Source organism: Streptomyces sp. NPDC051172, from assembly GCF_040682555.1.
Classification (GTDB): domain Bacteria; phylum Actinomycetota; class Actinomycetes; order Streptomycetales; family Streptomycetaceae; genus Streptomyces.
In genome coordinates this window covers 1-52,223 of record NZ_JBFBBE010000068.1, presented here as the reverse complement: position 1 = coordinate 52,223, position 52,223 = coordinate 1, and the positions used below count along the sequence as shown (strand labels likewise).

The 52,223-nt window shown below is 71.2% G+C and carries 39 protein-coding genes and 8 pseudogenes; 25 read left to right on the top strand and 22 right to left on the bottom strand.

Going from position 1 to position 52,223, the window contains the following annotated elements; all coding sequences use genetic code 11:
- Positions 1-94 precede the first annotated feature (94 nt).
- Both AB0N07_RS32675 and AB0N07_RS32670 read left to right on the top strand, forming a co-directional pair.
- A pseudogene (locus AB0N07_RS32675) lies at positions 95-406 on the top strand (arylcarboxylate reductase); the annotation flags it as partial.
- A gap of 97 nt (positions 407-503) precedes the next feature.
- Positions 504-3,284 carry an AAA family ATPase gene (locus AB0N07_RS32670; RefSeq protein ID WP_365841258.1) on the top strand — a complete coding sequence of 927 codons (2,781 nt, stop codon included), beginning with the start codon at positions 504-506 and terminating at the stop codon, positions 3,282-3,284.
- A gap of 261 nt (positions 3,285-3,545) precedes the next feature.
- On the opposite strand, the gene AB0N07_RS32665 is transcribed toward AB0N07_RS32670, so the two are convergent.
- The 3 genes from AB0N07_RS32665 to AB0N07_RS32655 all read right to left on the bottom strand — a co-directional run bounded on the left by AB0N07_RS32665 (position 3,546) and on the right by AB0N07_RS32655 (position 5,441).
- Entirely contained in the window at positions 3,546-3,845 is a 300-nt protein-coding gene (locus AB0N07_RS32665) for a hypothetical protein (protein WP_365841256.1), read from the bottom strand.
- A 160-nt stretch (positions 3,846-4,005) separates the two neighbouring features.
- Positions 4,006-4,506 carry a cysteine dioxygenase family protein gene (locus tag AB0N07_RS32660; RefSeq protein WP_365841254.1) on the bottom strand — a complete coding sequence of 167 codons (501 nt, stop codon included), beginning with the start codon at positions 4,504-4,506 and terminating at the stop codon, positions 4,006-4,008.
- A 44-nt stretch (positions 4,507-4,550) separates the two neighbouring features.
- A complete protein-coding gene (locus AB0N07_RS32655; RefSeq protein WP_365841252.1) occupies positions 4,551-5,441 on the bottom strand; it encodes an amidohydrolase in 891 nt (296 codons plus the stop codon).
- A gap of 147 nt (positions 5,442-5,588) precedes the next feature.
- On the opposite strand from AB0N07_RS32655, the gene AB0N07_RS32650 reads away from it, so the two are divergent.
- The 3 genes and pseudogenes from AB0N07_RS32650 to AB0N07_RS32640 all read left to right on the top strand — a co-directional run.
- Positions 5,589-6,593 carry a LacI family DNA-binding transcriptional regulator gene (locus tag AB0N07_RS32650; protein ID WP_365841250.1) on the top strand — a complete coding sequence of 335 codons (1,005 nt, stop codon included), beginning with the start codon at positions 5,589-5,591 and terminating at the stop codon, positions 6,591-6,593.
- A gap of 33 nt (positions 6,594-6,626) precedes the next feature.
- Positions 6,627-7,415 (top strand): SGNH/GDSL hydrolase family protein, encoded by a 789-nt coding sequence (locus AB0N07_RS32645; protein WP_365841248.1) that lies wholly within the window; start codon positions 6,627-6,629, stop codon positions 7,413-7,415.
- Positions 7,416-7,588: 173 nt separating this feature from the next.
- A pseudogene (locus AB0N07_RS32640) lies at positions 7,589-7,654 on the top strand (PaaX family transcriptional regulator C-terminal domain-containing protein); the annotation flags it as partial.
- Positions 7,655-7,741: 87 nt separating this feature from the next.
- On the opposite strand, the gene AB0N07_RS32635 reads toward AB0N07_RS32640, so the two are convergent.
- A complete protein-coding gene (locus AB0N07_RS32635; protein ID WP_365841246.1) occupies positions 7,742-9,400 on the bottom strand; it encodes a hypothetical protein in 1,659 nt (552 codons plus the stop codon).
- Between the two features lie 182 nt (positions 9,401-9,582).
- Between AB0N07_RS32635 and AB0N07_RS32630 the strand changes: the two genes are divergently transcribed.
- Positions 9,583-10,797 carry a chitinase gene (locus AB0N07_RS32630; RefSeq protein WP_365841244.1) on the top strand — a complete coding sequence of 405 codons (1,215 nt, stop codon included), beginning with the start codon at positions 9,583-9,585 and terminating at the stop codon, positions 10,795-10,797.
- A gap of 39 nt (positions 10,798-10,836) precedes the next feature.
- On the opposite strand, the gene AB0N07_RS32625 is transcribed toward AB0N07_RS32630, so the two are convergent.
- On the bottom strand, positions 10,837-11,535 hold the full coding sequence (locus AB0N07_RS32625; RefSeq protein ID WP_365841242.1) for an alpha/beta family hydrolase: 699 nt from the start codon (positions 11,533-11,535) through the stop codon (positions 10,837-10,839).
- A gap of 201 nt (positions 11,536-11,736) precedes the next feature.
- On the opposite strand from AB0N07_RS32625, the gene AB0N07_RS32620 reads away from it, so the two are divergent.
- Positions 11,737-12,459, top strand: coding sequence for an FAD binding domain-containing protein (locus AB0N07_RS32620; protein WP_365841240.1), 723 nt, complete (start codon positions 11,737-11,739; stop codon positions 12,457-12,459).
- A 96-nt stretch (positions 12,460-12,555) separates the two neighbouring features.
- Here the strand turns inward: AB0N07_RS32620 and AB0N07_RS32615 are convergent, their stop codons facing one another.
- Entirely contained in the window at positions 12,556-13,296 is a 741-nt protein-coding gene (locus AB0N07_RS32615) for a GntR family transcriptional regulator (RefSeq protein WP_365841238.1), read from the bottom strand.
- A gap of 214 nt (positions 13,297-13,510) precedes the next feature.
- Here AB0N07_RS32615 and AB0N07_RS32610 point away from each other — a divergent pair, with 214 nt between their 5' ends.
- From AB0N07_RS32610 to AB0N07_RS32585, 6 genes are all read left to right on the top strand, one after another.
- Entirely contained in the window at positions 13,511-14,662 is a 1,152-nt protein-coding gene (locus tag AB0N07_RS32610) for an extracellular solute-binding protein (protein WP_365841236.1), read from the top strand.
- Complete coding sequence (locus AB0N07_RS32605; protein ID WP_365841234.1) at positions 14,659-15,561, top strand: ABC transporter permease subunit; 903 nt, start codon at positions 14,659-14,661, stop codon at positions 15,559-15,561. The genes AB0N07_RS32610 and AB0N07_RS32605 overlap by 4 nt, the downstream gene beginning before the upstream one ends.
- On the top strand, positions 15,546-16,364 hold the full coding sequence (locus AB0N07_RS32600; protein ID WP_365841232.1) for an ABC transporter permease subunit: 819 nt from the start codon (positions 15,546-15,548) through the stop codon (positions 16,362-16,364). The genes AB0N07_RS32605 and AB0N07_RS32600 overlap by 16 nt, the downstream gene beginning before the upstream one ends.
- 3 nt (positions 16,365-16,367) lie before the next feature.
- On the top strand, positions 16,368-17,444 hold the full coding sequence (locus AB0N07_RS32595; protein ID WP_365841230.1) for an ABC transporter ATP-binding protein: 1,077 nt from the start codon (positions 16,368-16,370) through the stop codon (positions 17,442-17,444).
- A gap of 59 nt (positions 17,445-17,503) precedes the next feature.
- Positions 17,504-18,970: an HAD-IA family hydrolase gene (locus tag AB0N07_RS32590; RefSeq protein ID WP_365841228.1), complete on the top strand. Its 1,467-nt coding sequence runs from the start codon at positions 17,504-17,506 to the stop codon at positions 18,968-18,970.
- Between the two features lie 124 nt (positions 18,971-19,094).
- Positions 19,095-19,562, top strand: coding sequence for a hypothetical protein (locus tag AB0N07_RS32585; RefSeq protein ID WP_365841226.1), 468 nt, complete (start codon positions 19,095-19,097; stop codon positions 19,560-19,562).
- Positions 19,563-19,564: 2 nt separating this feature from the next.
- Here AB0N07_RS32585 and AB0N07_RS32580 read toward each other — a convergent pair whose 3' ends face one another.
- The 9 genes and pseudogenes from AB0N07_RS32580 to AB0N07_RS32540 all read right to left on the bottom strand — a co-directional run bounded on the left by AB0N07_RS32580 (position 19,565) and on the right by AB0N07_RS32540 (position 28,476).
- Positions 19,565-20,560, bottom strand: a complete 996-nt coding sequence (locus AB0N07_RS32580; protein WP_365841223.1) for an MASE1 domain-containing protein — start codon at positions 20,558-20,560, stop codon at positions 19,565-19,567.
- Positions 20,561-20,610: 50 nt separating this feature from the next.
- Complete coding sequence (locus AB0N07_RS32575; RefSeq protein ID WP_365841221.1) at positions 20,611-21,441, bottom strand: PP2C family protein-serine/threonine phosphatase; 831 nt, start codon at positions 21,439-21,441, stop codon at positions 20,611-20,613.
- Between the two features lie 159 nt (positions 21,442-21,600).
- Positions 21,601-23,241 carry a phosphoglucomutase (alpha-D-glucose-1,6-bisphosphate-dependent) gene (gene pgm, locus AB0N07_RS32570; RefSeq protein ID WP_365841219.1) on the bottom strand — a complete coding sequence of 547 codons (1,641 nt, stop codon included), beginning with the start codon at positions 23,239-23,241 and terminating at the stop codon, positions 21,601-21,603.
- A 140-nt stretch (positions 23,242-23,381) separates the two neighbouring features.
- Positions 23,382-23,615, bottom strand: a pseudogene (locus AB0N07_RS32565) (peptidase S12); the annotation flags it as partial.
- 624 nt (positions 23,616-24,239) lie between these two features.
- Positions 24,240-24,943, bottom strand: a pseudogene (locus AB0N07_RS32560) (serine/threonine-protein kinase); the annotation flags it as partial.
- A gap of 128 nt (positions 24,944-25,071) precedes the next feature.
- Positions 25,072-26,667: a cation acetate symporter gene (locus AB0N07_RS32555; protein ID WP_365841217.1), complete on the bottom strand. Its 1,596-nt coding sequence runs from the start codon at positions 26,665-26,667 to the stop codon at positions 25,072-25,074.
- On the bottom strand, positions 26,661-27,044 hold the full coding sequence (locus AB0N07_RS32550) for a DUF485 domain-containing protein (protein WP_365841215.1): 384 nt from the start codon (positions 27,042-27,044) through the stop codon (positions 26,661-26,663). Before AB0N07_RS32550 ends, AB0N07_RS32555 begins: the two co-directional genes overlap by 7 nt.
- Before the next feature lie 399 nt (positions 27,045-27,443).
- A complete protein-coding gene (locus AB0N07_RS32545) occupies positions 27,444-27,917 on the bottom strand; it encodes a carboxymuconolactone decarboxylase family protein (protein ID WP_365841213.1) in 474 nt (157 codons plus the stop codon).
- A gap of 106 nt (positions 27,918-28,023) precedes the next feature.
- A complete protein-coding gene (locus tag AB0N07_RS32540) occupies positions 28,024-28,476 on the bottom strand; it encodes a flavodoxin family protein (RefSeq protein WP_365841211.1) in 453 nt (150 codons plus the stop codon).
- Positions 28,477-28,602: 126 nt separating this feature from the next.
- On the opposite strand from AB0N07_RS32540, the gene AB0N07_RS32535 reads away from it, so the two are divergent.
- Positions 28,603-28,983 (top strand): antibiotic biosynthesis monooxygenase, encoded by a 381-nt coding sequence (locus tag AB0N07_RS32535; RefSeq protein ID WP_365841209.1) that lies wholly within the window; start codon positions 28,603-28,605, stop codon positions 28,981-28,983.
- A 132-nt stretch (positions 28,984-29,115) separates the two neighbouring features.
- Here AB0N07_RS32535 and AB0N07_RS32530 read toward each other — a convergent pair whose 3' ends face one another.
- Both AB0N07_RS32530 and AB0N07_RS32525 read right to left on the bottom strand, forming a co-directional pair.
- Positions 29,116-29,997, bottom strand: coding sequence for a YegS/Rv2252/BmrU family lipid kinase (locus AB0N07_RS32530; protein ID WP_365841207.1), 882 nt, complete (start codon positions 29,995-29,997; stop codon positions 29,116-29,118).
- 52 nt (positions 29,998-30,049) lie between these two features.
- Positions 30,050-31,648: an FAD-binding oxidoreductase gene (locus tag AB0N07_RS32525; protein ID WP_365841205.1), complete on the bottom strand. Its 1,599-nt coding sequence runs from the start codon at positions 31,646-31,648 to the stop codon at positions 30,050-30,052.
- A 95-nt stretch (positions 31,649-31,743) separates the two neighbouring features.
- Between AB0N07_RS32525 and AB0N07_RS32520 the strand changes: the two genes are divergently transcribed.
- The 4 genes from AB0N07_RS32520 to AB0N07_RS32505 all read left to right on the top strand — a co-directional run bounded on the left by AB0N07_RS32520 (position 31,744) and on the right by AB0N07_RS32505 (position 35,796).
- Entirely contained in the window at positions 31,744-32,343 is a 600-nt protein-coding gene (locus tag AB0N07_RS32520; RefSeq protein ID WP_365841203.1) for a TetR/AcrR family transcriptional regulator, read from the top strand.
- Positions 32,340-33,920, top strand: a complete 1,581-nt coding sequence (locus tag AB0N07_RS32515) for a glycerol-3-phosphate dehydrogenase/oxidase (protein WP_365841201.1) — start codon at positions 32,340-32,342, stop codon at positions 33,918-33,920. The genes AB0N07_RS32520 and AB0N07_RS32515 overlap by 4 nt, the downstream gene beginning before the upstream one ends.
- Positions 33,921-34,021: 101 nt before the next feature.
- Positions 34,022-34,303, top strand: a complete 282-nt coding sequence (locus AB0N07_RS32510; protein WP_365841199.1) for a hypothetical protein — start codon at positions 34,022-34,024, stop codon at positions 34,301-34,303.
- A 227-nt stretch (positions 34,304-34,530) separates the two neighbouring features.
- On the top strand, positions 34,531-35,796 hold the full coding sequence (locus AB0N07_RS32505) for an MFS transporter (RefSeq protein ID WP_365841197.1): 1,266 nt from the start codon (positions 34,531-34,533) through the stop codon (positions 35,794-35,796).
- Positions 35,797-35,905: 109 nt separating this feature from the next.
- On the opposite strand, the gene AB0N07_RS32500 is transcribed toward AB0N07_RS32505, so the two are convergent.
- Entirely contained in the window at positions 35,906-38,011 is a 2,106-nt protein-coding gene (locus AB0N07_RS32500; RefSeq protein WP_365841195.1) for a DUF1996 domain-containing protein, read from the bottom strand.
- A gap of 171 nt (positions 38,012-38,182) precedes the next feature.
- On the opposite strand from AB0N07_RS32500, the pseudogene AB0N07_RS32495 reads away from it, so the two are divergent.
- Positions 38,183-38,649: pseudogene (locus AB0N07_RS32495) on the top strand (class I SAM-dependent methyltransferase).
- Positions 38,650-39,195: 546 nt separating this feature from the next.
- Here AB0N07_RS32495 and AB0N07_RS32490 read toward each other — a convergent pair.
- A complete protein-coding gene (locus AB0N07_RS32490) occupies positions 39,196-39,975 on the bottom strand; it encodes a maleylpyruvate isomerase family mycothiol-dependent enzyme (RefSeq protein ID WP_365841193.1) in 780 nt (259 codons plus the stop codon).
- Between the two features lie 55 nt (positions 39,976-40,030).
- On the opposite strand from AB0N07_RS32490, the pseudogene AB0N07_RS32485 reads away from it, so the two are divergent.
- The 3 genes and pseudogenes from AB0N07_RS32485 to AB0N07_RS32475 form a co-directional block, all read left to right on the top strand.
- Positions 40,031-40,616: pseudogene (locus tag AB0N07_RS32485) on the top strand (chitinase); the annotation flags it as partial.
- An 87-nt stretch (positions 40,617-40,703) separates the two neighbouring features.
- Positions 40,704-41,017: pseudogene (locus tag AB0N07_RS32480) on the top strand (hypothetical protein); the annotation flags it as partial.
- A gap of 156 nt (positions 41,018-41,173) precedes the next feature.
- Positions 41,174-42,904 (top strand): phospholipid carrier-dependent glycosyltransferase, encoded by a 1,731-nt coding sequence (locus AB0N07_RS32475; protein ID WP_365841191.1) that lies wholly within the window; start codon positions 41,174-41,176, stop codon positions 42,902-42,904.
- A 24-nt stretch (positions 42,905-42,928) separates the two neighbouring features.
- On the opposite strand, the gene AB0N07_RS32470 is transcribed toward AB0N07_RS32475, so the two are convergent.
- The 3 genes and pseudogenes from AB0N07_RS32470 to AB0N07_RS32460 form a co-directional block, all read right to left on the bottom strand.
- Positions 42,929-43,561 carry a GNAT family N-acetyltransferase gene (locus AB0N07_RS32470; protein ID WP_365841260.1) on the bottom strand — a complete coding sequence of 211 codons (633 nt, stop codon included), beginning with the start codon at positions 43,559-43,561 and terminating at the stop codon, positions 42,929-42,931.
- 144 nt (positions 43,562-43,705) lie between these two features.
- Positions 43,706-43,822 (bottom strand): annotated as a pseudogene (locus AB0N07_RS32465) (hypothetical protein); the annotation flags it as partial.
- A gap of 308 nt (positions 43,823-44,130) precedes the next feature.
- Positions 44,131-45,543, bottom strand: coding sequence for a cytochrome P450 (locus AB0N07_RS32460; protein ID WP_365841189.1), 1,413 nt, complete (start codon positions 45,541-45,543; stop codon positions 44,131-44,133).
- A gap of 200 nt (positions 45,544-45,743) precedes the next feature.
- Between AB0N07_RS32460 and AB0N07_RS32455 the strand changes: the two genes are divergently transcribed.
- The 3 genes from AB0N07_RS32455 to AB0N07_RS32445 all read left to right on the top strand — a co-directional run bounded on the left by AB0N07_RS32455 (position 45,744) and on the right by AB0N07_RS32445 (position 52,186).
- Positions 45,744-48,278, top strand: coding sequence for a SpoIIE family protein phosphatase (locus tag AB0N07_RS32455; RefSeq protein ID WP_365841187.1), 2,535 nt, complete (start codon positions 45,744-45,746; stop codon positions 48,276-48,278).
- A gap of 104 nt (positions 48,279-48,382) precedes the next feature.
- Positions 48,383-51,187, top strand: a complete 2,805-nt coding sequence (locus AB0N07_RS32450) for a SpoIIE family protein phosphatase (protein ID WP_365841185.1) — start codon at positions 48,383-48,385, stop codon at positions 51,185-51,187.
- A 150-nt stretch (positions 51,188-51,337) separates the two neighbouring features.
- Positions 51,338-52,186: a chitosanase gene (locus AB0N07_RS32445; RefSeq protein ID WP_365841183.1), complete on the top strand. Its 849-nt coding sequence runs from the start codon at positions 51,338-51,340 to the stop codon at positions 52,184-52,186.
- Positions 52,187-52,223 lie beyond the last annotated feature (37 nt).

Sequence of the window (52,223 nt, the reverse complement as noted above, 5' to 3'; positions counted from 1 at the left end):
AGCCCGCCTCCCTGCGCATACCTCATGACTCCGGCATACCGCAACGATCACGAAACGTCAGTTCCTCCCCCGCCACTACGAGTTCAACCTCAGCAGTTACGGCAACACCTTCGGAAACGCGGCGGGGCTACCTGTGGAGCAGAACGCAGAGTTGATGCCGTATGTCCCGAATTTCCCTCAAGTGACGATGTCGGTCGTCAATAAGGGGGACTGGTCCAGTGTCATTGAATATGGAAAGACCGGCCAGGTTCGTTTGACCGTACTCCACGATGACCTGTTCCTGCCGAACATCCTCGAACGCGACCAGGCCCTGCGCTATGATCCAAAAGGAAAGCGGCCGTCCGGCGGAGTAGCCAACGTCACCCCGCTCCAAACGACTTCATCCGCCCCCGAAGGGCTTTATTGACGGCTTATTGAAGCCGCTACAAATGCTACTGGACAGAAACTTACCGGCGAGTTCCAAGGCAAGGTCGGTTGTGTTGCAGCAAGGCGTCAGCTCCCGGTTGGTCGAGCGAGAGGCCGCCCTCTCGGAACTGGACGAGTCGCTCATCGCCTCACGCGGTCGCGCCGGCCGGATCGTGCTCCTGAGCGGCGCGGTGGGCATGGGCAAGTCGGAACTTCTGTATACCTTCGCCGAGAGGGCCTCGGCTTCCTGCCTTTGTCTCGGAGCCGTGGGCCGCGAGCACGAGGGCGACGTCCCCCTGGGCGTGGTCCGCCAACTCGTCCGGGATCTACAGCTCCCCGCGTCCCTGCATTCCCAGATGGCCTTGCTGGAGAGTCTGTTGACGGCGGGACCGACCACGTCCCGCGACGCCGTTCTGCTCCAGGCGCGCGTGGCGCACGGGCTGTGCAGCACCCTGTTACGTCTCGCGGGCACCAACCAGCTGCTGATCGGCGTGGACGACTTCCAGCATGCCGACTCGGCGTCGCTGGCCTGTCTGCTCCATCTGCTCCCACATGTCCGGACCGCGCCCGTGATGCTGGTGATCGTCCAGCCCGAGGGCGGCAGCCGGCACCCTCAACTGGACGAGGAGCTACGTCGCCATCCGCACTGCCGGCGTGTGCGCCTGACCGGGTTGTCCCCCGAGGGCACCGTGGCTCTCACCGAGCAGCGGCTGCGCGCGCAGGAGGCTCGCCGGCTGGGCCCCGTCTACCACTCGCTCAGCGGAGGCAGCCCCCTGCTGCTGCGGGCCCTGCTGGAGGACCGGCACAGCCGCCTGACGCGCCCGGGAGGCGGTCCCGACGGACCGTACGCGGACGAGGAGTTCCGGTACGCCGTCCTCGCCTGTCTGCGCCGCCACGAGGCTCTGGTGTCGGACGTCGCCCGTCTGCTCGCGGCCCTGGAGGACACCGCGACACCGGAGCGCCTCAGCAGTCTGCTCGGGACGAGTACGACGACGATCCAGCGCGCCCTGACTCAGCTGGAGGCTTCCGGGCTCACGCTGGGGACCGGTTTCCGCCACCCCGCGACGCGGGAGGTGATCTTGGAGGACGCGTCCCCCGATGTCATCTCCGCCGCTCACCACCGCGCGGCACAACTGCTGCACCAGGAGGGGGCCCCTTCCCTCCACGTGGCCCGGCATCTCGCCGCCGCGGGAAACGCCCAGGACGGCTGGGCCCGCTCGACGTTACTGGACGCGGCCGAGGCGGCGCGTCTGCGCGAAGACCTGCCGTTCGCCGTCACCTGTCTGGAGCTCGCCCTGCGCAGCACGGGCGACCCCGACGCCCGCGCCGTCACCGCGGCGCACCTGATCCAGCTGGAATGGCGGATCAACCCCGCGGCCGCGGAGCGCCGCCTCGACTCGCTGGTCGAGGCGGCGCTGGGAGGCCGGCTGCCGCAGGTTTCCGCGGTGTTGCTCGTCAAGTCGCTGCTCTGGTTCGGCCGTTGGAGGCAGGCCGTTTCCCTGCTCGACCTGCTCAGCGCATCCGGTGACACGTGCCCGCTTCTCCTGGGGCAGTTGTACGCCTGGCTACGTATACGGCATCCGTCGATACTGCCGCGCCTGTCCGCCGACCCCGGCCCCGAGCCCGCCTCTCCGGTCCAGGGGACGACACCGGACGCAGCCGCCGGCTCCGCCGACGGCCTGCTGTCGCTGACCCTGCAGGGCGGAGGCGGGGAATCCACCGCCCGCGGCGCGGAGCAGATCCTGAGTTCGTGCCGACTGGAGACCACGGGCGACGTCGACACCGTGGAGTCGGCGCTCCTCACTCTGCTCTACACCGGCCGACGGGACCGCGCCGCGGTCTGGTCCACCAGGCTCGCGGCGTCCGTGACCGCCCGCACGGCACCGACGTGGCAGGCCAGGCTCACCGCCATACAGGCGGAGGTCGCACTGCGTCAGGGCGACCTGCAGACGGCACTGCATCACGCGCGGTCCGCCATGAGCCTTGTCCCGCCACGCAGTTGGGGACTCGCCGTGGGCCTGCCGCTGAGCGTCCTCGTCCTGGCCGCGACCGCGACGGGCGTGCACGAGGTCGCCGAGGGGCAGCTCCAGCTACCCGTACCGGAGGAGATATACGGATCCTGGTACGGGATCCACTACCTGTACGCCCGCGGCCACCATCATCTTGCGGAGAAACGGCTGGACGCCGCGCTGGGAGATTTCCTGGTCTGCGGGGAAAAGGCGAGCGCCTGGAACATGGACCTGCCCACGTTCGTGGCGTGGCGTGGCGCCGCCGCGACCGCCCATCTGGGACTGGGGCAACGGGAGGAGGCGCGCAGGCTCCTCGAAGAGGAACTGGCCCGGCCGGGCCCTGCGAAGTCCAGCCCCAGGGGGGTGGCGCTGCGCCTGCTCGCCGACCTCGCCGATCCGCGGCGCAAGGTGGCGATCCTCAACAACGCCGTGACGCTGCAGAGGCTGACCGGAGACCGGCTCGAACTCGCCCGGTCACTCGCGGCCCTCGGCTCTGCCCAGCGGGCCGTCGGCGAGGCCGGTCCCGCCAGGCAGGCGCTGTACCAAGCACTGCGGCTGGCCGAGCAGTGCGGCGCCGTGCCCCTGCACCGCTCCCTTTTGACCAACGACACGGACGCAGCCCCGGTGCCACCTGCCGAGGACGCGGAGGATCCGCTGACCACAGCGGAACGCCGGGTCGCGTCCTTGGCCTGCTGGGGCCACTCCAACCGACAGATCGCCGACCAGCTGTGTGTCACCGTGAGCACGGTCGAGCAACACCTGACCCGCATCTACCGCAAGCTCAACGTGACAGGACGTGCCGAACTGCCCGCCATCTACCAGGACTTCGCCGAGGACGGCGGGGGCACGCCGCCGCCCCGGTCCAGCTGACCAGCCCACGGTCGCGCTCTCGCACAGGAGCCCGGCCGACGGGGTGGCATTCCCGGTTGGGCGGCCTCGTCGGCCGCACCCGGCGGAACTTGAAGATGCCGTGGAAGACCCGGACTCCGACCTTGTCGTGTTCGCCCTGGACATCCGTCCGAGTTCCGCCGCCGTGTGCTTGATCTCGGTCGACAAGGCATCGGCGGGGCGGTCGGGTCTGGCCCTCTTCCCGACCGCCCCGGGGGGTGGTGGCGGCCCTGCCGCCGATGGTCAGACGCAGAGCAGGACGATCAGGCCATTGCACTCGTAGTCGCCGTCGTCGTCACCACCACCATGGCCACGGTGAGCTCTTCCCTCACCGTGGCCTTGTGCCGAGATCCGTTCGGCAGCGGTCGTCTTTGCGGTGAGCTGCGCGGCGGGCGTCGCGGCAGCGGCGGAAGTGGCGGTGGCCGCCCCGGCCGCGCAGGCGATGCCCAGTACGGCACTCACCGCGAATATTCGCGGAAGGCGGAAAGCGATCTTGTTGGCGCGGCCGGGGCGAGTGGGGTTGTTCCCCTGTGCTGTGTTCATGCAGCCACCTTGCACACGCCAGCGGCCGATTTCGCTCCGAGCGCGGCCGATTGGGTGAGCCACGCGCGAGACGGCACTTCGCGGTTCCGGTGGCGCTTGTTTTCACGGTCCTCCGGAAGCCCGAACTCACCGTCCCCAGACCTGACTTGCCCGGTTTTCGTCAGGCGGCCGGAGTGTCCATGGGGCGCAACTCGTCCGCGTACGAGACGGAGATGCGGCGCATCAGGCCGTCCGCGGAGATGTCGTACTGGCCCAGGCGCCACAGCGGCGGAGAGTAGGCGTGGATGGAGACGGCGTCGTCGGTGGCGCCGGTGAGCCGGTGGATGTGCTCGGGGCCGAAGCAGAAGGACGTGCCGGCGTCGACCGTGACGCGCAGATGGCTGCCGCCGATGCGCGGGGTGGACTCCTCGAGTGCGCCCTGTACGACGGTGACGGCGCCGGCGGAGAGATCGTGGTCGTGCCAGCCGGTGTCGTTCTGCCGGGTCCAGCACAGCAGCCAGACGTCGACGTAGGCGTCGCGGTACAGGGAGGCGTAGTGCCGCTCGTGGTCGGAAAAGGCCACGTGTGCGCGCCACAGGTCCGGGCGGGCTGCGAGGTCCGTCACGAGTGCCCGGAGTTCGTGCTTGTCGAGGGTCCGCTCCGGCAGGGACTCGTACGTCATGGGTGGCTCCTTTCGGGGCTGCGTCGGGCTCGGGGCACGGTGGTTCAGGTGCGGCCGTGCAGCAGGCGGGCCGGGTTGACGGTGCGCAGGGCGTGGACGGCGGCGTCCGCGCCGAGGTCGGGGACTACGGGCGGTGCGTAGGGGCGGTCGCTGCCGTTGACGACCACGTCGATGCCGACGGCGCGGACGAGGGCGTCGACGGCCCGGGTGCCGTAGGAGGAGGTCTCGTAGAACACGTCGAAGTCGATCTCGCCGCGTCCGCCGCCGCGCGCGGCGAGCCGTTCGCCGTGCAGGGGCGCGAGGCCCGCGAGGGCGGCGAAGCAGACGCGCAGCGCCGGGTGGCGGGCGCGGCCGAAGGCGCGGAAGGCGAACCAGGAGGCGTGCAGCTGCTGCACGTACGGGACCAGGGCCGGCCACCACGGCGGGGTGCCGTCGGCGGGCGGGGTCGCGCCGGGGTGGACGAAGAGGGGCTTGTCGTGGCGGGTGAGGACGTCGAGGAGGGGTGCGCAGTGCGCCCAGCCTGCCGCGTCGAGGAGGGCGGTGGCAGGGAGTTGGAGGCCGACGCAGCCGCGGCCCAGTTCGCGTTCCACTGCTTCGGGGTCCGGCGCCGTCAGGCAGGGGGAGGCCCAGACGGCGAAAGGGGCCGGGAGGGCGAGAGCGCCGTCGTGGAACGCGGCCAGCAGGGGCACGGCCTCGGCGGGCGGCAGGTACTCGATGCCGAGGGGGCTGGAGAGGGACACCAGGGCCAGGTCGAGTCCGTCGGTGGCGGCGAGGCGGGTGCGGGCCTCGGGGTCGTGGTCGGCCGGGTCGATTGCGTAGGGCGGCTCGCCGGCCAGGTGCAGGGTCGAGGCGTCCAGGTACGGAGGCGTCGTGCGGGAGCGCAGCAGCTCGATGAGGGCGGGAGGCCAGATGTGCTGGTGGACGTCGGTGGGCACGCGGCGGTCCTCGCTGAGGAGAGCGAAGTCAAGCGATTCACTGATGCGGTTGACTTAACCGCTTAACAACGATCCCTGTCAACGATGTCGGGGCCTTGGCGGGGCGATGCGACCACAGGGCGCAGGTACCCCGGTAGGCTTCCAGGCATGGCCAGGCCCAACAAGCGCACCACCCTCCGGGAGGTGGCCGAGGCCACGGGCCTCTCCACCGCAGCCGTCTCCTACGCCCTGCGCGGCAAGCATGTCTCCAAGGAGACCGAGGAACGGGTACGCAGGGCGGCGGCCGAGCTCGGCTACGAGGCCGACCCGATCGCCCGCGCCCTGGCCAGCGGCCGTACCAGCATGGTCGGCGTCCTCGCGGGCGACCTCCAGGACCTGTGGCAGCAGCAGCTGATGGCGGCCATCGGCCGGGAACTCCTGGCCGGCGACCGCTATGCGCTGATCCTGGACGCGGGCGGCGACCCCGACCGCGAGCTGGTCCTCGCCAAGCAGTTGCGCGACCAGCGGGTCGACGCGCTGCTGGTGTCTCCCGTGGATCCCTCGGCGCAGGGCTGGGCCGCGATCGCGGACGCGCTGCCGGTGGTGGCCGTCGGCGACTCACTGAGCCGGGCTCGCACAGCCGGGCAGGTCATCTTCGACAACCGGGCCGGCATCGACGCCGTACTGGAGTATCTGCACGGGCTGGGCCACCGCCGGGTGACCGTCCTGACGCCGACCCGGCCGAGCACACCGGACCGGCCGGCCGATGTGTACGTGGGCGAGGCGGCCGACCGGCTCGGGCTGCGGGCCGAACTGGTGCCCTGTCCGCAGGAGTTGAGCGAGGCGACCGCGGTGGCGCGGCGCGTGCTGCAGGGTGCGCACTCGCCGACGGCGGTGTTCTGCTTCTCGGACTCGCTGGCGTACGGGGTGTATGCGGCCGCGGCGGAGGACTCCCTGGAGGTGGGCCGGGACGTCTCCGTGGTCGGCTTCGACGACCATCCGGTGTCGCGGGTGCTCACGCCGCCGCTGACCACGGTGGACTGGGGGCTGAGCGAGATCGCGGCCCAGGCGGCACGGCTGACGGTTGCGGCGATCGAGGGCAGGCGGGTGCGTAGGAAGCGGGTGCTGTGTGCGCCGCGGATGCGGGAGCGCGGGTCGACGGTGCGGGCCTGAACCCCGGATGAACCGGAGATAGACTCACGCGGCATGACCGTCTCCCACCCGTATCTGCGCTACGTCGCGATCGGCGACAGCCTGACCGAGGGCATCGGCGATCCGGGTCCGGCGGGCGGGCACCGCGGCTGGGCCGACCGGTTCGCCGAGATCCTCGCGCAGGGGCAACCGGGTCTCACGTACGCCAATCTCGCCGTCCGCGGCAAGACCAGCACCCAGATCAGGGCGGATCAGCTCGGTCCGGCGCTCGCGCTGCAGCCGGATCTGGTGACGGTGACGGCGGGCATGAACGATGTCGTACGGCCGCGCTACGACCCGGAGGCGGTCGCCGCGAACATCGAGGAGACGTTCGCCCGGCTGACCGCGTCCGGCGCGCGCGTCGCCACCATGACCTTTCCGGACCTGGGCAAGGTGTCACCGGTCGCGCGCCGGGTCCGGCCTCGCATCCTCGGCCTCAATGCGCGGCTGCGGGTCCTCGCGGCACGGCACGGGGTCGCCGTCCTGGACGTCTTTCCGCATGCGTTCACGGCCGACCCGCGGCTGTGGAGCGACGACCGGTTGCATGCGAGTGCGATCGGGCACGCCCGGATCGCCGCCGGCATGGCCCACACGTTCGGCCTGCCGGGCCACGACGACTGGGCCGACCCGCTGCCTCCGGTCTCCCCGGTCCCGGTGCTGCGTGCCGTGGGGGCCGATGTGCGCTGGGCCGTGGACCATGTCGGGCCCTGGCTGTGGCGGCGGCTGCGCGGCCATGTGCCGGGGGACGGCTTCACGGCGAAGAGACCCGAGCCGACCCCGGTGACGCCGCAGCAAGTCGCCTGACCTGCTTTTGCGCCACCGGGTGTTCGCTGTGCTGCGCCTGAACAGGCTGCGCTGCCAGTCCGGCGGGCTGCCTGTCGACCCCGAGACGGCGGCCCGCAGCTGGGATCTTGTCGCGCTCAACGAGGACCACCGGGAGCTCTTGCGCGCGTACCGAGGAGGCGCTGGTGGAGCGCATGCGGCTGACGTACGGCTACCGCAAGTTCCCCTTCCGCGACCCGGATCTGCCGACCGAGCTCCTCCCGGCGGGCCGGATGGGCCACGAGGCCCACGAAATCCTGGGCCCGTCGGCCGAGTCGTACTACGACGAGGTGGCCGACCGTAGGGCATCAGTCGGAGCGGGTCTCCAGTCGGCAGCAGCAGGAGGCCTCGATCGGTACGTCCGCCGTGGCCGTTGCGATCTTCAGCTGCTGGGCCACGATCTGCGCCTCGCCGTCCTTGCCGAGCCGCACGAGGCACTCGTGGAAGCCGTGCAGCGCCCAGACGTTGGCGGGGTGCTGCTGTGCGCGCGGCAGGGTGTCGTCGAGGCCCAGGTCGGCCCGGTAGACGGCCTCGGCCTCCGCGACCAGGCCCTGCTCCAGGAGCAGTGCCCCGTAGGCGTGCCGGGTGGGCTGCATCCAGCCCCAGGGTTCGTCGTAGGGAAGGCCGTCGTCCAGCTCGATCGACCGGCGCAGGGCCGCGAACGCGGCGTCGTGGTTGCCCTTGCGGTAGTCCAGCTCTCCGTCCAGCATCGCCGCGGCGATGGCGAGGATGTCCGTGCAGGTGTTGTTGAACAGCATGCGGGTCTCGGGGACCCGGGCGACCGCGTCGTGGAAGAGCCGCCGCTCGGCCTCGGCCTCCTCGATCCGGCCCGTGGCGGAGAACGCGACACCGCGCGCGTAGTGCAGCATCGCCGTGCTCACGCAGTACAGGCGCATGTCGGCGGGCATCGGAAGGGCGAGGATGTCGCCCCAGCGACCGAAGCGGATGAGCACGTGCACCCGCATCGCGAGGAAGCTCTCCACCCAGTCCGCCATGGGCGGGCTCTGTACCCGCAGCAGCTCCTCGGGCACGGCCGCCTCGAGCCGGTGCACCGTGTCGATCGCGTCCCGGTAGCGGCCGAGGAACATCGCGCCGTAGATCTTGAAGTGGAGGTTGTGGCACCGGTACAGCGTGTAGAAGTTCATGGCCCCCGCCTGGGCGTGGAACTTCTCGTCGGCTTCGATCGCCGTGGTGTTGTCGGAGACGACCCGGCGGTAGTCGCCGCAGAGCACTTCCAGATGCGACGGCATGTGCTGCAGATGTCCGGCGTCGGGCATCAGACCACGCAGCCGGTCACCGGCCGGCAGGGCGGCCTCGGGGGTCGGGGACATCTCCATGAGGTGGATGTACAGGTGCAGCAGGCCCGGGTGGTGCGCGCCCGCCTCCGTGGCGAGCGCCTGCTCCAGCACCGCCCTGGCCTCGGTGGTGCGCGCGCCCGGGGCCGGTGCGCCGGTGCGGATGTCCCACAGCTGCCAGGGCGTGAGGTTCATCAGTGCGTCGGCGTACAGGGTGGCCACGTCGAGGTCGTCGGGAGCCAGCCGGCGGACGGCCCGCATGCTGTCGGCGTAGGCGGTGTTCCATACGGAACACTCCTCGACGGCCGGTGCCCTCTCCTGCGGACAGCGGGCGCGCAGGGCCTCGACGAGGGCCTGCTCGACGGGGGTGGCGCCGGCGGCCTTGGCGTGTGCGCGCTGTACCGCGGCATGGGTGCGCTGCACCGTCCGGGCCAGGTCCTTTTCGTCGAAGAACTCCCAGGGCTTGTTGTAGTTGGGGCCCAGCGCATAGGCCACGCCCCAGTCGGCCATGGCGCAGTCGGGATCCGCCGCGGCGGCGGCCTCGAAACAGCGCACGGCCTCTTCGTGGTTGAAGGCGAAGGTCCAGTTCAGTCCACGGTCGAACCAGACCTGCGCTTCGGGCGACGAGGTCGTCACGGGCCGGCCGTGGCTGCCGAGGTCGTAGTAGTTCACAGATGACGAATTACCGCACACCGGCCATACCACACAAGACCCCCACCCCCACGCCTGGCAGGTGCAACGCAAAGGAATCGCATGGTCTAGACCAAGAAGCCGTTTGGTCTAGTCCAAAGCGTGGACGCGGTCACGGTCCGGCAGGAAGCTGGGGCACTCCCCCACCCCATCGGAGGCACACCATGAGACGTCTTCGTGCATGCCTGGGCGCAGCCGCCGCCGTCGGACTCGCCGCCGCAGGAACCACAGCCCTGGTAGCGGGCAACGCCTCGGGCGCGACCGCCGCGCTCAGCAACCGCTGGTACGCGGCGGCCCCGTACCTCATGCCACTGGACAACGACCCGCCGGACCCGGCCGCCATCATGGACGCCACCGGTCTCAAGGCCTTCCAGCTCGCCTTCGTCCTCGCTCCCAACGGCGGTGGCTGCTCGCCCACTTGGGGCGGCACCGCCCCCGTCTCCTCGGACACGGCCGTCCAGTCCGTCATCAACACGATCCGCGGCAAGGGCGGCGACGTGTCCGTCTCCATCGGCGGGTACGGCGGCACGAAGCTCGGCCAGGTGTGCTCGGACGCGGCGGCGACGGCGGCCGCGTACCAGCAGGTCATCACCAAGTACGGCCTCCACGCGATCGACTTCGACCTGGAGGAGCCGGAGTACGAGAACACCGCCGCGATCAAGAACGAGATCGGCGCCGCGAAGATCCTCCAGCAGAACAACCCCGGCCTGTACGTCTCGGTCACCACAGCCGGTACGGCCGACGGCACCGGCTGGTTCGGCAAGCAGATGCTGCTGGAGGCGAAGTCGCAGGGCTTCACGCCGAACAACTTCTCCATCATGCCCTTCGACGGCGGCTTCAACGGCGCGGCCTCGCAGACCAGCGCGCTCACCAACTTCAACGCGATCCTCCAGTCGACGTTCGGCTGGGACCAGGCGACGGCCTATGCGCACGAGGGCTTCTCCGGGATGAACGGGCGAAGCGACACCGGTGAGATCTTCACCCAGGCCGACTTCCAGACCGTGCTGGACTACGCCACCAGCCACAACATGGACCGCTTCACCTTCTGGTCTCTCAACCGCGACCGGCAGTGCACGCCGCCCGACAACGGCGGGCGCACCTCCGGCACTTGTTCCAGCGTGGCGCAGAACTCCTGGGACTTTGCGAAGTACTCGGTGAGGTTCGCGGGCGCGACCCCGCCGGACTCGACTCCCACTCCCACTCCGACGCCCACGCCGACACCCACCGCGTGCAGGACCGCCTGGAGTTCGAGCGCCGTCTACACCGCCGGCGACGAGGTCTCGTACAACAAGCACAACTGGAAGGCCAAGTGGTGGACCCAGAACGAGACTCCGGCCGCCACCGACTGGGGGCCCTGGCAGGACGAGGGGACCTGCTGAGCATCGTCCCCGACTGACCGGCTCATCGGCGGACGGCGCCTACAGGTCGACGGCGCCGTCCGCCGCGCAAGCCCTCGCGGCCAACCCCTCGGTGTCCGGATCCGGCCGCAGCATCCGGGCGACGATCTCGGCCGTGGCCCGGTGCCAGTCGCCGCTGCGGCGGAGCATCGCGTGGTCGCCGCCCCGGACCAGTACCAGTCCGGCCCGGGCGCCGGCCTCCCTCGCCCGGCGCACGTAGTCCGCCGACTCGGCGGGCGGCGTCACGCGGTCGCGGTCACCGTGCAGGACCAGCAGGCGCACGCCGCCGAGGTGGCGGACGGAGTCCACGGGCGGACACCACGGCGCCAGCGCCAGCACGCCGCCCACCAGCGGGTGCGACGCGGCCCGCAAGGCTGCCCTGGCCCCCATCGAATGCCCCACGAGGACGGTGGGCACCGTTCCCGCCAGCCGCTGGAGTTCGTCCAGCGCCCGCAGTGCGTCGTGGGCGGGATCGGCGTCGTTCCAGCCCTGGTGCCGGTAGCGGACCTGCCCGAGCAGGACGTCCGGGGGCGAGGCCGCTCCGGCCGCCCGCAGGACCGGCAGCATACGGAGCGCGGCCGGCTGCCAGGGGTGCGCCGTCCGGCGGCTCAGCTCGTGGCCGCCGTGCAGTGTCACGATCGCCGCAGCCACACCTTCGGGCGGCGCGTGCCGCACGATCAGCGCGGACTCGTCGCGCTGCGCTGCCCCTCGGTTGCCCACCAGTACCGCACCTCTCCACTCCGGACACCTCATCCTCCCCCGAAGCTCCGGGGCGGCGCCGCACAGGGGGCGCACACAGTAGATCAGTGAGCCCTGTACACGCCTCCACGCAGGTGGGGAAAATGCGCCGGGTCCGCGCTGAAGTGGCCGAGAACGCCGTGGACCTCCGCTCCAAGTCGTCGAGAAAGCAGGTCGGCTCCCGTGCTGCTACGTCTGCCCGAGTCCGTGTCCGAAGCGCAGGAGTGCCTCGCCGAGGGAGCCGTTCCCGTCGGCGGGGCGACACTGATCTGGGCCGGCTGGCAACGCGACGGGTTTCCCGAGCAGGCCATGTCGCTGCGCAGGCTGCCGGAGGCCAATGTGATCGGGGGCGGGGGGCTGGGCGGCGCCGTCGTGCTGAACAGCGTCGACGAGCGCGTGCCCGAGGTGCTGCGCCGTGCGGCCGCCGCGGTGGGGACGGGAGCCGTGCGCCGGACGGCCACCGTCGGCGGCAACCTCGTCGGGAGCACGCTGCGCTGTCTGCTGCCGCCCGCGCTGGTGCTGAAGTCCTGGGCCACGGTGCTCGACCAGGACCGGGTCTACGAGACCGACCTCGCCGAAGTCCTCGCCAAGCACCACCTCCTGCTCAGCCTGCACTGGCGTGAACCGCTCGCCAGCAGCTACCGCAAACTGCCCGGCGAGGCGGGTGGGCAGCCGCCGTTCGTGGTCGCCGCCGCGGTGCACACGCAGGACGACGGACCCGACCGCCTGCACCTCGCCGTCCGCGACGGCTACGACGTGCTCACGGAGGACGTCCCCTGCCACGCCGGGGCGGAAGAGACGATCCGCGCTCTGGGGGACACACCCGTCGGCACGCTCCACGCGGCCGCCTGGCAAACCGTGCGTGAACACGTCACCGACCTGCTGGCTCGCCCTGCCGGCCGCTGACGTCAGGCCGCCACTGGTATGGACTCATGGGCACTTCGGGTGTCACTGCCCCCCCCCGGAGACTCACCTCACCGCAGGCGACACCCTGCCGGGGTCTCACTCCGCCGTCTTGCGGGCCAGCGCGTTGTTGTCTATCGAGTTGTGCACGCTGAAGCTCACGGCGTCCGAGCGGTAGCGGTCGTCCGACCACTCCACCGGGCGGCCCTCGCGGGTGGTCGTGACACGGCGGACGCGCAGCAGGGGGCTGGTGCGGCGGATGCCGAGGAGTTCGGCGTCCTGCGCGCTTGCCGCGACCGCGTCGATGACGTGCTCGCCGTAGGCGAAGACCAGGCCCGTGCTGTCGTACAGGAGTTGGGTGACGGACGGGGCGTACGGGTCGATCGCCTCGACGGCGGGTGAGATCCAGTCGGCGTACACGGTGCGCTCGACGAGGACCGGTTCGCCGTCCAGGCCGCGAACCCGCAGCACGTGCAACACCCGTGCGCCCTCACGGAGTTGGAGACGGGCCGCGTCCTGGGCGGTGGCGGGCAGGTACTCCTGGGCCACGACCTGGCCGGTGGCCTCGCGGCCCATCGCGCGGGCCCACTGGGCGAAGCTGCGCAGTTCGGCGAAGCTCTGGCTGCGGCGGCTGGCCAGGACCACCCGGCGGGCACCCTGACGGGAGCCGATCAGTCCCTCGGCGGTCAGCGCGGCCACGGCCTGGCGGACGGTGCCGCGCGAGACGCCGTAGTGGGCGGCGAGTTCCGTCTCGGCGGGCAGCCTGCTGCCGACCGTGTACTCCTCACGGTCGATCGCCCGCCGCAGCTCGTCGGCGATCTCCTCGTGTCGTGTCGCCACCGTATCCCTCCGAGTCAGCTGCTGTGCACAGCGTGACCAGCCTAATCGAGACGGGCCGGTGATCGCGCTTGCCCCGAACTGTGCAGGGAATGGGAGGTCACAATTTCGCCACTGTTTACGAACTGGTCACCACAGGCGGCCTTACTGAGGCCAACTTGTTCAGACAAGTTCTCAGCCTTGTGCGTCCTCCCCTGCGCCCCCTTCTGGAGTCACCGTGTCCCAGCCGAGAACAGCCGCCCTGGCCGGCTCCCTCGCCGTCGTAGCCGCACTCGCCCTGAGCGCCTGCGGCGCCGCTCCCGACAACGCGTCGACCACCGCCGACGGCAAGAACGCGGCCACCGCCACCTCGGCCGCCGACTTCGGCGGCCTCGACGCCCTGGTGAAGGCCGCAAAGAAGGAGGGCACGCTGCACGCGATCGCGCTGCCCCGCGACTGGGCCAACTACGGCGCCCTGATCGACGGCTTCAAGAAGAAGTACGGGATCAAGGTCGAGGTGGAGAACCCGGACGGCACCAGCCAGGACGAGATCAACGCCGTGACCTCCCGCAAGGGTCAGGACCGCGCCCCGGACGTCCTAGACCTCGGCAGCTCCTTCGCGCTGAGCGCCGCCCAGCAGGGCCTGCTCGCGCCGTACAAGGTGGCCTCGTACGGCGACCTCCCCGCCGGACAGAAGGACCCGCAGGCCCGCTGGTACAACGACTACGGCGGCTACATCTCCATCGGCTGCGACGCCAAGCGCGTCAAGACCTGCCCGACCACCTTCAAGGACCTGCTGAAGCCGCAGTACAAGGGGCAGGTCGCGCTCAACGGAAACCCCACCAAGTCGGGTTCGGCCTTCGGCGGCGTGTACGCGGCGGCGCTCGCGAACGGCGGCTCGTTCGACAACATCCAGCCCGGCCTGGACTTCTTCGCCAAGCTGAAGAAGAACGGCAACTACACGCCCGTCGAGTCGACTCCGGCCACCGTCGAGAAGGGCGAGACGCCGATCAGCATCGACTGGGACTACCTCAACGCCGGTTACGCCGACGAGTTCAAGTCCAAGGGCGTCGACTGGAAGGTGGCTGTCCCGTCCGACGGCCAGTTCTCGCAGTACTACTCGCAGGCCATCAACAAGGACTCCCCGCACCCCGCGGCCGCCCGCCTGTGGCAGGAGTACCTGTACAGCACCGAGGGCCAGAACCTGTGGCTCAAGGGCTATGCCCGTCCGGCGCTGATGACGACCATGGAGAAGGCCGGCACGCTCGACAAGACCGCCGCGGCCAAGCTGCCCGATGTCTCCGGTACGCCCTCCTTCCCGTCCGAGGCCCAGCAGAGCAAGGCCAAGACGGTCATCGCGCAGGGCTGGGCGAAGGCCGTCTCCGGATGACGGCCACCCTCACGGGCGTGGACGTGGCGCCGCCGCTCGCTTCGGTGAAGCGGCGGCGCCGGGTCCCCGGCTGGCTCGCCGTCGTCCCGCTCCTCGTGTTCGTCGCGGTCGCCTTCGGGGTGCCCGCGATCGCCATGCTGAACGGCGCCTTCAGCGTCAAGGACCAGGCCACCGGGGCCAGTTCGTACAGCACGGAGAACCTCACGGCCTCGCTGCAGGGCGCCTATCTGACCGCCCTGCTCGGCAGCGTCAAACTGTCCGCGGTCTCGGCCGGCATCGGAACGGTCCTCGGGCTGCCGCTCGCGCAGGTCGTGGTGACCTCCCGCTTCCGCGCGCTGCGCGAGGCCGTGCTCACCGCGTCCGGGGTGCTCGCCAACTTCGGTGGTGTCCCGCTGGCCTTCGCGTTCGTCGCCACCCTGGGCAACGCCGGTGTGCTGACCAAGCACCTGCACCTCACGGATCAGGGTTGGGACCTCTACAGCTTCTGGGGCCTGGTCATCGTCTACCTGTACTTCCTGATCCCGCTCATGGTCCTCACCATCACCCCCGCCCTGGAGGGCCTGCGCTCCCAGTGGCGCGAGGCCGCCCAGAACAACGGCGCCACCGCCCTGCAGTACTGGCGGCACGTCGCCCTGCCCGTGCTGCTGCCGTCGCTGCTCGGCGGGTTCGTGCTCCTCTTCGGCAGCGCGTTCGCCGCGTACGCCACCGCCGCGGCCATGGTGGGCAGTTCGGTCCCGCTCGTCACCCTGCAGATCGCCGACGCCATCTCCGGCAACGTGCTGGTCGGCCAGGAGAACGTGGCCCTCGCCCTCAGCCTCGACATGGTCCTGGTCGCAGGGCTCGTCATGGCCGTGTACCTGCCCCTGCAACGACGGAGCGCGCGATGGCTCGACGCCTGAACCCGTGGCGGTGGGTCGTCCTCGGCCTCGCCGCCCTGTACTTCCTCGTCCCGCTCGCCGCCTCCGTGGTCTTCACGGTCGACGTGCCGGGACAGGGCGTCACCTTCGACGCCTACAGCCAGATCGTCTCCACCGACGGCTTCACCTCCAGCCTGCTGCTCTCGCTGGAACTGGCGGCAGCCACGATCGCGATCGTGCTGCTGCTCATGGTGCCCGCCATGGTCGCGCTGCGGCTGGGCGCAGCCCGCCTCAGGCCGGTCGTGGAAGTGGTGTGCTCACTGCCGCTGGTCGTGCCGCCGATCGCGTTCGTCGCCGGGATCGCCACGGTGCTGAAGTGGGGCCCGGACTATCTGTCGCGCACCCCGCTGTTCGAGACGTTCGTGGCCATCCAGAACCAGAACTTCCCGTTCGTGCTCGTCCTCGCCTACGTTGTGATGGCGTTGCCGTTCGTGTACCGGGCGCTGGACTCCGGGCTGCGCGCCATCGACGTACGCACTCTCGTCGAAGCAGCCCGCAGCTGCGGGGCCGCCTGGCCGCAGGCGCTGGTGCGGGCCGTGCTGCCCAATCTGCGCGGGGCACTCCTGAACGCCTCGTTCCTCACGCTCGCGCTGGTGCTCGGCGAGTTCACCGTGGCCCAGCTGCTGGGCTTCCAGCCGTTCGCCGTGTGGATCTACAGCGTCGGCGGCTCGCAGGCCCAGCTGTCCGTCGCGGTGTCCGTGCTCAGCCTGCTCGTCACATGGGCCCTGCTCCTCACGCTCGCCGGCCTCGGCGGGCGGACCCGTACCGCTTCGTCCCGGGGATGAACCATGACCGCCACCACCCTTGAGAAGACAGCCGTCGACAAGGCCGCCGCGGTCGAGTTCCGCGGTCTGCGCCGCGAGTTCGGGGCGACCGTCGCCCTGGACGGGCTCGACCTGACCGTGCAGCCGGGAGAGTTCCTGGCGCTGCTGGGCCCTTCGGGCTGCGGCAAGACCACCGCGCTGCGCATGCTCGCCGGGTTCGAACACCCCGACTCCGGTGAGGTACTGATCGACGGCGAGGACGTCACCCGGGTGCCGGCCCACCGCCGGGACGCCGGGATGGTCTTCCAGTCCTACAGCCTCTTCCCGCATCTGAGCGCCCTCGACAACGTCGCCTTCGGGCTGCGCATGCGCAAGGTGCGTACGGCCGAACGCCGTTCCCGGGCGGCCGAGTTGCTGGAGCTGGTCGGCCTCGCCGACAAGGCAGACCGGTTTCCGCACCAGCTCTCCGGCGGCCAGCAGCAGCGCATCGCACTCGCCCGCGCGCTCGCGCTGCGGCCGCGTGTGCTGCTGCTGGACGAGCCGCTGTCCGCGCTGGACGCCAAGGTGCGCCTCACGCTGCGCGAGGAGATCCGGCGGCTGCAGCAGGAGCTCGGCATCACCACCCTGTTCGTGACGCACGATCAGGAAGAAGCCCTGTCCGTGGCCGACCGGGTCGCCGTGATGCGGGCCGGGCGGCTCGAACAGTGCGCGCAACCGGCCGAGTTGTACGGGCGTCCGGCCACCGCCTTCGTCGCCGAGTTCGTCGGCACGATGAGCCGCATCCCCGGGCACCTGTCCGGGACGACCGTGGACGTCCTGGGCCTGCGGCTGCCCGCCGAGGGGACCCTCCCCGCGGCGGCGGAGGTGGACGTGCTGGTGCGGCCCGAGGCTGTGCATGTCACCGCGGACGCCACCGGCGACGCCCGGGTGATCGCCACCGCGTTCCTCGGCGCCGCCACCCGCCTCACCGTACGCCTGGCCGACGGCACCGAGGTCAAGGCCGACCTGCCCACCCACGAGGCCGCCGCGCTGGGAGCCGGAGCGACCGTACGGGTCTCGCTGCCGAAGCGCCCGGTGCTGGTCGCCGAGCGGGCGGCGTGAGACGCCGGACACTCGCCCGCAGGACCTCCAGGACATCCCCCCACACGAAAGAAGAGACCGTGACCCAACCCCCGCTCCAGGCCGTCCTGTTCGACATGGACGGCACGCTCGTCGACACCGAGCGGCTGTGGTGGGAGGCGGTGCAGTACGTGGCCACGGGCCTCGGCCGGCCGCTCACCGAAGCCGACCAGCCGGAGGTGCTCGGCAGGCCGGTCGAGCACACCGCCGCCTGGCTGGGCGGGCTCACCGGCACACCGGATCTCGCCGACCGGCTGCACTGCGAGTTCGGCGACCGCGTGCGCACCGGTATCGTGCCGCGTCCCGGCGCGCTCGGCCTCCTCGACGCCCTGGCCCGCGAGGGCGTGCCCACCGCCCTGGTCACGGCCTCGTCCCGCTCGGTGGCCGACAGTGTCCTGGCCGTGCTGGGTGCCGACCGCTTCCATGTCTCCGTCACCGCGGACGACACCGAGCACACCAAGCCCGCCCCCGACCCGTACCTCGCGGCCAGCCGTGCCCTGGGCGTCGACCCGGCGCGCTGTGTGGCCGTCGAGGACACCCCGACGGGGGTCAGCTCCGCGGAGGCCGCCGGGTGCACGGTGCTGGCGGTGCCGTCGCTGGCGCCGATCGAGGCGGCTCCCGGACGGACGGTCGTGGCCAGCCTGGCGGAGGTGACCCCGGACCGGCTGCGGGCCCTGGTGGTTCCCCGGCTGCGGGTGCTGAGCTGGAACCTCTGGCTCGGCGGTGCACAGGTCGACGACCACCGCGCCAAACAGCTCAAGGTCATCCTGGAAACCGAGGCCGATGTCGTGGGCCTTCAGGAGACGGCCGGTACGGCGGCCCGGGAACTCGCCGACGCGCTGGGCTGGCACCACCACCAGGCCGGCGAGAACCTCGGCATCATCAGCCGCCATCCCATCACGGCCCGCCTCGGCGACCCCGACGTCGGCTTCTACGGAGCGGCCGGCGCCCGCATCCGCATCGGCCGCGCCCACGAGGTGGACGTGTGGACGGCGCATCTGCACTACACGCCGTACGGCCCGTACGAGGCGGCCTTCGACGGACTGGGACCGGCCGAGCTGATCGCCCATGAAGAGGTACGGCTGGCCCAGATGCGGGAGGCCCTGCGCCGGATCGCGGAGTCGGCGGACGAGACGACTCCCGTGATCCTGACCGGTGATTTCAACAGCCCCTCCCATCTGGACTGGCCCGACGTGACCTGGCCGGTGACGAGGGCCGCCGAGGAGGCCGGGCTGCGCGACTCCTACCGCGAGGCCCATCCCGATCCGGTCCGCGCACCGGGCCACACCTGGTCGCCGGTCCACACCCGCAACGAGGACGACGTCACCCGCCCGGAACCGCAGGACCGCATCGACTACGTCCTCCACAACGGCCAGGGCCTCGAAGTCGTCGACTCCCGCACCGTCGTCACCGGCGTCCCGCGCGCGTGGCCGGACGTCGCGGGCAACGACTGGCCCTCGGACCATGCGGCGGTCCTCACCACGTTCGCCCTCAACCAACGGGAGTGACGTATCGAGAGCCCTGTCGTTGCTCCGTCCGAGTGGTGTATTCCTGCCCGCAGTCGTAGCGTCGGAACGAGTCCTGGCGTCACAGCGTCATAGCGTCGGTAGGAGACGGCAGCGGGGAGCGGACATGCGCAGGCACACACTGGGTACGGCAGTCACGCTCTGTTTCGCGGCCTCGCTCGCGGCAGCCGCGAGCGCACCCTCCGAAGCCCGTCCGGCGTCCCCGCCGGCCTCGCCGACCGCACGGCAGCAGGCCAGGGTGCCCGTGCTCGTCGACTGTCTCTTTCACCCGGAAGTGCGCCCCACCGACTTCATCCTTGCCTGCGGTGACGGCAACAGCCGCCTGGCCGCGCTGCATTGGTCCCGGTGGGGCACCCACTCGGCAAAGGCCGAGGGCGTCAACGTCGTCAACGACTGCAAGCCGTACTGCGCCGCGGGCAGGTTCCACTCGTACCCGGTCGTCGTCCGGCTCGACCGGGCGCAACCCTGGAAGAAGCGCCCGCACCTGCAGCACTACAGCCGGATGACCCTCGAATACCCCGCCGCCAGGCCGGACACGTTCGCGCCCACGGTGACGTATCCCCTGTGGAACTGAGGTCAGTGCCGGTCGTCCAGCTCCGCGGGCGGCCGGCTCTGCGGGCTCTCTCCCGCGGTGAGGTGTTCCAGGACCTCGACCAGTTCCTGGCAGGCCTGTTCCACCGACCGCCTGGTGTTGAGCTGCTCGGTGATCACGGCTGACAGGAGCAGGGCGGTCAGCGCCATCGCGCCGTTGAACGCCTGGAGTTTGATCATCACTTCGACGCCGGTCAGCCGGGCGAAGGGCCCGACCTGGTCCGTCGCGGCGATGGTGGCCATGACGGAGGCGAAGAGAGCGCACAGCATGCTGCCCGCGAGCTGGAAGCGCAGAGCCGCCCAGATCAGGAGCGGGTAGACCAGGAAGAGCAGGCTCACCGAGCTCTGGGTGGCGAAGGGGACGAGGGCGCAGGTGATCAGGGCCAGGAGCACCGCCTCCTTCCACCGCAGCGCGCAGCGGGGCCTGCTCGCGCCGTACAGCGCCAGCAGGACCGGAGTGACGATCAGGACGCCCATCGCATCGCCGGCCCACCATGCCGACCAGACCAGCCAGAAGCCGTCCGTGGCGAGTTTGCCGGTCAGGACGAGCAGGCCGGCGCCGGCGGTCGCGCTGATCAGCGTGGCGGTGAGTGCGGCCAGGAACACCAGCGCGAAACCGTCCCGCAACCGGGCGAGGTCGGTGCGGAAGCCGACCTTGCGCAGCAGGTAGTACGCGCAGACGGGAGCGGCGGTGTTTCCCACGAGGGTGCCGATCACGGCCGGTTGGACGGAGCTGATGGACATGACGACGAGGAGCGCGCCGAGCGCGATGCCGGGCCAGATGCGCAGGCCGAACAGCAGCAGACAGGCCACCGCGACGCCGGTGGGCGGCCAGATGGGTGTGACGACGGCGCCCTCGACGACGAGCTGCCGCAGAAGTCCCAGCCGCCCGGCGGCGAAGTAGCAGGCGGCGACGGCCGCCGTCTGGAGGGCGTGGACCGCCGGTCGGCGCAGATCCTGGATACGCACCACAGCTGACATCAGACACCGGCGCCGACCGCTCGGCGAGGCGGGCGGCGCCGGGTCCGGCCCTATGGCTGAATGCCGGGACCGTCGTGGGTGACGACCAGGACGGCCGCGTCGTCCTCGTGGCCGACCCGCTCGGCGATCTTCATCACGCCGGCGGCGAGGACGTCGGCCTCCATGCCGGCCACTGCGGCGCTGCCCGCGAGCTGCACCACCCGGGCGAGGCCCTCGTCGACACTCAGCGAAGGTCCTTCCACCACACCGTCCGTGAGCAGGACGAACACACCGCCGGTGGTGAGCCGGTGACGGGTCACCGGGTACTGGACGCCTGCCGCGATGCCCAGGGGTGGTCCGCCCTCGTCCTCGGCGATGCCGCACTGTCCGTCGGCCGTGGCCCAGATGTGCGGGATGTGACCGGCCCGTGCGCTCTCCAGGACACCGGTGGCAGGGTCGAGCCGTATGAAGGTGCAGGTGGCGAAGAGGTCGGTGCCCAGGGACAGGAGCAGGTCGTTGGTGCGGGTGAGGAGTTCGCCGGGTTCGCCGGTGACGGAGGCGAGTGCGCGCAGGCCGACCCGGACCTGACCCATGAAGGCGGCCGCCTCGGTGTTGTGGCCCTGGACGTCGCCGATGGACAGCCCGATGCGGCCGTCGGGCATCGTGAAGGCGTCGTACCAGTCGCCGCCCACGTTGAGGCCCTGGCAGGCCGGTGCGTAGCGGACGGCCAGGTGGTAGCGGCAGGCGGCGGGCAGGTCGCGGGGCAGCATGCCGCGCTGCAGGGCGAGGGCCAGCTCCACCCGGGAGCGCTGCAGCTCCGCGAGTTCGCGTGCCTGGGCGGTCAGCGACCCCAGTCGGGCAAGCAATTCGTCGCCGTCCTCTGACGGGCGCTCGAGGGACATTGATCACTCCGGCGGGACCGTGGGCCATGGCCCTATCGAGGCAAATCCCCAGATTATTCGTTTAACGGGATGTTCGCGACATGACGGTCGGCGAAGTCCGCCGTGCGACTCCGCCGACCCGCCCTGCCACCGTCCGGCACCCCGGGCGTGGCGTCCGGATCAGCCGCCGAGGGCCGCCATGACCACGTCCTTGGCCTCCTCCTGCACCTGGCGCAGATGGTCGGGGCCGCGGAACGACTCGGCGTAGATCTTGTACACGTCCTCGGTGCCCGAGGGGCGGGCCGCGAACCAGGCGTTCTCGGTGGACACCTTGATGCCGCCGATGGCGGCGCCGTTGCCCGGGGCCTCGGTGAGCACCCCGGTGACCGCCTCCCCGGCCAGGGTGTCCGCGGTGACCTGCGCGGGTGAGAGCTTGGCGAGCAGTGCCTTCTCCTCGCGGGTCGCGGGGGCGTCGATGCGTGCGTAGGCGGGCTCGCCGAAGCGGGCGGTGAGGGCATCGTAGTGCTCCGAGGGGGTCTTCCCGGTGACCGCGATGATCTCGGAGGCGAGCAGCGCAAGGATGATGCCGTCCTTGTCGGTGGTCCACACCGAGCCGTCCCGGCGCAGGAACGACGCCCCGGCCGACTCCTCCCCGCCGAAGCCGATCGAGCCGCCGACCAGCCCGTCCACGAACCACTTGAACCCGACCGGCACTTCGACCAGGCGGCGTCCCAGGTCGGCGGCGACCCGGTCGATCATGCCGGAGGACACCAGGGTCTTGCCGATGCCCGCGTCGGCGGGCCACTCCTTGCGGTGGGCGTACAGGTAGGAGATGGCCGTGGCCAGGTAGTGGTTGGGGTTCATCAGGCCGGCGTCGGGGGTGACGATGCCGTGCCGGTCGGCGTCGGCGTCGTTGCCCGTGGCGACCTGGAAGCGGTCGCGCTGTTCGATCAGCGAGGCCATCGCGTAGGGCGAGGAGCAGTCCATACGGATCTTGCCGTCCCAGTCCAGCGTCATGAAGCGCCAGGTGGGGTCCGCGAGGGGGTTGACCACCGTCAGGTCGAGGCGGTGCTGTTCGGCGATCCGGCCCCAGTAGGCGACCGAGGCTCCGCCGAGCGGGTCGGCGCCGATGCGGACGCCCGCGGCGCGGACGGCGTCCAGGTCGAGTACGTGCGGCAGGTCGGCGACGTAGGCGCCAAGGAAGTCGTGGCGGCGGGTGGTTTCGGCGGCGAGCGCCCGGGTGTACGGGATGCGCCGTACGTCCTTCAGCCCGGCCGCGATGATCTCGTTGGCCCGGTCCTGGATCCAGGAGGTCGCCTCGGAGCCCGCGGGCCCGCCGCTGGGCGGGTTGTACTTGAAGCCGCCGTCGCCGGGCGGGTTGTGCGAGGGGGTGACGACCACGCCGTCGGCGAGGCCGGAGGTGCGGCCGCGGTTGTGGGTGAGGATGGCGTGCGAGACCGCGGGGGTGGGCGTGTAGCCGTCCGCGCTGTCGATGAGCACGGTCACCTCGTTGGCCGCGAACACCTCGAGGGCGGTGACCCGTGCGGGCTCGGACAGGGCGTGGGTGTCGGCGCCGAGGAAGAGCGGGCCGTCGGTGCCCTGCTCGGCGCGGTACTCGCAGATCGCCTGGCTGGTCGCGGCGATGTGGTCCTCGTTGAACGCGGTCGTCAGGGACGATCCGCGGTGCCCTGACGTGCCGAACGCCACCCGCTGCCCCGGGTCGGCCGGGTCCGGGTGCAGCGCGTAGTACGCGGTGACCAGCCGGGCGACGTCGACGAGGTCCTCGGGGCGTGCCGGGCTGCCCGCTCGCTCGTGCTGCATGTGCCCGCTCCTCCACATCGGTTGACCAGAACGCTTGCCGCCCCATCTTCCCCCGTCACGGCGGCGGCCAGCGAGAGCGGGTCAGCAACAGCTCGTACCGGGTGCCGGTCGCCGCCTCCGCCATCAGGGCGACGGCGATGTTGCCGGAGGGTGACGCGGTGCCGGGCCTCGGGCAGTTGTGGCAGCCGTTCGCCGATGGTCTCGTTCAGGCGCAGGGTGTGCCGGTCGGCCAGGCTCAGGGCCACGGGTCCGCTGAAGGCCTTCGCGGCGACACCCGCCCGTACGACCCGGGTGTGCCCGTCTTTGCGCAGCACGGCGATGACGCCGGGCGGTCCGCCGGGGGCGCGGACGAACTGCTCGAGCTGGTTCTGCAAGGCGCCTCGCCCTCAGTCGGGACCGGAGCGGCAAGGGACGAACCGAAGCAGAGCGAAAGGGCATCAGGTCTCCCGGAGCGGGCCGTAGTTGCAGGCCAAGCCTGTCCCCCGTGCCCCGGGTGAGGCTCTTCCGGCTGCTGCATACGGCCCAACGGCTCATCCGTCGGCCGGCACCACCTTGAGCACCTTTCCCTGGGGCGCGAGGACATATCCGGTGGCGTACGTGTCGGCGAGGCAGATCTCGAAGGCCTCGGGGTCGCCGTTGAACTCGTTCGGCGGCTGCAGGAGCAGATAGGGGAGCGGGCGGCTTGTCCCAGCGGTAGTTCTTCACTGTCCGGGCCGGTTGACCGACACGTACTCGGGGTGGACGGCGAGACCGCCGAAGGTGTCCCTGCCGGTCTTGTCCTCGATGGCCTTGAGCGCCGTGCGGATGCCGTCGGGGGTGAGCATGCCGGAGCCGTGGACGCCGACGCCTTGTTGCCGTCGTCCGGCCACGCCACCCAGGTGATGCCGCCCACCAGCGCGGCACCGGCCGCGACGGACCCGAGCGCGCCCGGCGCATGCGGCCCTGGCTGTCCGGGCGGCGCACGACGGCGGCGGTGTGTTCGTCTCCGCCTCCTCCGCGGCCATCAGCAGGTGCTCGACCGTCTCCCCGTCCGGCCGCGCCCCGGGATCATGCACCAGTACCGCGGCGAGTACGGGAGCCGGCGCCCCGGTGGCCAGGGTCGTTCCGCGTCGCAGCGGATGGTGGCCCTCGACGGCCACGTACAGCATCCTCGCGAGCGACCACAGGTCCGCCGCGGGCCCGCCGTCGCCGCCCGTCACGCGCTCCGGGGCCATGTAGTCGGCGGTGCCGATGATCGATCCGGTGGCGGTCAGCGCGGTGGAGTCCCGGATCGCGGCGATCCCGAAGTCGGTGAGGACGGGCCTGCCGTCGGTGCGCAGCAGCATGTCGGCGGGCGTCAGGTCGCGGTGCTGGACGCCCGCGGTGTGCGCGGCGCGCAGGGCTTCGAGCACGCCGCGGCCCAGGCGGGCGGCTTCGGCGGGCGTCATGGTGCGCGGGCCGGCCGGCCGGCGAGGGAGCCGCCCTCGACCAGTTCCATGACGATCCACGGGTAGGCGCCCTCGCCGCCGTCCACGATGTGATGGATCGTCACGACGTCCGGATGCTGCACCCGGGCCAGGGCGCGGCCCTCGCGCAGGACCCGTTCGCGCAGCCTCCGTGCGGGGTCCGGGTCGTACTCGGCGAGGTCCGGGTCGGCGGGCCGGACCTCTTTGACGGCCACGCTGCGGTGCAGCAGGTCGCGGGCGCGCCACACCGTGCCCATGCCGCCGCCACCGAGCCGGGACTCCAGCTCGACGCGGCCGTCGACAACCCGTCTGTCGGTGTCCCCGTCGTTCGTTGCGAGGAGCGTAAGGTACGCGAAATCCGCTACAGCATCCCTGCGGGTTTGCGTCAGTCGGCGGTTCCGACCAGCGCACGGACCTCGAACTCGTCGTATGTGTCCGGGACTTCGGGTCGGCTCAGGACGGTGCCGAGCCAGCCGAGGAGGAAGCCGGCCGGGATGGAGACGATGCCGGGGTTCTGCAGCGGGAACCAGGCGAAGTCGGCGTCCGGGTAGAGCGAGGCCGGGGTGGAGGAGACGACGGGTGAGAACACGACGAGCAGTACCGAGCACAGCAGGCCGCCGCAGAGGCCGAGCAGCGCGCCCGTCGGGGTGAAGCGCCGCCAGAACAGGGTGTAGACGAGGGTGGGCAGCAGGGCGGAGGCGGCGATGGCGAAGGCGAGGAAGGCCAGGGTGGCGGTGTTTGCGCCCCAGGACACGAGGGCGAGGAGCATGGCGAGGACGCCGATGACGGCCGCGGCGAGCCGGGCGACCAGGAGTTCCTCGGTCTGTTTGGCCCGTCCCTTGCGGATGACCTCGCCGTAGAGGTCGTGGGCGGCGGAGGAGGCCGCGGCGAGGGTGAGTCCGGCGGCCACCGCAAGCAGCGTGACGAAGGCCAGGCAGGACAGGAGGGCCGTGAGGATGCCGCCGCCGAGTGCGTGCGCGAGCAGCAGCACGGCCGCGTCGCCCTTGTGGTCCATGCGTGCGATCGTGTCCCGGCCGACGACGGCGGTGGCTCCCAGGCCGAGGACGCCGGCGGCCAGGCAGACGAGGCCCACCAGGCCCATCGCCCAGACGACCGAGTTGCGCAGCACGTTGGTGGAGCGGGGGGCGAGCAGCCGCATCATGACGTGCGGGAGGGCTGCGAGGCCCAGCACGATGGCCAGTTGCAGGCTGAGGAAGTCGAGTTTGCTGGTGGTGCTCGCGCCGTAGCGAAGTCCGGGCTCCAGGAAGCGTGTTCCCATGCCGCTGTGGTCGGCGGCCGCCGTCAGCAGGGCGTCGATGTCCCAATCGTAGTGGTGCAGCACCATCACGGCGGTGACGGTGACGCCCGAGATGAGCATCACGGCCTTGACGATCTGGATGAAGGTGGCTCCGGGCATGCCGCCGAGTGCCGCGTACACGACGACGATCGTGCCGATGACGACCACGCACAGGGTGCGGGTGGCCGCGCCGGGTTCGCCGGTGAACTGGGTCAACAGGGCGACGCTGCCGACGAGTTGGGCGACAAGGTAGAGAGTGGTGACGGCCAGGGTGCACAGGGACAGGGCGAGCCGGACCGGGCGCTGGCGGGCCGGCATGCGCAGGGCGATGGTGTCGCCGAGGGTGAACCGGCCCGCGTTGCGCAGGGGTTCGGCGATCAGCAGCAGGACCATCATCCAGGCCACCGCGGTGCCGCCGAGGTAGAGGAGTCCGTCGTATCCGGTGAGGGCGACCAGGCCGGTGCTGCCCAGGAGGGTGGCGGCGGAGAGGTAGTCGCCGCACATCGCCAGCCCGTTGCGCAGCGGCGACATGGTGCGGTTGCCGAGGTAGAACTCACCGATCTCGTCGCGCTGCGGAGCGGTCAGCAGCGCGGTGAACAGGGTGACGACGACCACTGAGAGGAAGAGCAGGAACGTCAGTTGCAGGCTGAAGCGGTCCACGACGACGGCCGCGGTCGTCACCATGTGCGGTATCCCTCGGTGGGCCGGGGAGAGGGTGACGGGGCGGGACGGCTCGCCTGTTCGGACTGCCGACGGTGGGCCTGAGTGCGGAAGCCGCGGGCGATCGGGTCGACCTGTGTGCGCATGCGCACGATGTGACGTCGCGCGATCAGGGCCATCACCACGAACTGGCCCAGCCCGAGGGCCAGTCCGAGGGTGAGGTGACCGTGCAGTGAGGTGTTCATGAGGCCGGGGGTGAAGCTCGACAGCAGGACATACAGCAGGAAGCCGCCGACGGCGAGGGCCGTCATCCGCACTCCGGATCGCCGGTGCGCACGGCGCAGCAGCTGGAATTCAGGGCTTTGCGATATCTCGCGTCGTTTCGCCTGCTCGACACTCACGCGGGCACACCTTCTCCACTTCCTGGTGCCGCACGCGCGCCGGGAAAGAATGCCGGAGTAGATCACCGTGCGGACTTTGTGGGGGGTTCGTGAATCCGGAATCGTCGCTTTGCGGATTCCTTCGGGCTCGCCATTGGGTGGGGTCGGGACCGGAAGCCGGAGTATTGCAGCGCGCCCGTTGAACTATCAACCGCACGGCGGGGTGGATTTTCCGTGCTGACTCATTCATGCGCCTGGTCTTGTGTTCCTGCGCACCGCACAGCCCACGAAGAGCAGGGCGCGCGAGAATAGTCCGTACCTTTTCCGGAGGAAGACTGTCTCAAATGCAGTGCACAACGACGGCCCGGGCGAGAGCGCTCGGGCCGTCTGTCGTCACCAGTGGGAGTCAGATGTCCGGCGTCATCCGAACATGCCCGGCTGGTAGTCGCCGGCGGGCTGCTGGACCATGACGTTGAAGCGGTTGTACATGTTGATCATGGCGATGGTGGCGACCAGGGCGGCGAGCTGGTCCTCGTCGAAGTGCTTGGCCGCGTTCGCCCAGGCCTCGTCCGTGACCCCGCCGGCCGCATCCGCTATGCGGGTGCCCTGCTCGGCCAGCTCCAGGGCGGCACGCTCGGCGTCGGTGAACACCTTGGCCTCCCGCCAGGCCGCGACGAGATGGAGACGCTGCGGGTCCTCCCCCGCGGCCAGGGCGTCCTTGGTGTGCATGTCGGTGCACATGCCGCAGCCGTTGATCTGGCTGGCGCGGAGCTTCACCAGCTCCTGCGTCGCGAGCGGCAGCGGCGACTCCGAGACGATCCTGCCCGCCGCGTTGAGGTGCCGGAAGAGCTTGGCCGCGACCGGGTTCTCGAACAGGTTGAGACGAGCTTCCATGGTGTGCTCCTGTGCCGTTGTCGGTGGTTACACCTCTTTGACGGCACGGCCCGGCAGGTTGTGACACACCCGAATGTGACCTGCGTCTCCCGCACTCACCCGGTGCTCAGTCGAGCAGTCCGGCGGCGAGCGTCGCGCCCAACTCCCAGCAGGCCTCGACGTCCGTTTTGACGGGTTCGCCGGTGACCGTGACGGGTTTCGCGGTGCGGCGCCACTTCAGGCCGGTGGTGATCGCCTCGACTCCGCGCACCGCGCCCGTGACATCGCTCCCGCCGTGCACGTAATAACTGAAGGGCCTGCCCTGCGTCGCGTCCAGGCACGGGTAGTAGATCTGGTCGAAGAAATGCTTGAGCGCTCCGGACATGTAGCCGATGTTGGCCGGGGTGCCGAGCAGGTAGGCGTCGGCCGCGAGCACGTCGGACGCCGTGGCCGCCAGCGCCGCCCGCCGCACGACCTCGACGCCCTCGATCTCGGGCGCGGTGGCTCCGGAGAGGACGGCCTCCAGCAGCGTCTGGCAGTTGGGCGAGGGCGTGTGATGCACGATCAGCAAGGTGGGCACACCCGCACCCTAGTGCCGCATCACGCGATGTTCGCCCTGGGGCCGACCGTCCCTTGCAGCGTCCAGCGGGTCCCAGCGGCCCTCGCATGCTGGATCGCTGGGCGCGTCCCGCCCTACGGTGGCGCCATGAGCGATCACCCGGAAGCGCCTGTCGCGCCCGTCGAGGCGTATGAACCTCCCTACTACGTGGCTGTCTTCACTACGGTGCGGACCCAGGACCAGAGCGGCTACAGCGAGACCAACGCACGCATGGAAGAACTGGTGAAGGACGTCCCTGGGTTCCTGGGGATGGACCACGCGCAGACACCCGGCGGCCTGGGCATCACTGTCGGGTACTTCCGTGACGCCGACGCACTCGCAAAGTGGCGGAGCAACGCCGAGCACCGCGCGGCGCAAAAGCGTGGGCAAGCGAGCTGGTACCGGAGCTACACGCTGCATGTGGCGAAAGTGGAGCGGAGCCACGGGTTCACGCGAGCGCAGGTCCCGCAGAGCCCGACGCCAGGCTGACCGACCGAAGTCGTTTTTCCTGGTCCGGCAGGCGCCGTCCCGCCCGGCTGTCCGGGTGGCAGAACGGGTGGGCGTCCGCGAGATCGATGACGCCGAGGGACAGCGCCTGCTGCGCATCATCCGCAGGGGCGCTCAGCACAGCACCCGCAGCGCTCCCGGCAGCACTCTGACCGTGACGGGCAGGACGGCCTCGACCTCGCCGTCGGCGCCGAAGGGCACATCGCGGTCGGCGGAGATGGTGATCTCCCTGCCGCGCAGGATGCGCACCTGCGGCCGGTTGATGTGGGCGCCCGTCTTGAGTTCGTTCATCATCGCGAAGAAGAGCCGTCGGGGCGCCTCGCTGATCATCACCACGTCCAGGAGGCCGTCGTCCACGCAGGCGTCGGGGGCGATGAGGCGGCCGGAGCCGTAGTAGCCGGAGTTGGCAGCCACCACCGTGTAGCCGGTGTGCCGGTATTCCTTGCCGTCGACAGTGACCCGGTAGTGGGCCGGCCGCCAGGTGGTGACCGCGCGGAGGCCGCCGGCGTAGTAGGAGGCCGCGCCCCGCAGGAGTTTCGCGTGGTTGGCATGGCGGTTGGCGAGGGCGTCGACGCCCGCGTACACGCTGCCGAGGGCGACGGTGCGGTCGTGGCCGGCGGACTCGACCTCGATGGTGTCCACGGCGCGCGGTTCGTGGTGGAGCAGAACCTCGGCCAACTCCGCGGGTTCCGTGGGGAGTTCGAGTGCCCGGGCGAAGTCGTTGCCGCGCCCGGCCGGGACCAGGCCGAGTACGGCTCCGGTGCCGCTGAGGGCGCCGCCGATGCCGCCGGCCATGCCGTCCCCGCCGACGGCGAGCACCACCCGGCCCTTTCTGCCCGCCTGCCGGGCCAGTTCCTGGGCGTGGGCCAGGCTGCGGCTGTACTCGGTCTGCAGCTCTGCGCCCGCCTCCCGCAGGAGCCTGGCCACGGCGAGCAGCGCGGCGGCCGAGGTGGATCCGCCCGCGGTGGGGTTGACGACGGCGGTGAACTGTCGCATCGGTGTGCCTCCGAGGGCGGACGGGTCGGTGCTGCCGGACAGGGGGTGGCGGTCAGTCGTCGAGGGGCAGAAGGATCCCGGGGTTGAGGAGTCCGGCCGGGTCCAGTCGCCGCTTCACGGCGCGCAGGGCCTCGACGGCCAGCGGGCCGGCCTCGCGGACGTACCAGTCCCGGTGGTCGGTGCCCACGCCGTGGTGGTGGGTGATGGTGCCGCCGGCGGCGAGGATCGCCTCGTTGGCGGCGCATTTGGCCCGGGTCCAGTGCGCGACGGGGTCCTCGCCCTGGGCGGAGACTACGGTGAAGTACAGCGAGGCGCCGTTCTCATAGACGTGCGAGATGTGGCACATGACCAGGGGTGGGGTGCCGGCCTCGGTGAGTGTGGTGGTGAGCGCGTCGCGTACGGCGGAGTACAGCTCGGGGACGCGGGACCAGAAGGTCGCCGTCTCGAGCGTCTCGGCGAAAGCGCCCGCGTCGAGCAGGGCGTCGCGCAGATACGGGGCCGAGTAGCGGCCGTGCGCCCAGCGTTCGCCGGGCTCCTCACCGAGCGGCGTGCCACCGCACTCGCGCAGCACGGCGGCCGCGCGCTCCCGGCGGTACGCGACGTCGTCCTCCATGCCCTCGTAGCCGGCGATCGCCGTGCATCCGGCGGCCGCCTGACCGTCGGAGGACCCGATCGCGTCCGGCTGGGCGAGACCGATCAGGGTCTCGGTCTCGTCGGACAGGCGCAGCACGGTCGGGCGCGGCCCGTCCTGGGCGAGGTGGCGAAGTGCGGCCGCGCCTTCCTCGAAGGAGGCGAAGCGCCAGCCTTCGTAGACCCGGGTCTGCGGGACGGGGCGGACGCGGACCGTCACGGATGTGATCACGCCGAACGCTCCCTCCGAGCCGAGGACGAGCTGGCGCAGGTCGGGTCCGGCCGCGGAGCGCGGGGCGCGACCCGTGTCGATGGTGCCTTCGGGGGTGGCCAGGGTGAGGCCGAGCACCATCTCGTCGAAGCGGCCGTAGCCTGCCGAGGCCTGGCCGCTGGAGCGGGTGGCGGCGAAACCTCCGATGGTGGCCCACTCGTAGGACTGCGGGAAGTGGCCGAGGGTGAAGCCGTGTTCGGCGAGCAGCGCCTCGGCCTGCGGGGCGCGCAGGCCCGGTTGCAGGGTGGCGGTGCGGGAGACGGGGTCGAGGGCGAGCAGGCCGTCCATGCGCCGCAGGTCCAGGGCTGCGAAGGTGCTCCGCTGCCCGGGGGCGAGTCCGCCGACGACGGAGGTGCCGCCGCCGAACGGGACGAGGGCCAGGCCGTGTTCGGCACATGTGCGCAGAATGGCGAGCACCTCGTCGTGGCCGGCCGGGAGCAGCACCGCCGCCGGGGTGTCCTCGACGTCGCCCTCCCGGATGCGCAGCAGATCGGGGGTGGACTTGCCGCGGGTGTGCCGGATGCGGGTCTCCGCGTCGGTGCGCACGTACTCCTCGCCGCCCACGGCCGCCGCGAGAGCCTGGTGCACCGCAGGCTCCAACTGCCCTTCCGGCACGGCGATGTCCGCCAGGCCGACCGGCCCGGCGCTGCACGGCTTGACGCCGAGCAGGTCGCGCAACAGCCCGATCACCGTGTCGGGCAGCGGCGTCGCCCTGGCCGGGTCGCCCCAGCCACTCCACAGCATGTCCATGACTGTCGTCCTCACCGGTCGATTCGAGCGATTCCGTTCGAGCTGTTCCGTCCTCCGACGACCCCGCAGGGCGTCGAGGCGTTACACTGTGACACATGACGCCTATTCGTCACAACGGCTCGGACAGTGATGCGGTGCTCGACGCGGTGCGGGACTGCGTGCTGGCCGTCGGGGTCCGCCGTACGACACTCACCGACGTGGCCCGCCGCGCGGGCGTCTCCCGGATGACGCTGTACCGGCGCTGGCCCGATGTGCGCACGCTGGTCGGAGACCTGATGACCCGGGAGTGGGTCGACGTGGCCACGCGGGCGATACCCGAGCGCAGACCGCAGGCGGACGCGCGCAGCCTGCTCGTGGAGGGACTGGTGGCGGGAGTCGAGTCCTTCCGCGCCCATCCCCTCTTCCGGAAGATCGTCGACGTCGATCCCGAGCTGCTCCTGCCCTATGTGCTGGACCGTCGCGGCGCCAGCCAGATCGCGCTCCTGGACCTGCTGGTCGACGGCCTGAAGCAAGGGCACGCCGACGGGTCGGTCCGCGTCTGCCATCCCGAGCGTCAGGCCCGCTCCCTGCTGCTGATCGTCCAGTCCTTCACCCTGTCCCTGCGGACCATGACCGACGAGGACGACGCCGAGCTGTCCTCGGCGGCCTTCCTCGCGGAGCTGCGCTCCATCCTGGAGAGGACCCTCACACCATGAGCCCCGGCCCTTCCACCCCCGGATCTTCCCTGTCCGCCGCCCGTCGCTCGCGCGAACTGGCCGAGACCGTCGGCGGCGCCGCCGTGGACGTCCTCGTCGTCGGGCTCGGCGCCACCGGCGCCGGAGCCGCCCTGGACGCCGCGGCGCGCGGCCTGAGCGTCGCCGCGGTCGACGCCCACGACCTGGCCTTCGGCACCTCCCGCTGGAGCAGCAAGCTCATCCACGGCGGGCTGCGCTATCTCGCCTCCGGCCAGCTCGACGTCGCCCACGAGAGCGCGGTCGAGCGGGGCGTGCTGATGGAGCGCACGGCACCCCACCTGGTCCGCGCGCAGCCGTTCGTCCTGCCCCTGACCCCGCTGGTATCCCGCGGTCAGGCGGCGCTCGCCCGGGCCGGCTTCCGGGCCGGCGACACCCTGCGCCTGACGGCCCGCACCGCCCGGGCCACCCTGCCCGCGCCGCGCCGGCTCACCGCCTCGGAGACCCGTTGCCTGGCCCCCGCCCTGCGCCCCGCCGGGCTGCGCGGCGGCCTGCTGTCCTGGGACGGCCGCCTCGTCGACGACGCCCGTCTGGTGACCGCCGTCGCCCGCACCGCGGCCGCCCACGGGGCAAGGATCCTGACCCGCGTCAGGGCACTGGAACTGACCGCCTCCGGCGCCCGCGTCCGCGACGAACTCACCGGCGAGGAGGGCGAGATCAGGGCCCGCGCGGTGATCAACGCCTCCGGTGTCTGGGCGGGCGGCCTGGTGGACGGCATCCGCATCCGCCCCTCCCGCGGCACCCACCTGGTCCTGCGCTCGGACCACCTCGGCCCGCTCCCGGCCGGCCTGCACATCCCCATCCCCGGGGAGACGAACCGCTTCGTCCTCGTCCTGCCTCAGGACGACGACCGCGTCTACGTCGGCCTCACCGACGAACCCGTCGAGGGCGACATCCCCGACGTCCCCGAGGCGCCCGAGACCGACATCGGCTTCCTCCTCGACGTCCTGGGCTCGGTCCTCGACATCCCGGTCAGGCGCGAGGACGTCGTCGGGGCCTTCGCGGGACTGCGCCCCCTGCTGGACACCGCACCGCAGGCCGGGTCCGGCACCGTGGCCAGGACCGCCGACATCTCCCGCCGGCACGCGGTGCTCACCTCCTCCGAGGGCGTCATCACCGTGGTCGGCGGCAAGCTCACCACCTACCGGCGCATGGCCGAGGACGCCGTGGACGCCGCCGTCGCCGTCCGCCGCCTCCCCGCCGGCCCCTCCCCCACGGCCTCCCTCCCGCTCGTCGGCGCCGGATCCCCCCGGACGCTCGACGCGGTGCAGGCACCTCGCCATCTGGTACGGCGCTACGGCACCGAGGCACCGGCCGTCCTCGCACTCGGCGCGGACGACCGCCGGCTGGGCGAGCGGGTGCTGCCGGGCCATCCGGTCACCTCCGCCGAACTGCTGTGGGCGGTGCGCCACGAGGGCGCCCTCGACGAGTCCGACGTCCTCGACCGCCGCACCCGGATCGGCATGGTGCCGGCAGACCGCGCCGCGGCGCTGGACACCGCGCGCGAACTGCTCGGCGAGGCCTTGTCCCGAAAGGGATGAGAGCCCGCGGCTGCCCGCCGGTCCGCTCGGCCCGGCGGCGTCGGCTCGGCCACACCGGCTCGGCGCGCAAAATGTCACATGTACGCTTATGCTCCATTTGCGTGACACATACCTTCGACGAGCTGGTCGAGAAACAGCGCGCAGCCGACGAGGCGCACCTCCGGGTCGAGAGGCTGCAGCACTCGTACGGCCCGGTGACCCAGCCCGGTGGCTGGAGTGGACAGCAGGCCGACACCTACGAGACCGCCCGCCGCGCCTGGCGCGACCTGGCCCGCGAGGCGCGGACGTCGGTCACCGAGTATGCGAAGGAGTCCGGCAAGTCCCGCAACGAGGTCGAGGCGGAGGTCGAACAGGCAGTGCGGCAGTCCGAGCAGAGGAGCTGACCGGCCGCCGCCTGCTATGATCTTGCGAGTTTCCGGAACCCCAACGCTCACGCTCCGCGGCCGCGGACGTCGTGGGCCGCCATCGGAGCGGCCGGTTCCGTCTCGAAACGCCCCGCGCTTCATCTGACACCCCATCAGCACCCTGCTGATGGGGTGTCACGCGTTTTACGCCCGGTTCCTGTTGAAGGCGCCGGACGACACCTCATCGAAAGGGCACACCGACCGCGATGACCTCCCTGCCCCGCAAGGACATATGCGACCCAACACCCGAAGCACCGGACATCCCGCTGCGCCGATTCCCCGACTTCCGCTGGTTCTGGCTCTCTCGCGTGGTCTCCGGGCTCGGATCCGCCCTCACCACGGTGGCACTGCCCGTGCTGACCTTCCAGGAGACCGGCTCGCCGCTGATGGTCTCGCTGGTGGCGGCCTCGGCGACCCTGCCCTACGTGGTCTTCGGACTGATCGCGGGCACACTGGCGGACCGGACCGACCGGCGCCGCCTGATGATCCTCACGGACTGGCTCAACGCCGCCTGCATCGCCTCCGTACCGGCCGCCTCCGCCCTGGGCATCCTGACCGGTGGGCAGGTTCTTGTCGTGGCCTTCGCCTCGGCCGCCCTCGGCCTCTTCTTCGACGCGGGGGTGTACGGCTTCGTCCCCGACATCGTCGGCAAGGACAAGCTCACCGAGGCCAACAGCGCCGTCTACGGAGCGCAGACCGTCGTACGCATCGCCGGAAACGCGGTGGCGGGAGGTCTGATCGTCCTGTTCCGCCCGGCCGGCACGCTGGCGCTGGACGCCCTGTCCTTCGCCGCCTCCGCCCTGCTCCTCAAGGCGGTCACGTACAACTCCCCGTCCGACGAGCCGGCGGTGCAGCGGCCGGGGTTCAGGGAGTCCGTCCGGGAAGGACTCCGTTTCCTCCGCCACCACTCGACGCTGCGCCTGATGACCGTGGTCGGCACCCTGCAGTCCTTCTCCGGCGGGGCCATCGTCGGCCAGCTCGTCGTCTTCGCCGACCGCGTGCTGGGCATCCACGGGTCCGACGGGCGGATCGGCCTGCTGTACATGGCGTGGAGTGCCGGAGGCATCGGCGGATCCTTCCTGCTGCCCCGGCTGCGGCGCCGTTTCGAGGCGTTCCCCCTTCTTCTGGGGGTGCTTCCCGCCGGGGCCCTGCTCGGCCTGGTGGTCGTCCTCAGCTCGGACTGGCGGGTCACGCTGGTCGCCCTGGCCGTGTGGGGGTCGGCCTACCTCGTCGTCCTGGTGAACACGATGACCTACTCCCAGGAAGTGACACCGCCGGAGCTGCAGGGCCGGGTCAACACCACACGCCGGATGCTCTCCTCGGGCCTGGGTGTTCCGCTCGGCGCCCTGGTGGCCGGCACCCTCACCGTGCGGGTGGGCGTCCAGGCCGGGATGTCGACGGCCGTCGTGTCGATTGCGCTGGCGGCCCTGCTGGCCTGGGGTGTCCAGGTGCGCAGGCGGGTCCGCTCCTAGCACCGCTGCCGCGTCCGTCCGGTGCCGGGCGGATGGAGTACGGGCAGGGGCCGCCGCCGATCCGGCGGCGGCCCCTGCCGCTCGTACCACTGCGCAGCGCCCCCAGGCGTCAGCGCAGGTAGTTGCGCCGTGTACGGGTGAGCAGGAACAGCCCTGCGAGCAGCAGCACGGTGCCGATCGTGGCGGGCCACAACGTCGTGCCGGTCTCGGCCAGCGCGCCGCTCCGGGCCGCCTGCGGTTCCGTCTGGCTGCCGGGGGCGGGAACGTTCCCGCCCGTGGCCTGGGGCTGGGCGGAGTTGCCACCCGCGGTGGAGCCGTTCGCCGGGGCGGCCGCGGCGCTCCGGGAGGCCTTGGACGTTGCGTAGACCCTCGGTTGCGACGTGCTGGAGATCGTGGGCCTGCCGTCGTCGGCGGGCTGTCCGGTCTCCGGAGCGGTGGTCGTGGGCTGCCCGTTCCGGTCGCCGGATCCGCTGCCGGAGTTCCCCTTGCCGGACCCGTCCCCCGAGTTGCCGTTGTGGTCGCCGGCGGGCGGCGTGATCGGGTCGTCTGTGGGCTGGGCGGTCGGCTCCTGGGTGGGCTGGTCGGTGGCCGTCGGCTGGTCGGCGGCGGTGGGCTGGTCGGTGGCCGTCGGCTGGTCGGTGGGCTGCCCGCTGGGCTGGTCCGTCGGCTTCTCGGTCGGCTGCTGGGTCGCTCCCCCGCCCGAACCCGGGTCCTCGCCGGTGCCCGCACCGCACTCACGGCCGCCGTTGATGCAGGACACGACCTCCTTCATGAGGCCCTCGTCGAAGACGTTGATGAAGTCGCCGTGGTCGGTGACCGGCTTGTGCAGCTGCTCGGGGAAGGAGTCCACCGCGAACAGCGGGGTCGTACGTCCGCCGTCCTGCAGGCTCGGCGCCTTCACGTCGTAGACAATGCGCTGCACCAGCTGCGGGATGGCCTTGAAGCCGTTCGCGCAGTTGCCGGAGGCGTCGGCGAACGCCACGTGGGTGCGGTGGTTGGCGCTGTCGATGTTGCGGCCGTCCCAGCAGCTCTGGAACCGGAAGGTGCGGACCACGTCGCTGCCCTGCGGGCACAGCGGGTACTTGTCCTTCAGCTGCCGGTCCTCGAACCCGGTGCAGCTCCAGGAGGCGTTGGCGTTGGCCGGTCCGTTCACGAACGCCTTGGCGTCGCCGGTGATGATGCGCAGCAGGCGGGGCATCTCCGTGACCTGGCTGCGCGGGCTGCCGATGAACGTCATCGTGACCTGCTTGGGCGTCACGATCTGGCCCGCGTTGCCCTCGATGCCGCCGCCGGGCGAGTTCGCGTCCTTGTCCTGGCTGCCGTTCTGCAACCGCAGCACCGGCCAGTAGTAGGTGGACTTGTCGCCCGGGTTCTCACAGCTGGTCTGGGCGTTCGCTAGGTCGGCGTCGCTGGCGAAGGCGTTGTTGGACTGGTTGCCGACGTAGTCGTGGAAGTGGTGGGCGCCGTTGGTGACGCCAGGGGCGACGATCACGTTGTCGGAGTTGCGCAGGCCGTTCGCGTTCACACCGCAGCTGGTGGTGAAGGTGCCCTTGGAGACGAAGGACCTGAGGTCCGGCGCCGGGGCGTTGGGCTGAACCGAGTTGATGTCCTGGTAGTCCCCGGCGACCGGCCCGTTGCCGGCCTGGCCTCCGTTGCCGGTCTGCTGACCGCCGCCGTTCTGCTGGCCGCCGTTCTGCTGGTCTCCCTGCCCCTGCTGCCCGCCGCCTTGCGAACCCTGGCCGCCGTTCTGGTCGTTCCAGGTGCGCATCGAGCAGTCCGCCATGGAGCCGAGCCCGTCGGGACGCCTGCCGGCCTGGTCCATGGCGTTGCCGATGCGGTCGAGGGACTCGCTCCGCCTCTCCTTCAGCGGCTTCATGACCTGGTCGTCGGTGTAGCCGCTGTCCTGGCGCTGTTCCGGCGTCGCCGCCTGCAGCCGCTGGTACGCCTCCGCTATCTGCTGGTCCATCGAGGCGAGTTCCTTGTCGACCTCGCCCCGCGCCTGCTCCGGCACCTGCGTCAGCTTGCTGCCGACGTCAGGGCAGTCGATCGTGCCGGCCGCGGCACTGCGCGTCTGCGCGTCCGTGCCCGAACCTCCGTCCGTCGCGGAGGCGTAGACATTGACCGCCACCAGCCCGCCCCCGCCCAGCATCAGCGCGAATGCCGCAAAGGTTGCGCGGCGCGGGCCTGTTGGGCGTCTGCGCGAATTGCGTCCCACGAGAGTTCTCCTACGGATCACGGCGGTCAGGCATGGAAATCCCTCGCCACATACGGACGGCGGAACCGGCATGTTCAAGTGCCCCACAGATTCATACGAACCTCTCAGAAAGCGCGTGCCCCCACATCCCCACACGTGGCGCAAACCGGGACAGCACGGCACAGTGGAAGCATGGTCGGGCAGGACTTCGACGTGTGGAGTGCCGGGGACGCGTACCAGCGGTACATGGGGCGCTGGAGCCGGCTGGTGGCCGACGAGTTCGTGGCCTGGCCGGCGTGTGCGCCCGGATCTCGGTGGCTGGACGTCGGCTGCGGTTCGGGGGCGTTGACGTCGGCCGTGGCGCGCCGGTGCCGGCCCCGGACGCTGCTCGGGGTGGAGCGGTCCGCCGGGTTCGTGGCCGCGGCCCGCGCGCACGGGTCTCCTCCCGCCCTCTTCGCCAGGGCCGACGCCCAGGCCCTTCCGTGGGCGACGCCGCGGTGGACGTGACCGTCAGCGGGCTGGTCCTCAACTTCCTTGCCGAGCCGGGTGCCGCGGTCGCCGAAGCCGCGCGCGTGGTGACGCCGGGCGGGCTGGCCGCCGCGTATATGTGGGACTACGCCGAAGGCATGGGGTTCTACGGCGCCTCTGGGACGCCGTGACCGTCGTCGACCCCACGTCGGCGGCCGGGTTGGACCAGGGCCGCCGGTTCCCGCTGTGCCGGCCGGACCCACTGCAGCGGCTGTGGAACGAGGCCGCACTGGTCGACGTGGAGATGGCACCCCTCGAAATCTCCACCCACTCGACTTCGCCGACCTGTGGGGTCCGTTCCTGTCCGGGCAGGGCTCTGTCCCCGGTTACGTAGCCTCGCTCGCACCGGCGGCCAGGGAACGACTGCAGACAGCGCTCCGGGAGCAGGTGCCGACCCGGGCGGACGGCTCGATCCAGCTCCGGGCACGCGCCTGGGGCGTGCGGGGCCGTAGAGCAGGAGGCCTCGACAGCTGACGCTCGGCCGTGAGACCGCTCTTCGCCGCGCGGCTCAGCGATCCGCACGCGGTGGCCCTGCGGAACCCCGATGAAGCCATGCCACGGCGGCGGATCGGCAACGTGCGCAACGCGCGTTCAGGCACGGGAAACGGCGGACGGCCTGTCCACAGTTGTCCCACCCCGGTCGGCCGCGAACCGCCCCGCGCTCCCCCACCGGCCTCCTACGCCTCCAGCCAGAACCCCGTACGGGTCAGCCAGAGACCGAGCAATGCCGTGTCGCCTCGGGTCTCGGCTGCCGGAGCGGGGCGCCGGTAGAGGAACAGCAGCAGGTCAGTGACCGGTCCGCGTACGGTCGTGGCGGCCGCCGCGCGACCGCTGTGCCACACGGGCCGGTCGCCGCCGAGGTCGACGTGCCACTGCCTGGCGCCGGTCGCCTCGAACTGCAGCGTACGACCGGGGCCGAGGAGGCCGGGGGCTCCCGGCCGGGGCTCGTACGCCTCGGGGACCGTCGCGAACTCCATCCACTCCTGCACCGCGTCCACGGCCAGATCGTCGTCGAGCGTGAATGCGGCGCCCGTCGCCAGCGCGGCATCGGCACGGTGCACGACGGTCTCGTGCGTCATCCTCCTGGCCCAGAAGAAGGATGTGTTGCGATCGTGGGCCGGCGTCCACACCCGCGCATCGGGGCCGGCATCGCGCAGGGTGGCACCGAGTTGCGCGGCTCCCTCGGCGAGCCAGTCGTCCAGTGCGCCGTCGTCCAGTTGGGCGTATGCGGCCGGGTCGTCGACGGGGTCACCGGGAACGGGTTCGACGGCTCGCGTCCTGACCACCTCCTCCGCCCAGCGGTGATCCCCACCCACGTGCCGCAGCAGTCGGCCGAGGTCCCAGCCGGGGCAAGTGGGCACCGGGGTGCTGGTGTTCACTCCTTTCACCAGCGCTCTGAGCAGGTCGGTCTGGTTGACGATTTCGCGACAGCAGCGGTCGAAGGTCAGCGAAGTCATCCGCTCATGATGGGCGAACCGGCCCCCCGCCGCACTCGGGTTCCATGTGCCCATTCACTGCAATCCGCAGTGGGACGGCAGACGCCCGCTCACCGGTGGCGTCGACCAGCAGAGCCGACGCCTACAGCAGCCCGGCCGTGCAGCAGCGCACGGTGGACGCGCTCAAGACCGTGAAGGCGAACAATCCGGGTCTGAAGGTGTACGTCACCATCGGCACCGACCAGAGCGGGCCCGACACCGGCCTGATCGAACGGGCGGCTGCCTCCCGGCTGTCGGTGGACGCACGGGCCATCATGCCGGTCGACTTCGGCGGCGCCGGCAAGAACATGGGAACGCTGGCCCTGAAGGCGGCCGAGGGCCTCAAGTCCGCGCTCGAGAGCGCCTACGGCTACGGCGACGACCAGGCCTACCGGTCCATGGGCATCTCCTCCATGAACGGGATCACGGACCAGAACGAGAAGGTCACCGTCGCCGACTTCCGCACCGTCCTCGGCTACGCCCGGCAGCACCACCTGGCCCGGCTCACCTTCTGGTCCGCCAACCGCGACCGCCCCTGCACCGGCGGCGGCGCGGACAGTTGCTCCGGCGTCTCTCAGCAGACCTGGGACTACACGCGCGTCCTCGCCCGGTACACCGGCTGAACTCCCCTGCACCCGTGCGGAAGAACCGCCCAGGTGGCCGATTCGTCAACCACCCCTGACCAGAGGGGAGTTCATCCGTTGCACGCCATCCGAACCGCCGCCCAACGCACGGGGGTCGGGCGCTGCATGCGGGGCGGCGGCGCCTGGACGGGCTTCCACGTCTGCGCGTTCACCACCGACGCCAAGAGCCGGCCCTGGTACCACCAGCAGTTTCTCGGCAGCGGCAACTTCAAGTCCAACACCTGGGGGCCGACGACCGCGGTCCTGCGCATCGAGGACCCTGCGAACCCGTCGACGAGGAACCTGCCGGCCACAACGCGACAGACCACGCCACCAACACCACCCTGCCGTCGACGTTCACGAGCGAGACGCAGAACCGCTTCCTGCTCGATGGGCTGAAGTAGCCGGTCAGTACCGCGAGTTCACACCTGCACGCGCACTCCTGAGCCGGTGCGCGATGGGCCCCGACCGCCGTGTGGGTGCGGTCAGGGTCCTGCACCATGCCACGCCCACGGGCATCGAGCCCGAACCGCACTGGCGTTCCCTACGATGACCCGGTGACGAGTGACACCCCCACACGGGCCGACGTCGACGAGGACGCCCGCGCGACCGCCGCGCCCGAGGCGACCGCCTGGGCGCAGCGGCTGCGGCGGTTCGGGTACGCGGCAGCTCCCCGGACCGACGTCCGTGCCCGGCTGGTGCCGCCATTTCCCGAACCGGCCACCGGAGTCTGGGAGTTGGTGGGCCTCGGCCCTCGAACGGCCCACCGCCTCGCACACTCCATGGGCTGGCTGGGACCGGTGCTCGTCGCCGTGCTGGCGGGCGCGCTCCGGTTCTGGCGGCTGGGAGAGCCCCGGGCCGTCGTCTTCGACGAGACGTACTACGCCAAGGACGCCTGGGCGATGCTTCGGCTGGGCTACGAGGGCAGCTGGCCGGACCGCAAGATCGCCGACCCGCAGATCCTGGCACACCCCCAGGTGATCCCGCTCTCCGACACGGGCAGCTTCGTCGCGCATCCGCCGATGGGCAAGTGGGTGATCGCCCTCGGCGAGGGGGTGTTCGGACTCGACCCGTTCGGCTGGCGGTTCATGACGGCGGCGCTGGGCACCTTGTCGGTGCTCATGCTGTGCCGAACGGGGCGGCGGCTGTTCCGTTCGACGCTGCTCGGCTGTCTCGCCGGTGCGCTGCTGGCGGTGGACGGTCTGCACCTCGTGATGAGCCGCACCGCCCTGCTCGACCTCATAGTGATGTTCTTCGCGCTGGCGGCCTTCGGCTGTCTGCTGGTCGACCGGGACAAGGCGCGGACCCGGCTGGCCGCGGCCCTGCCCGTCGGTGACGACGGCTTCGCGCGTCCCGACGCGTACACCGGTGAACAGGTCGGAACGGGCGTGCGTCCGTGGCGGCTCGCGGCCGGTGTCCTGCTGGGGCTGGCCGCCGCGAGCAAGTGGAACGGCCTCTACTTCCTCGTCTTCTTCACCGCTCTGACTCTCCTGTGGGACGTCGGCTCCCGCCGCGTGGCCGGGGCGGGCCACCCGTACCGGGCGGTGCTGCGCAAGGATCTCGGCTGGTCGGTGATCTCCCTGGTGCCGGTCGCCGTAGTGACGTATCTGGCGACCTGGACCGGATGGTTCCTGTCCGACAACGGCTACAACCGGCACTGGGCGGACGGGCGCGGCGGCACCTGGTCCTGGATTCCGGCTCCGCTGCGCAGCCTGTGGCACTACGAACACGCGGTCTACCAGTTCAACATCGGCCTCCACGCCCCGCACCGCTACCAGTCCAACCCGTGGGGCTGGCTGGTCCAGGGGCGCCCCGTGGCGTTCTACTACCAGTCGCCGAAGGCCGGGCAGCAGGGCTGTCACACCGCCACCGGCTGCTCGCAGGAGATCCTGGGCCTTGGCACCCCGCTGCTGTGGTGGGCGGCCTGCGGCGCGCTGCTCTACCTTCTGTTCCGATGGGCGCTGCGCCGCGACTGGCGCGCGGGCGCCGTCCTGTGCGCGGTCGGCGCCGGATACCTTCCCTGGTTCAACTACCAGGACCGTACGGTCTTCTCCTTCTACGCCGTCGTGTTCGTGCCCTACCTGTGTCTGGCCGTGGCCATGATGGTCGGCGCCCTCCTGGGGCCGTCGGGGGCCGACGAGCGGCGGCGGCTGGTCGGTGCGGTGAGCGCGGGAGTGCTGGTGCTGCTCATCGCCTGGAACTTCATCTACTTCTATCCGCTCTACACGGGTACGACGATCCCGTACGGCGACTGGCGGGCCCGGATGTGGCTCGACACCTGGATATGAAGCCGTAGTTGACGCTCCCGGCCGTCACAGGGTGTCCGACTCCCCTGTCGAGCGCCCGAGATAGGTGACCGGTCCCGGGTCCGGAACGTCGATGCGGTGGAAGCCCAACCGGTCGTAGAAGGCTCTGGCCGACGTGTTGGCCGTGACCATGGAGAGGTGTACGGCGGCGACGCCCCGGTCGTGCAGGGCCCGCAGGAAGGTACGCATCAGCTTTCGGCCGTACCCCTGGCCCTGCCATGCGGGGAGCAGGTCGATGTGCAGATGGGCGGGGTAGGCGGCGACCTCGCGGACGATCATCCGTTCCGGGTGGTGCAGGAGCGGGATCATCTGCTCGTCCGGGGTCCTCGGCGGTCCTGCGGGCTCCGGGTGACGGTCGGCGACCAGCGGCAGCCACTTGGTGCGGAAGGCTTCGACGAAGCGGGGTGTGTCCGCGGTGCCGAGGACGTAGCCGACCGCCCGGCCGCGCCCGTCGTCCAGAACGAAGGCCAGTTCCGGCTCCAGCACGACGTAGGGCGCCGCGAAGATCGCAGGGAAAATGGTGGGGTCCGCATAGACGGAACGGCTGTCCTGTCCGTTGTGCGCGGTACGGATGCAGATGTCGTCGAGGGCTTCACGATCCTCGGAACGGTAGGGGCGGATGGCGGGCGTCGCGGTCATCGCAGCATCCTGCACAACTGGGAGCGCTCCCACAAGCTGCGCCGCCAGTCGCTGAGGCCTTCGAGCGCCCCGACGGCCCATGGTGCACGGCGAGATGATGACGTCCGGGGCCCGGGAGCCGGCGCCGACGGGCGGGCCCTGGATGTACTCGTCCGGTGTGCCCGCGGTCGGCGGGGCCACTTCGCCCAACAGGCCGCCGGTCTCGTCGTGGCTGAGGATGAAGGCGGTCTTGCGCCGGACTTTCCCGTTCGACGCGATCACCCGAAGGCGCCGTCGGGGTGCGGATGCACACCGCGTTCATGCAGGTCGGAGCCAGCTGCGCGTTCTCTGAGCGGCGAACTGTCGTCCGGCGGTACGGCGCCGGCGCGACGTTGTTCGCGGCGTCCGGCCGGCAGAGGACGGAGCGCTCGTTGTCGCGCCGGAGGAGTGCGCGTCGCCGAAGCCACGGACGCCGAGCACATCGTCATGCCGATGTCGGCGAACCGTTTCTTGGGCGGCCCGGCGGCGACGGTCTGCACGCCGGGAAATGGCGGGCCGACCCGCGCGCGAGGGGCCACCCGACCGACCCGTCAGCCTGCCGAGTCCGCATGGAACTCCATGGCCAGGACATCGGGTTCGACCGTGATGACGGCCTGGGCACGCGGTGGACGGGAGATCACCTTGAACCGGGGCCAGGCCTGGAGGACGGTCGCAAGGATGATCTGGAGCTCGACCCACGCGAAGTTCTCCCCGATGCACTTGCGGCGGCCGTCGCCGAAGGCGAGGAAGGACCCCCGGGTGCCCGCACCACCGTCCGCCTCCCAACGGTCCGGGTCGAAGCTGTCCGGGTCGTGGAAATAGGCGGAGTCGTGCTGGTGCAGATAGGGACTCCACATGACGTCGGCGCCCTCGGGTATGAGGTGTCCGCCGAGGACGATGTCGCGGGCGGCGGACCGCATCACCATCCAGATCACGCCGTACTTCCTGATGGCCTCCCGCAGAACGCGTTGGGCGTACGGGAGTCGGTCGAGGTCGTCGTAGCGCAGCGGTCGGTCTCCGCACACCGAGGCCAGTTCCTCACGAAGGCGTCGTTCGACAGCGGGGTTGCCGGCGATCTCGTACAGCGCCCAGGCGAGGGTGGTACCGGTGGTCTCGATCGAGCCGGCCAGGAGGGTGATGGTCTCGTCCTGGAGTTGCCGGCGTCCGAGTTGGTCCTCGGCGCCGATCAAGGTCTCGAACAGACCGCTCTGCCGCCGGCGCGCCTCGGCCGCGTACGGGCACGCCTCAGCACCGGGCGCACCGTCCGCCGAAGCCGATCCCGGTTCGGCGACGTCGGTGTGATGATCGATGGCCTGGTCGATGAGGGCGCGCAGGCGGGCGACACGGTCGGCGTGCGCGCGGTTGGCGGGCAGCGGCAGCCGCGTGATCCAGGGCGGAAGAATGACCTGCCGCATCGTTCCTTTCATGATCTCGGGCATGAGGGCGGTGAACTCACCCTCCAGGTGTGCGGGCAGACCGGTGCCGAACACGGCGACGAGGAACGTGGAGAGGGTGATCGCGTTCATGTCGGCGAGCACGTCGCGCGGTTCGGCCGCGGGCCAGGCACCGACCGTCGTCCGGACCTGGTCGATCATGGCGTTGCCGCGCTCCGCGATGTGCGCCTTGTTGAACATGGGCTGCATCAGGCGGCGGTTGCGCAGATGAGTGTCACCGTCGGCGACGGTCGCGATTCCGTCACCGAGGAAGACCCGCAGCGCGTCGTTGTACTTGCCGCCCTTGGTGAAGTGGGCGGCGTCGGTCACCAGGACACGTCGGGTCAGTGCGGGGTCCGTGATCACGTAGGCGGGTGTGGGGCCGATGCGTATGCGCACCACACTGCCGTGTTCGCGCAGCGAGGTGATGAACGGCAGCGGGTCGCGGGCGAGGCGGAGTCCGTGCCCGATCAGGGGCAGCCCGCCGGGGGCCGTGGGTGTGGGGATGGGTGCCGGGGTGAGGGCGCTCATCGGTGATCACTCCTCGTGGGGGTGGAGACAAACGCCCGAATGCATGCCCATTACACCTTCGCCCGATGCACCGGATCGGAGATCTTCACGTCACATCCCGGTATGTCCGGCGTTTCCCTCCGCCCAGGTGCGCCACGCGCCCGAAGTGGCGCATTCTTGCTGTGTCGCCCGCTGGACGGCGTACGGACGAGGTAGGGCCGATGACTCGCGCGGAGTACGCACACCGGACGCCCGGGCAGCTGGCCGCACTGCTGATCGACGCCTCGACGCAGGCGATCGGCGCGGCCGGCGGGCACTCGGGAGGGGTCTATCTGCGCTCCGGCACGCCCGGGCTGCTGCGGCTGGCGGTGCTCGCGGGGCTGCCCGGCCCGCTGTTCCGGCCCTGGTGGCGGCTGCATGTGGACCGGCCGTTCCCGGTGGCCGACGCGTTCCGGCTGGGCGTGCAGGTGGTCCTGCCGAACGCGGCGGAGACGATGCGCCGCTATCCCCAGTTCGCGGCAGGCCTGCCGTTCCAGTTCGGATCCATGCACGTACCGATCGGCTGCGGGTCGACGACCTTCGGTGTGCTGACCGTGCTGCGGCACTCCACCACGGACGCCACCGAGCTGCTCCACCACCGCGATCGCGTGGTGCGGCTGGCTGAGGACCTGGGCACGGCCCTGTGGCGACTGGAGGACGGCGGCAGGTCGTCGGTCGCCTGGGACGGGGAGCCGGTGTGCGTACGGCCACCGGGCACGCGCCCGCCCGCGGGGCGTGCCGGGGGTTTCGCCTGGGATCCGGTGACGGACGTCGTGACCGTGGACGAACGCCTGCCCGCCCTGCTGGGAATGCCGATCGACGCGTTCGCCACGTCCGTGGAGGCGCTCGCGGACGCCGTGGCCCCGGCCGAGACCCAGCGGGTCCTGGCCGCGCTGCGGGAGACGGCCGCGGGCAGACCGCCGCCCTTGCCGCTGTACGTGCGCGCCGAGGACGGTGCTCTGCGCCTGGTGGAGCTGTGGAGCCCGTACGCGGCGCCCGCCCCGCCCGGCACTCCGTCCGGCACGCATCCGGTCCGTGGTTTCATCGTCGATCCCGGTCCCGGCGCGGCGGCCGACGCCGCCGCCGACCTGCTGCCCGACGGGGTGCTCTGCCTGGACCGGCTGGGGCTGGTCCTCTACGCCAACCCGCGCGCCGGGCAGCTGCTGCACTGCTCCCGGACGCAGCTGCTCAGCCGTCCCCTGTGGGAGGGCGTGCCATGGCTGAACCAGCCCGCCTTCGAGGACCATCTGCGTAGCGCGCTGCTGTCCCCGGACCCGGTGCGCTTCCATGTCGCGCGGCCCGCCACGGACGGCGCGCCGGACGAGGATCCGTCGTACGAGGGCGCCTGGCTCGATGTCTGTGTCTATCCCGGTCCGGACGCGCTGACCTGCACGTTCCGCCCGGCGAACCGGGTGGCGGACGCGGCCGCCGACCTCACGCGGGACCCGGCCGCCGCCTCCTCGCCCGGGGTCCCGTCGATGGCTCCGCTGTACCGCCCCATCGCGCTCGCCATCGCGCTGACGGAGGCTGTCACCGCACGGCAGGTGGCAGCCGTGGTCATGCGGGAACTGCTGCCCGCGTTCGGCGGCCGCCGCCTCGCCATCTATCTGCTGCAGGACCGACACCTGTATCTGGCCTGGGAGAACGGCTTCCCCAAAGGCTTCCTCAGCCCCTTCGAGGGCGTGGGCCTGGACGCCCATCTGCCCGGGGTCGAGACGCTGACCAGCGGCAGGCCGATCTTCTTCGACTCGATGGAGCAGCTGGCCGCCGCCTACCCGGGCATCCCGCTGGACGCGGACGAAGGGGCCCGCGCCTTCCTGCCGCTGATCGCCTCCGGGCGTCCGGTGGGCTCCTGCATCCTGGGCTTCGACGGTTCGCGCAGCTTCAGCACCGTGGAGCGCACGGCACTCACCGCGCTCGCCGGGCTGATCGCGCACGCGATGGAGAAGGCCAAGCGCTACGAGAGCGAGGCGGCGCTCGCCCGCGGACTGCAGCAGGCCCTGCTCCCCCGCCGGCTCTCGGCGCACCCGCTGGTGGAGACCACCGGCCGCTATCTGCCCGGCACGCAGGGCATGGAGGTGGGCGGCGACTGGTACGACGTCGTGGAGGCGGGGGACGGTCTGGCGCTGGTCATCGGCGATGTACAGGGGCACGGCGTGCAGGCGGCGGCCACCATGGGGCAACTGCGCAGTGCGGTAAGGGCGTTCGCGCTCGGTGACCGGCCGCCCGACGAGGTGATGAGCGGCACCAACCATCTGCTGATCGACCTCGACCCCGGACAGTTCGCGAGTTGCTGCTACATCCGGCTGGACCCGGCCTCGGGCCTGGCGCGGGCGGCCCGCGCGGGGCATCCGCCGCCGCTGCTACGTCACCCGGACGGCCACACCGAGGTGCTGGATCTGCCCGGTGGCGTGGTGCTCGGCGTGGATCCGCACGCCCAGTACCCCGTCGCCGAGCTGCGCATCGAGCCCGGCGCCGTCCTGGCGCTGTACACGGACGGGCTGGTCGAGAGGCCAGGTGTCGACATCGACGAGGGCATCACCGCTCTGCGGGTGGCCCTGGCGAAGGTCGGCGCGCCTGCCGTCCGGCCGGGCCGCCGTCTGCTGGCCGGGGTCGCCGACCGCCTCACCGCGACGGCCCGGCACTCCGCGGACCGTCCCGACGACATCGCGCTGCTTCTCGCCACGCGCCGTGCGGCGCACGGGAACCAGCAGTAAAAGCGTCCACCGTCCGTGACATCGACGCTCTGACAGGGGGCGATCTCCGTCACCCGCTGTGACGCCTCTCGCCTCACGCGGCCCGGCAGTGTAGACATGGGCACATGGTCCGACTTCCGGACCGTTCCGGGACCCGGTCGCACCGCCGTCCCGGCGGTCCCCGTGCCCGCCGCGCGACCGATCGCGCCCAGGCTGCGCACGGGCGGCACCCGGCGCGGACGCCGCGCAGTGCGCCCACCCATCCAAGTGGACACCCGCGCGAGCCGGAACCGGGCCGCATCAGCGCCTTGCGGTCGGCGCTGACCGGGCGCAGCATCGCCCGGCAGGTGTTCGTCCTGCAGGTCGTGATCGTGCTGCTGCTGGTGGTCGCCGCGGTGGTGGCGCTGTATCTGCAGGTCCGGCGGGACAGCACTCAGGAGGCCCGCAACCGGTCGGTCGCCGTCGCCCAGGCGTTCGCCAATGCGCCGGGCACCCGCGAGGCGCTCGACAGCCCCCATCCCACGAAGATCCTGCAGCCGCGGGCGGAGGCCGCCCGCAAGGCGACCGGCGTGGACTTCATCGTCGTCATGAACACCGACGGCATCCGCTACACCCACCCCAAACCGAACCGCATCGGCAAGAAGTTCGTCGGGACCATCCAGCCCGCGCTGGCCGGCGGGACGGTGGTCGAGGAGATCAACGGGACGATCGGACGGCTGGTCCAGGCCGTCGTGCCGATCAAGGACCCCCACGGCAAGGTCGTGGGGCTGGTCTCGGCGGGCATCACGACCGCGACCGTGGGCGGCACCGCCGACCGGCAGCTGCCCCTCGTCCTGTTCGCCGCGGCCGGGGGACTCGCCCTGGCCACCGCGGGCACCGCGCTGGTGAGCAGACGGCTGCTGCGCCAGACGCACGGTCTGGGCCCGCACGAGATGACCCGTATGTACGAGCACCACGACGCGGTGCTGCACGCCGTGCGCGAGGGCGTGCTCATCGTCAGCGGCGAGGGCCGGCTGCTGCTCGCCAACGACGAGGCGCACCGTCTGCTCGACCTGCCCGCGGACGCCGAGGGCAGGCATGCCCTCGAGCTGGGCCTCGCCCCGGACACGGCCGAGCTGCTGGCCTCCGGGCGCGTCGCCACCGACGAGGTGCACCTGGTCAAGGACCGGCTCCTTGCGGTCAACCAGCGGCCCACGGACGTCCAGGGCGGCCCTCCGGGCAGCGTCGCCACGCTGCGCGACTCGACCGAGCTGCGTGCCCTTTCCGGCCGCGCGGAGACGGCACGGGAACGCCTCAACATGCTGTACGACGCCGGAGTGGGCATCGGCACCAGTTTGGATGTCGTCCGTACCGCGGAGGAGCTGGCGGAGCTCGCCGTGCCGCGGTTCGCCGATTTCGCCACGGTCGATCTGTTCGACGCGGTGCTGGGCGGGGGCCAGCCGGAGGCGGCGGCCTCCTTGCGCCGTACCGCGTCGAGCGGGATCCGTGAGGACGCCCCGCTGTACAAGGTGGGCCGGCAGATCAAGTTCGTCGACTCCTCGCCGCCTGCCCGCAGCCTGCACTCCGGGCAGGCCGTGCTGGAGCCGGACCTCGGCGCGGCGCCGGGCTGGCACGCGCAGGATCTGGAGCGCACCGCGCAGGTCGTCGAGTACGGCATCCACTCGCTGATCACCGTGCCGCTGCGGGCCGGCTCGCTGGTGCTCGGGGTGGTCAGCTTCTGGCGCTCGGAGAAGCCCGAGCCCTTCGACGCGGACGAACTGGCCCTCGCGGAGGAGCTGGTGGCCCGCGCCGCGGTCTCCATCGACAACGCCCGCCGCTACACGCGTGAGCACAGCATGGCCGTGACCCTGCAGCGCAGCCTGCTGCCCCGCCGCCTGCCCGAGCAGACCGCGCTGGAAATCGCCTACCGGTACCTGCCGGCGCAGGCCGGGGTCGGCGGGGACTGGTTCGACGTACTGCCGCTGTCGGGGGCCCGGGTCGCCCTCGTGGTGGGCGACGTCGTCGGGCACGGGCTGCACGCGGCGGCCACCATGGGGCGGCTGCGCACGGCGGTCCACAACTTCTCCGCCCTGGACCTGCCGCCCGACGAACTCCTCGCGCTGCTCGACGAGTTGGTCGGCCGCATCGACCAGGACGAGACGGCGGACAGCGGCAACGCCCCGGTCACCGGCGCCACCTGTCTGTACGCGATCTACGACCCGGTGTCGCGCAAGTGCACCATCGCCCGGGCGGGCCATCCGCCGCCGGCCCTCATCCGGCCCGACGGCGAGGTGGAGTTCCCCGACGTGCCCGCCGGTCCTCCGCTCGGCCTCGGCGGACTGCCGTTCGAGACGGCCGACCTCGTGCTGGAGGAGGGCAGCCGTCTCGTCCTCTACACGGACGGGCTGGTCGAGGACCGGGAGCGGGACATCGACGAGGGTCTCGCGCTCCTGCGGGGTGCGCTGGAGCGCGCGGGTGAGTCGCCGGAGGACACCTGCCGGGTGGTGCTCGAATCACAGCTGCCGGCCCGGCCGAGCGACGACGTGGCCCTGATCGTGGCCCGTACCCGGGCACTGGACGCCGACCGGATCGCCGACTGGCAGGTGCGCAACCACCCGGCGGCCGTCGGCGAGGTACGGGCCGCCGTCAGCCGCAGGCTCACCGGGTGGGGGCTCGAAGATCTGACCTTCGCCACGGAGCTCATCCTGAGCGAGCTGGTCACCAACGCGATCCGCTACGGCGCCGACCCCATCCATGTGCGCGTGCTGTTCGACCGCACCCTGATCTGTGAGGTCTTCGACAGCAGCAGCACATCGCCGCACCTCCGGTACGCGGCGATGACGGACGAGGGGGGCCGCGGACTGTTCCTGGTGGCCCAACTCGCCGATCGCTGGGGCACCCGGTACACCCCCGAGGGCAAGGTCATCTGGGCGGAACTGCCGCTGCCCTGACTCACCTCCTTTTGGTCCGTACCTGGTTCGTACGTCCCTACGAACTTCTGCCGCGACGGGTGTGCGTCACGCCGCCGCTCTGATAGGAAACCTTCCTATCAGTGTCAGGTACGGCCAACTCCCCACCCCCCACCACCACTTGGAGCCCCCGTGACGCACCCCTCCAGCGACCCTGTACGTCCAGCCCGCATCGCACGCCGCAGCGTCCTCGTGGCGGCCGGCGCATCCCTGGCCGCAGCACCCTTCCTGCGGCCCTCCCTCGCCTCGGCCGCCCCGTCCGCGGCGGGCTGCGTGGGCCTCGACGACCCGGCGAAGAAGGAGATCGCCATGAAGCTGGTGTCGAGCGCGGAGAACTCCTCGCTCGACTGGAAGGCGCAGTACAAGTACATCGAGGACATCGGCGACGGCCGCGGCTACACCGCCGGGATCATCGGCTTCTGCTCCGGCACCGGCGACATGCTCGACCTCGTCCAGCTCTACACCGACCGCAAGCCCGGCAACGTCCTTGCCAAATACCTCCCGGCGCTGCGCGCGGTGAACGGCTCCGACTCGCACGAGGGCCTGGACCCGAACTTCCCCCGCGACTGGCGCAAGGCGGCCCAGGACACCGCGTTCCAGCAGGCGCAGAACGACGAGCGCGACCGCGTGTACTTCAACCCGGCCGTCCAGCAGGGCAAGGCGGACCGGATCGGGACGCTCGGGCAGTTCGCGTACTACGACGCCATCGTCATGCACGGCGACGGCGACGACCCCACCAGCTTCCGCAACATACGCAAGCGCGCCCTGAACAAGGCCAAGCCGCCGGCGCAGGGCGGCGACGAGGTGGCCTACCTGAACGCCTTCCTGGACGCCCGGGTGTGGGCCATGAAGCAGGAGGAGGCGCACAGCGACACCAGCCGGGTCGACACCGAGCAGCGGGTCTTCCTGCGCAACGGCAACCTGTGTCTCGACACCCCGCTGAACTGGAAGGTCTACGGGGACAGTTACCACATCGGCTGACCGGTGCGCCGGGCTGCCGTACCGCCCCGGCGCGGTA

What these genes read in the sequence shown, in the direction of transcription:
- AB0N07_RS32665 (WP_365841256.1), bottom strand. Translation starts at nt 3,845, where the DNA reads ATGAACACAGCACAGGGGAACAACCCCACTCGCCCCGGCCGCGCCAAC.
- AB0N07_RS32660 (WP_365841254.1), bottom strand. Translation starts at nt 4,506, where the DNA reads ATGACGTACGAGTCCCTGCCGGAGCGGACCCTCGACAAGCACGAACTC.
- AB0N07_RS32650 (WP_365841250.1), top strand. Translation starts at nt 5,589, where the DNA reads ATGGCCAGGCCCAACAAGCGCACCACCCTCCGGGAGGTGGCCGAGGCC.
- AB0N07_RS32645 (WP_365841248.1), top strand. Translation starts at nt 6,627, where the DNA reads ATGACCGTCTCCCACCCGTATCTGCGCTACGTCGCGATCGGCGACAGC.
- AB0N07_RS32630 (WP_365841244.1), top strand. Translation starts at nt 9,583, where the DNA reads ATGAGACGTCTTCGTGCATGCCTGGGCGCAGCCGCCGCCGTCGGACTC.
- AB0N07_RS32605 (WP_365841234.1), top strand. Translation starts at nt 14,659, where the DNA reads ATGACGGCCACCCTCACGGGCGTGGACGTGGCGCCGCCGCTCGCTTCG.
- AB0N07_RS32600 (WP_365841232.1), top strand. Translation starts at nt 15,546, where the DNA reads ATGGCTCGACGCCTGAACCCGTGGCGGTGGGTCGTCCTCGGCCTCGCC.
- AB0N07_RS32595 (WP_365841230.1), top strand. Translation starts at nt 16,368, where the DNA reads ATGACCGCCACCACCCTTGAGAAGACAGCCGTCGACAAGGCCGCCGCG.
- AB0N07_RS32585 (WP_365841226.1), top strand. Translation starts at nt 19,095, where the DNA reads ATGCGCAGGCACACACTGGGTACGGCAGTCACGCTCTGTTTCGCGGCC.
- AB0N07_RS32580 (WP_365841223.1), bottom strand. Translation starts at nt 20,560, where the DNA reads ATGTCAGCTGTGGTGCGTATCCAGGATCTGCGCCGACCGGCGGTCCAC.
- AB0N07_RS32575 (WP_365841221.1), bottom strand. Translation starts at nt 21,441, where the DNA reads ATGTCCCTCGAGCGCCCGTCAGAGGACGGCGACGAATTGCTTGCCCGA.
- pgm (WP_365841219.1), bottom strand. Translation starts at nt 23,241, where the DNA reads ATGCAGCACGAGCGAGCGGGCAGCCCGGCACGCCCCGAGGACCTCGTC.
- AB0N07_RS32555 (WP_365841217.1), bottom strand. Translation starts at nt 26,667, where the DNA reads ATGGTGACGACCGCGGCCGTCGTCGTGGACCGCTTCAGCCTGCAACTG.
- AB0N07_RS32545 (WP_365841213.1), bottom strand. Translation starts at nt 27,917, where the DNA reads ATGGAAGCTCGTCTCAACCTGTTCGAGAACCCGGTCGCGGCCAAGCTC.
- AB0N07_RS32535 (WP_365841209.1), top strand. Translation starts at nt 28,603, where the DNA reads ATGAGCGATCACCCGGAAGCGCCTGTCGCGCCCGTCGAGGCGTATGAA.
- AB0N07_RS32530 (WP_365841207.1), bottom strand. Translation starts at nt 29,997, where the DNA reads ATGCGACAGTTCACCGCCGTCGTCAACCCCACCGCGGGCGGATCCACC.
- AB0N07_RS32525 (WP_365841205.1), bottom strand. Translation starts at nt 31,648, where the DNA reads ATGGACATGCTGTGGAGTGGCTGGGGCGACCCGGCCAGGGCGACGCCG.
- AB0N07_RS32520 (WP_365841203.1), top strand. Translation starts at nt 31,744, where the DNA reads ATGACGCCTATTCGTCACAACGGCTCGGACAGTGATGCGGTGCTCGAC.
- AB0N07_RS32515 (WP_365841201.1), top strand. Translation starts at nt 32,340, where the DNA reads ATGAGCCCCGGCCCTTCCACCCCCGGATCTTCCCTGTCCGCCGCCCGT.
- AB0N07_RS32505 (WP_365841197.1), top strand. Translation starts at nt 34,531, where the DNA reads ATGACCTCCCTGCCCCGCAAGGACATATGCGACCCAACACCCGAAGCA.
- AB0N07_RS32490 (WP_365841193.1), bottom strand. Translation starts at nt 39,975, where the DNA reads ATGACTTCGCTGACCTTCGACCGCTGCTGTCGCGAAATCGTCAACCAG.
- AB0N07_RS32470 (WP_365841260.1), bottom strand. Translation starts at nt 43,561, where the DNA reads ATGACCGCGACGCCCGCCATCCGCCCCTACCGTTCCGAGGATCGTGAA.
- AB0N07_RS32460 (WP_365841189.1), bottom strand. Translation starts at nt 45,543, where the DNA reads ATGAGCGCCCTCACCCCGGCACCCATCCCCACACCCACGGCCCCCGGC.
- AB0N07_RS32455 (WP_365841187.1), top strand. Translation starts at nt 45,744, where the DNA reads ATGACTCGCGCGGAGTACGCACACCGGACGCCCGGGCAGCTGGCCGCA.
- AB0N07_RS32450 (WP_365841185.1), top strand. Translation starts at nt 48,383, where the DNA reads ATGGTCCGACTTCCGGACCGTTCCGGGACCCGGTCGCACCGCCGTCCC.